This window comes from Nitrospira sp. ND1, assembly GCF_900170025.1.
Classification (GTDB): Bacteria; Nitrospirota; Nitrospiria; order Nitrospirales; family Nitrospiraceae; genus Nitrospira_A.
Window position 1 is genome coordinate 1717982 of record NZ_FWEX01000006.1, and the last position, 57671, is coordinate 1775652.

Sequence of the window (57671 nt, forward strand, 5' to 3'; positions counted from 1 at the left end):
GAGCCGAACGTGAGAAACGTGGGGACAGATCAGCGGGGGGACTTTTCGGCTTCTTCCTGACTGGTCTTACACTCAATGCATAACGTGGTCACAGGGCGGGCTTTCAGACGCTTGTAGGGAATATCGCCTTCACAGCCCTCGCATATGCCGTAGGTTTGCGTGGCAAATCGCCCCAGCGCCTCATCGATTTTCTTGAGCAGTTTTCGCTCTCGCTCCCGAATACGAAACGAGAAATGCTGGTCGGCCTCAGCGGAAGCCTGATCACTCACATCGGGGAATACTTCCAAACCGGTCGGATTCGTCAACACCACGCCGGCTTCAGCCAAAATCGCCGCACGCTGGCCTTCAAGGTCCGCCAGGATATCGGGATACTTGACCCCGTTTGCCTTGGGTGGCTTTCGCCGAGCTACCGTGGTTTTTTTCGCGGGAGTCTTCATCGAATACTCGGAATCGAGATGCCGGTATTGTCTTCAGACCGTATACAGAAATTTGACTATAGCAGCCGGAAATCAAAGGGGTCAATCGGTTCTTCGAGGCTTCGCCGAGGCATCACCATGCCCGAGCCGGAAAATCCCGGTCAGAGATCCCTCCGGCCCTCGATCGACTTGACGAGGGTCACTTCGTCCGCATACTCGATGTCCATCCCGACAGGAATGCCATAGGCGATGCGGGTCACCCGAACATGATGCGGCTTCAAGAGCCGGGTCAAGTAGATAGCGGTCGCTTCACCCTCGATCGTGGGATTCGTTGCCACGATGACCTCTTCCACTCCGCCCGCTTTCACTCGATCCAGCAACTCCTCGGCACGAATGTCCGATGGTCCGACGCCATCCAACGGAGACAACACTCCGAGCAGGACGTGATACAGGCCTCGATAGCCCCCGGCCCGTTCGATGGCGTACAACGTGCTGGGCTCTTCAATGACGAGGATCTTGCTGCGATCCCGCTTGGGATCCCGGCAGAACTCACAGAGTTCCCCCTCGGCAATATTCCGGCATTGTCGGCAGAACGACAGTCCGTCCTTCATCGCCTGAATCGCCTCGGCGAGGCGCATCGCATCTTCCCGTTCAGCCTTGAGCAGATGAAAGGCCAGCCGTTGCGCGCTTTTCTGACCGATCCCGGGCAGACGCACCAACTCCCGCACTAACTTCGCCAACAGACCCTGCTGATCAACACTCATAACGCATCATCACATCCGGGAAGCACGCCGCCGCCATCAAAACAAACCGGGAATCTTCATCCCGCCCGTCACAGCCTTCATTTCTTCCGCCATCATTTCACGGGATTTTTTCAGCGCATCGTTGCCGGCCGCCACGACCAAATCCTGCAGCATTTCGACATCGCCGGCCTTCACGACCTCTGGGTCGATCTTCACACTCAGCAGGTCCATGGCCCCGTTGACCGTTACCGTCACAATCCCGCCACCCGCAGTCCCGGAAACGGTCTTGGTCGCGGCCTGCTCCTGCACCTTGGCCATCTGTTCCTGCATGGCCTGGGCTTGCTTCAAGATGTTGGACATATTCCCGAATGGACTCTTCATTCCTGTACCTCCTGCGCCGGAGCCGTCGTGCGAACTTCCGCCAGCTCTCCGCCGAACATCTCCAGGGCTTGTTTAACAAGGGGATGCGCCTTCGCCTGTTGCGTCAAGATCAGGCGTTGCTCCTGCTCCTTCGCAACCCGGATCTGTTTCATCGTAGGGGCGGCCCCTGGATCCTGCTCCGCCACCTCGACGATTCGAATTCGTACGGCACACCCGTAGAGACTTTCTCCCAACGCCGCCAAGGCTTGTAGGTTGTCTTCCTTCTCCAACATCGACCGCGCGGTCGTGGCCTGCTTGGCAAACCCCAACGTGATCAACCCACCCTCGATCTTGACCAGACGACCCATTTCAAGGAAGGGCGCGATATTGGGATGATTCGTAGAGACCGCCTCTTGGAACTGCTCCCAATTCACTTCGACCGCGGCAGCCGACGCCTCGGCCGCAGAGGTGGCCTTGGGTTCCTGCTGAACCGGCGCAGCGGAAGCCGGAGGAACCACAGGAGCCGAAGGGGCAACAGCAGGCGTGCGAGCAGGTGGAGCCGCCACTTCGCGCGGCGGTGCGACAGAGGGGGCCTTGGGGGTACCCCCACCAGCAGCTGACGTCTTTGCGACGTTGTCCTGGCTGACTTTCACACCAGTAGTTTTGACCACAGGCGCAGGAGACGGTGTCGCCTTATCCTGAGTTTGCGCAGGCGTCTGTGTCACGACCCGGCGGTCGGCTGCCGGCTTCTCAGGCTGAACCGCGAGGCGGCTGGATGCCGGTTGGACTTCAGCGGTTCGCAATAGCCGGGTGGCACGAACCGCCGCCGTTTCGAGCACAAACCGCGGATGGGCACTGACTCGCAAACTGTCTTCCGCAGCGGCATACATTCGAAACAATTCCTGTAATTGCTCGACGGTGAACCGCTCGGCGTCACGAGCCAGCTGCGTCAAATCTTCTTCTGTCGCTTCGATCAGACTCCGCAACTCAGGCCCTGACGGCACCACCGCCGCCACCAGCATATTCCGCACATATTCCACCAGATCGGCGCAGTAAGCGCGCACGTCATGTCCTTGATCCAACAACGCCGCGATGACCTGCAACGCCTTGGCACTGTCCTGTTGGATCACCGCTTCGACCATGGCCCGTATACGTTCCTGCGGAACCGCGCCCAGCAACGCTTCGAGATCTTCGTGACGAATCGTGTTGCCACCGAACGCAATAATCTGATCCAGCAAGCTGAGCCCGTCACGCATGCTGCCTTCGCTGGCCCGCGCCAGAGCCATCAGGCTGCGGTCTTCGATGGTCAACCCGTCTTGATCGGCGACATGCCGCAACCGCTGCACAATCTCGGCTTTGGAGATCCGGCGAAAATTGTAGTGCTGACAGCGTGACAGGATCGTCGCGGGAATCTTATGAATTTCTGTCGTTGCGAAGATGAACACCACATGGGAGGGGGGCTCTTCAAGCGTTTTCAGCAGAGCGTTGAACGCCGAATTGGAGAGCATGTGCACTTCGTCGATAATATAGACCCGATACTGCCCACGAAACGGCGTAAACTTGACGTTCTCGCGAATCTCGCGAACGTCGTCCACGCTGGTGTTCGAGGCCCCGTCGATCTCGACCACGTCCACCGACGTGCCCTGCGTAATCTCCTGGCAATTCGCACAAGTATTACACGGCGTTCCCGTCGGCCCCTGCTCGCAATTCAGCGCTTTGGCCAAAATCCTGGCAACCGTCGTTTTCCCCACGCCGCGGGTACCGGAGAAGAGAAACGCATGGGCAATCCGCTTCGTCGCGATCGAGTTCATCAACGTCTGCACGACGTGGGACTGCCCGATGACATCATCAAACGTCCCCGGCCGGTATTTTCTTGCGGAAACTTGGTAGTCCATGTTGCGTCGATCGTGTCGGGGCGGTGGTGCTCGTCAGTGCTGGCGGCGCCTGACGCGCCGCGCGAGATGTCATCGAAGAAGTGGGGCCAGGTGATCCTGCGGCACACAGAACGAACCGCTTACCGTTGCTTCCTTCCGGACCTGGCGGGGTTCACAGGGTTCTGTTGCACAGGGCCCGGCCCCGTTACAGTTACGATATCTATCCTAATCCCCTCGATTCGCGAGGCGATGGTCGAGCAAACGTTGATGGCGAAGAGGGTGGGCATTCGAAGTCGCGCTCACGCGTTCCCACTGAGGGGGCCCGCCCCCTCGTGTCTCCCCACGCAGGGGAGCCTCTCCCCCGCGATCCCCCTCGTTCGAATCCCACCGCGTCCGTTCGCGATGGCAATTCCAACGCACACGCCTTCTCAACCTTGCAGGGCTCTATTCGATGGCGGAGAGGGTGGGATTCGAACCCACGGTCCCGTTGCCGAGACGCATGCTTTCCAAGCATGTCGATTCGTCCACTCTCGCACCTCTCCGCGATCGGACGACTTCAAGGGGACGCATCTTATCACGCAGGTTTTGGTGCGGCAAGGTAAGCCGGAGCCTGCAAACATGACACTGCGATGGTGAAGGGAAGTCCGACCTCGATCGGGAGCCCCCCGAGGACCCCGTGGCGACTGCCCCCGGGATGCCACCATTGACCACTCCTGCGCGCATTCCTATACTGCGGGACTATTTCAGCGGAGGTACGTGATGAAAATCCTGGTCGGGATCGGTGTCGTGATCCTGCTGCTCATCGTCCTGATCGTCGCGTTACCATTCCTCATCGATCTGAACAAGTATCAAGACCGGTACCGCCCCTTAATCGAAGAGGCCCTCAACCGGAAGGTCGAACTCCGGGACATTCGGTTGACCATCTGGCCACGCATCGGCGCAAGGGTCGGCAGCTTCGTCGTGCAGGACGACCCGGCCTTTCGCACAGGCCCCTTCGCATCACTCTCTTCACTGGATGTCGGCGTCAAGCTGCTGCCGCTGCTCAAGGGCAAAGTCGACGTCGAGGAGATCGCCCTGCGCGACCCGGTCATCACGGTCCTGAAAAATGTCCAGGGCCAACTCAATATCTCGACCCTCGGTGCCAAAACACCGGCTCCGCCGGCCCCCGCGAAGCCTGAGGCCCCCGCGCAGGCGCCCGGGAGTCCCCTCCAAATCCTGGCGCTCTTTGCGGTGGACCGGGTCTCGATCGACGGGGGAAAACTGTCGTATCGTGACGAGTCTACCCCGAAACCGACCGAGTACACCGTTAATAATCTTGAGTTTCTGCTCACCTCGGTCCACCTCGACGAAAGCCCCACCGTACATCTGGGTGCGACGGTGCAGCCCTACAACTTGCCGGTCCGGCTCGATGGCACCTTCGGTCCACTCGTTGAAACCCTGGACGTGAAGTCGTTCACGTTCAACCTCGCACTAGGGAAAGTGGCCGTCGGGCTCAAGGGACGCGCGGTCGGAGGGAACCTGGACGCCACCGTCAATGCGCTGCAGATCGACACGGCGGATCTCCCCATCGCACTGCCGCTGACGAAACCGGTACAGCTCAAGGATGTGCATCTCACCCTCCATGCCCTGTACCCGATTCCGCCCGACACCCCGCCCGCCAATCAGGTCGATCTGACCGATCTGGGATTGACCCTGGTCATGGGCGGATCGGCGATCAACGTCAAAGGCACGGCCACCAAAGGCTTGGCTAATCTGACGGCGGCATCCGCCAGTATAAACTCCGCGGATCTTCCGGTTGCCATCCCCCTCACGAAGCCGGTCGAATTCAAAGACCTTCATGTGAACCTCCGGGCCAAATATCCGCCTAAGGAGGGAGCCGCGCCGCTCGAACTTGCCGAGATTCCGACCCTTGGCCTCACCGTCGCCATGGGGAGCTCACGTATCGAAGTCAAAGGATCGGTGCTTGGCGGATTGGCGAAAATCACCGCCAACTCAAAACTCATCAACACGACTGACCTACCAATCGCGCTGACACTGAAGAAGCCGGTGGAGGTCAAAGACCTGCAGGCCGCAGCCGAAATGAAGGGACAGGAAGCACGCCTCACCAACGCCTCGCTCCAACTGTTCGGCGGATTCGTCCGCACGCAGGGGACGCTCGGCCTGGGAACCGCAGCGCCCCCCTTCAACAGCACGGTCTCGATTCAAGGCCTCCAGCTCGGACCGGCCCTTCAGGCCGTCGGCACCGACCAGGTGTCCATGAGCGGGACAGCCAGCGCCGAGCTGGCAGTCAGCGGACGCGGATTGACCCATCCGGACCTCGTCAAGGCCCTCGCGGGTACCGGCCGTGTGGCAGTGAGAGAGGGAAAAATCGAGGGGATCAATCTGTTGCAGCAGGCCTCGATGTTGCTCAAAGTGGTCGGCGTTTCCTTAGACAACGTCAAAGCCACCGCATTTTCCGCCATCGAAAGCGACTTTGCGATCAAACAAGGGCTGATCGTCGTCCAACGGCTTCTCATCGACAGCCATGATTTTCAGGCCACCGGCGGCGGGACGATCGGCCTCGATCAGTCGCTCGACATGAAACTGAATCTGAATCTGTCCCAGGCCTTGAGCCAGAAGATTGCGGCCGGCTCTCCCATTGCCAGAGTCGCACTGACCGGCGGGCGTCTCTCGCTGCCGCTGCTCATTACCGGCAGCACGCAGGCCCCTTCCTATGGGCTCGACACAAAAATGTTTGCAGGAAAAGTCAAAGAGCAGGTGAAGGAAAAGGTCAAAGGCGCCGTGGGAGACCTCTTGAAAGGTTCCGCGAAACCGGACGATCTCAAACAGCAAGGCAAGGACCTCTTGAAGGGGCTCTTCGGGCGGTAACAGTTGCGGGGAGGACGCATGTCGTTGGCCAATCTGGTCACTCAATACATCGTGCAATACGGCTTTCGAATCATGGGGGCGATCCTGGTCGTCGTGGCCGCCCTGTTCGTCGCCAAATCGGTGGGGCGGCTCTTCGAACGCTGGCTGAACGAGCAGGACCTGGAGCCACCACTCCGTCTGCTGCTGCTGCGTCTGGTGAAGGCCCTCGTGGTGATCCTCGGGCTTCTCATCGCGCTGGATCAACTCGGCCTACAAATCGCGCCGCTGGTCGCCGGGCTCGGCGTGGCCGGCTTGGGGATGGGCCTTGCCCTGCAGGGCGTCTTGAGCAATGTCGTGGCCGGCCTCTCGATCATCTTCACCAAACCCTACCGGGTCGGCGAACATGTGTCGCTCTTAGGTGTGCACGGGGATGTCGCAAAAATCGATATCTTCACGACGACGCTCATGCATCCGGATCACTCCCGGATCGTGATCCCCAATCGCAAAGTCGTCGGAGAGATTCTGCACAACTTCGGCACGATTCGGCAGCTGGATCTCTCCATCGGGGTGTCCTACCAGACCGATATCGACACCACACTACGCGTGCTGCGCGACCTCGTCACCCGACACCCCAAAGTACTTCAGGACCCGGCCCCGATGATCGGGATTGCCGGCTTCGCCGATTCCTCCATTACCCTGTCCATTCGGCCCTGGGTCCAGGTCGCGGCCGTAGGAACGGCTCACAGCGAACTCAACCAGGCAATCATTCAACGATTACAAGCTGATGGGGTGGACATCCCCTTCCCTCAGCGTGAGGTACGACTACTTAATCCATCCTAAGGCCAGAGCCGCTGATCACCCTGCAGGCTGCCCATCCACGCCGCCGGCACCCGGCCTGACTTGTTGACCCCGGCGCAACATGCTAGTCTAGGCCCCTTTCGTGATAGAACGAGCGACCAAGGAGACCCCATCATGAGCAGGCAGACGGACCTCGATCGCCCCCGACGCTCAGAACGAACCTCGGGCAGCAGTCTCGCCGACACAGAAACGGAATCCGTGCTGACCGAGGAGCATGCAGCCGGCACCAACCTCGACAAGATCCGCGACATTCTGTTCGGCGCCCAGGTACGTGATCATGAGCGCCGGTTCGCCAAACTCGAAGCTCAGCTGCTGGCAGAAGCAGCCCAATTGCGCAACGACCTCAAGGAACGATTCGCCTCGCTGGAGCAATACATTCGAAAAGAAGTGGACACGGTGACGGGCCGCCTGACTGCCGAAGAACAGGACCGCACCGACGCGGTCGGACGCCTGACCACGGAACTGCAGACGCTGGCCGGCGTGCTCCAGCAGACGGCGACTCAGCTGCGGGAGCAGAGCGAGCAGGCGCATCACGATTTGCGCACCCAGCTCCAGAATCAGGCAACATCCCTCTCCGGTGATTTCACCCAGCAACACGCCGCCTTATCGGCCACCCTCGACGATGCGGTCCGCCAACTCTCACACCAAAAGACCGACCGCGCGTCCCTTGCGACGTTGTTCCAGGAGCTCTCACAGAGGCTCTCGCATGACCAGCCTCCGCAGCAGGCCTAACTCCACGCCGATTCGTCAACGGCTCCGGTCTGCCCTTCAGACCGCGCATACGGCTGTTTCCCCGACAACGATGTGTCACGTAGAATACCCTCCTTCTTTCATGCCATGGAGACGGGATGGCGCACGCACCTAAAACCGGCACGCCGGCAGTCGAACGCGACTATGCCGAATTGCGCAGCCTCCTCCTGGCGCCCGAGCAATCGCGTCTGGAGCAACTGCAGGAGCAGGTCGAACATCTCGACCTCAATGCCCATAATCTGAATCGTGTGCTTCCCGAGGCGATCGCGCTTCGTGGGGAGGCCGACCACCGGCTGACCCATGCACTCACCCCTCACGTCTCCGAAGCGCTGGGGGTCTCCGTGCGCAAACAGCCCCACATGATCGTCGATGCGATTGCCCCGATCATGATGCCGGCGATCCGCCAGGCCATCGCCAATGCCTTGCGCAGCATGGTGCAATCGCTCAACCAAACCATTGAACACAGCCTCTCGATCCGAAGCATGCAGTGGCGGCTGGAGGCCTTGCGTACCGGCAAACCGTTCGCCGAAATCGTCCTGCTCCATACCCTCTGTTATCGAGTCGAGCAGGTCTTTCTCATTCACGCACAGACCGGCCTGCTGCTCGCGCACGCAGCCGGCGACGCGGTCGCCGTGCAGGATCAGACCCTGGTCTCGGGCATGTTGTCGGCGATTCGGAGCTTCGTCCAGGATTCGTTCGGCGCAACGCCCGATCAGGCGTTGAACACCTTGCAAGTCGGTGATCTGACCGTCTGGATCGAACAGGGCCCCTCGGCAATCCTCGCGGCCGTCATACGTGGCACGCCACCGGAGACGTTTCACGTTCACCTCCAAGACACGCTCGATCGCATTCACGCCGAACATTCCGATGCGCTGACGCGCTTCATTGGTGATGCGGCACCCTTTACCGGGACCACACCGCTCCTGGAAGAGTGCCTACGGGCCCAGTTTGAAACGCGCCGGCGTGCCATCGCGCCCATCACGTGGATCCTCCTGGCGACGATCGTCCTGGCAGCAATCTGGTGGGGAGTGTCGGCCTTTCAAGACCGCCAACACTGGCAGGCCTATCTGGACCGGCTGGCCTCGGAACCGGGCCTCGTCGTCACCTCCACGCATTCAGCAGGCAATCGGTATGTGCTCACCGGGCTGCGCGACCCGTTGGCCGCTGATCCGGACGTGTTATTGCAGGGCAGTGGGGTGGCCGCCGATCGAGTCGAAGCGAAATGGAGCCCCTACTACGCCCTCGACGCCGCGTTCACCCTGAAACGAGCCGGAATCGTCCTGTCACCCCCAGACACAGTTCGCTTGACCCTCGAAGGACCGCGCCTCACGGCCACCGGCACAGCCAGCGCAGAGTGGATCCGGCAGAGCCGACCGCTGGCGCGCCTGCTCCCCGGTATCACCGAATATGACGACCGCCGCCTCGTCGCTCAATCGCTTGAGGCACTGGTCCAACGGATGGCAGGGGTCTGGATTCTGTTCCAACAGGGAACGGCGACGATCCAATCACCGGAACAACTTCAGGGGGTGCGTCGCATATCAGAGCTCCTGCATCAGCTGGACGATACGGCGCATCTCTCCGGCGCAACGGTGATACTAGAGATCACCGGCCAAACCGACGTCGTGGGCCGGTCAAGTCGGAACCAACGGCTGAGCGAGGATCGCGCTCGGTCGGTGCTCGATGCCCTTCATCCCGCCACCTTTTCCGCGATCACGTTTCACGCTCGCGGGATCGGCCCGGCACCTGAATCGTCACCCTCCCTGGGTGCCGCCACGCTGCCGCAGGACCGACGAGTGTCTTTTCAGGCCACTGTTCACCCCGCTTCATGAAGACGCCTCTGACATGATCGAAAAAAAAATCTGCATGCTGGGCGCCTTTGCCGTGGGAAAAACCAGTCTGGTGCGCCGCTTCGTCACCAGCTGTTTCTCCGAACAGTATCAAACGACTATCGGAGTGACCGTCGACAAGAAAACCATGTCGATGGACGGCCAGCCCGTGACGTTGGTGCTCTGGGATCTCTACGGAGAAGACGAATTCCAAAAATTGCGCCGCTCGTATCTGCGCGGATCGTCTGCGTACCTGGTAGTCCTGGACGGAATGCGGCGGGCCACGCTGGACATCGCGTTGCACATTCAACTGACCGCGGCGGACACACTCGGCACGGTTCCGTTTGTGGTCCTCATCAATAAACTCGACCGCCAGACGGATTGGGAAGTGACCGACCAAGACCTCGCGCAGTTAGCCCAACGGGGTTGGACGGTGCTCCTGACCAGTGCCAAGACAGGGCAGGGTGTCGAAGAGGCCTTCACAGTTCTCGCCCGCGCCATGCTCGCCACATCAGAACAAACACCTCCCGCGGGAACAACCGATGGCGCATAACACCCACCCGTCTGCACCGGACCTACTCTGCACGGATCTGTTGCAACGGCTCCAATTTGCCATCCTCGAACACGTAACCGGTACAGAGTTCCGCATCATCGGGCACCCGCCGGCCTGGCTATTCACCCTCTACCCCGATGCCCGACACAATCGGCAACTGTCCGTCGATGCTCGCACACCGGTGCTTCAGAATTTCCTGGCCGATGCAGCCGATGCATGGCAGACAGACGGCGACGACATCGCGCACTCTGGGTTTTGGAGCGAGCAGACCGCGGCCGAGGAGCCCTGGCACTTTCATGCCATGGCGCTGCGACACGGTCCCAGCCGTCTCTTGCTGATCCAACAAAGCACAGCAGCCTATGACCAACAGGCCACTCTCCTCCAGCGGGCCCGCGACCAGGTACTTCAGCAGCACGAACACAATCGTGGACACCAACGCACCCAGCACGAGCTCACCACGAAACTGGTGGATATGGAGCGGTCGCGGGACGACGTCGCCGTCATTTTGCAGCAGCTCGGACTGGCCACCCTGCTCATCGACCAACAGGGACAGGTTCGGTTTCTCAGTGCCTCCGCAGCTCGCCTGCTGGACACGCCCGCAACCGGCGGGCCGAACGGCCTGCTGTGGGAGACACTGCTCCCGCTGACGAAACCGGACCGGCTGGCCCTGCAATCGATGTTGCAGCAACCCGCACCCCGGCGCGAACGAGTGCAGTGCCATGTCGAAACCCAGGCCGGGCGGCACCTCTGGCTGGAGATAGAACTGCAAGACGATCCACGGGACACCGGAACCAAGATCATATTTCTCCACGACATGACCGACGTCCACCACTTGCGGCGCCTGCTGGAGTTGAAAGCGCACTATCATGATTTAGTCGGCAAGAGCCGAGGGATGACGCAGATCTACGAACAGATTCAGGATCTGGCCCGTGTCGACTCCACGGTCCTGATTGAAGGTGAGACCGGCACGGGGAAAGAACTGGTGGCCCGCGCGTTACATCAGGCGAGCGTACGGCATAAAGGCCCCTTCATTGCAGCCAACTGCGCCGGGCTCACGGATTCGCTGCTGGGCAGCCAACTCTTCGGCCACAAGAAAGGCGCCTTCACCGGAGCCATCGACGACCAGCAGGGGCTCTTCGAGGCCGCGCAGGGCGGAGTCTTGTTCCTCGACGAGATCGGCGATATCCCCCACAACGTCCAAACCAACCTGCTTCGCGTACTGCAGGAGAAGGAAGTCACTCGGCTCGGTGAAACCAGACCGCGAAAAGTGAACGTGCGCGTGGTGACCGCCACCCACCACAATTTGAGCCAGGACGTGGCGAAAGGAATCTTTCGCGCCGACCTTCTCTACCGGATTCGAGTCTCACGAATCCAGCTTCCGCCGCTGAGGGAGCGAAAGGAAGATATTCCCCTCCTCGTCGCCTCCTTCCTCACCGAGGGGCGGGCCAGCATGGGGAAAGTCATCCATCGCGCCAGCCCAGCGGCGATGGCGGCCCTGATGGAGTACCATTGGCCCGGCAATGTGCGGGAACTCAAGAGCACGATCGAGTGCGCAATGATTCATTGCAAGGGCGACATGCTCGAAGCCACAGATCTTCCTCCCGAACTTCGTCAGGGGCCGATGGACTCTCCGTCCGCAGTGGTTGTCACCGGAGACGAGCGCAGTCGTTTCGTGGCCGCCCTCGGACAAGCCCGTGGCAACCGAACGAAGGCCGCGCGCCTCCTGGGAATGAGCCGCGCCACGTTTTACCGCCGGCTGAGTGAACTCGATCTCCCAACCAGCTAACCTGTCCCGCAGCCACTCGCCCCCACTCACTGTCTCGATATGTCTCGTGCGACACAGCGCGAGACAACGGCGTTCGTCTCATCAGCGCATAATCATGGCAGATTCTTAAGGCTCCTGAGCCGAGACCCCAGATTTCATCGTCGCGCGGCAAAACACACAGCTTATGGCATAGAGCTTGATAGGAGAGTACCCGCGAAAACCACTGCGTGCAAAACCCTGAAGACGGGCGTCGCAGCAGAAGTATCGAAGCGATCGCAAGGAGAACCGATGGACAAGCTCATACCCTACTCACAACCACGGCCGGATGCGCCGACGGCAAGAGAGCGCGAAATACTCACTCACATTTGGGCCGGCCTGACGAGTCAGGAAATTGCGACGCGGCTACAGATCGCCCCCAAAACCGTGGAATCACACCGTGCCAATCTCTTGAGAAAATTCCGCGCGACGAACTCGGCACAACTGCTTCGCCTGGCACTGATTGAGGGTATACTCCACATGCCGTCATCGACTAGCACCGGCCCATCCCAGACCGCGGCGGACGCGCAGAGCACCACAGCGGTACGGAAGCTGACGAACCTCAAATGACGCTCTCAGCTCCCACACGTATGACTGGCGCACCGGTGCGCATGTGCACAGTGACCGCACCGGAAGTCTCAGACTTACAAGCCTGTCGCATAGTGATCCACTCCTCCGCGCCATCGGCCCTGCTGGGTCCATGCGCTCACCAGACGGCATGACACTCCGCTGTCTACGTATACTCAACAGGACGAGCCATTCATGCCCGTGGAAAGGCCGTCCTGCGCTAGGCCCACAATTCAAGCCGAACAGCGACACGACGGATTTCTCGCGCCAAAATGTTGATCTCCTACGCAGAATCAATTATACATCGCGAACATTTCTCACCGATCAGGCAACCGACACACTGTTGCCGTTCGCAAGCCCCAGGAGGAGGACCTAAACGATGCGACGACTTGGAACCCTCTGTTTTGCGCTACTTGTCATGGCGCTCGCCGCCTCAATCGCGCGAGCAGAAGCCCCGGCACCGGCCGATGCGACGCCCGCGCTCGATGCCGTCACGCTCAAGGACGGCACGGTGATCTATGGGCAGGTCCTTGGCATGATCGCGGACGAACTGCACATCAAAACCAGTTTCGGGCCGACCGCCGGTGACGATATCATCAAGATCATGTGGCCGAACGTCGCCAAGCTCGTGGTCAATCGTCCCGTCCCCTTCAGCCTCAAAGAAGGCACGACGGTAGTGGGTACGGCACAACCAGGCGAGCCCGGCACCATGATCCTGAAAGCCGCCCCCACAGGGACACCGATGGCCATTCCACTCGATGCGGTCATCGGCATGAACCAGCCTGCCGTGATCTATACCGGCGCACTCCAGGCCGGATTTTCACAAACGACCGGCAACAGCCACCTACGAAATGGCAGCTTGCTCGGGGAACTGTCGGCTCGCAGTGAATCACTGCGCCTGACGATCCTCGGACGGTACATCTACGGCGATAACGCCCAGAACCTGATCGTACGGAACAGCCGCGGCACCATCAAGCTTGACTTCTTCCTCTCGAAACGTTTGTATTGGTTCGCGTCGGCGTATTTCGAACAAGATACCTTCCAAGACTTGAAGTTGCGCACCGCCCTCGCTACCGGTCCGGGCTATCAACTCCTCGACCGCGGCGACCTGACAGGCTTCTTCAAGGATATGACCCTCTGGGCGGAAGCGGGCGCCGCCTACTTCAACGAAGATTTTAAGCTCGCCGACGATAAATCCAGCACTCGAGGTCGATGGGCCGTGAAATGGAATTGGCCGCTCTGGGGCGGCGACCAGGTCAGCCTGTACCACTTCCAGGAAGGATTCCAATCGCTCGCCAACGCAAAAGATCTGTACCTGACGGCCGACACCGGCCTGCGATTTAAAGTGTGGGGCGGGCTCGTGAGCGGCTTTCAGTGGACCATGCGGTACAACAAAAACCCGCCGCCGGGCGTTTCGGATACGGACAACCTCTACCTGATCACGCTGGGATACAGCTTCGACACCAGCCGGAAACAGTAAGGGCCGAAACGGGCTCGGCACAGAGTCGGTTCACACAAGGAGGTGGCAGGATGAGCATGATGAGTGAATTTAAAGAGTTCGCCGTAAAGGGCAATGTGCTCGATATGGCTGTGGGAGTCATCATCGGAGGCGCGTTCGGAAAAATCGTATCGTCCGTCGTCAGCGACATCCTGATGCCGCCCATCGGTCTCCTGATGGGGAAAGTGGATTTCTCCAGCCTCTTTATCCCCTTGACCGAGGATGCCAAAGGGAAATCGCTGGCCGCAGCCAAAGCCGCCGGTGCTGCCACCATCAACTACGGCGTCTTCTTGCAAACCCTGCTCGATTTTACGATTCTGGCCTTCGTCATTTTCATGGTGATCAAACAAATGAACCGCTTCAAGAAAACGGCCCCTCCAGGCCCGCCCCCTGCGCCGCCCAAGGAAGAAGCGTTACTGACGGAGATTCGGGATCTCTTGAAGAATCAACGCCACTAATTCGCGCTCGCGCAGGACTCATCCCCGCTGCCTGGGATAAACCCGGCAGCTCCGATATTTTTGAAGGAGGATTGCATGACCACACTCCGTACCATTCCTGTACTGTTGAGCACCCTGCTGCTCGCCTCGTGCGCAACGGCCCCGTCCCCTAACGACTCGGCCAGCCGAGCCTTGAATGAAATGAAAGCCGTCGCCAAACCGCTCCCGCCCAAACCAGACCCGAAAGATGCACGAATTGCCGAACTCGAGCGGCAGAAAGCAGCTCTCGAAGCGGAACTGGCACAGGTTCGTTCTTCCCTCACCGGCGATCTGGACCAGGCAAAAGCCCGAACCAGTGCGCTCGAATCACAACTCAGCCAGCGCGACCAGGAATTAGCCTCACTTCGGAACGCCTCAGGCGACAAGGAGCGACTCGCCGGCCAGTTGTCGGATGTCGAACGTCAGCTGTCAGCGAAAGACCAGGAGCTCGCGGCCCTCAGGGGCAGCGCCGGAGACAAGGACCGCCTTGCCGCACAACTGGCGGCACTCCAGGGGCAACTATCCACCAAGGATCAGGAGCTTGCCGGACTGAAAGGGAACGCGGGAGATCGGGACCGCTTGTCGTCCGAGCTCGCGCAAGCCAAACAACGGATCACTGAACTGGAGCGACAACTGGAGGCCAAGCATCACGAACTGGCAGCGTCGAAAAATGCCGCAGGCGACCGGGAAAAAATCGTTGCAGACCTCGCAGCGGCCAAACAGCGGGCCTCGGACCTCGAGAGTGAGCTCGCGCGCAGAGACCAGGAAATGGCTTCCCTCAAAGGCGCGTTGGATCAACAAAAAACCAGTCTGGCGGAAGCAAAGGACGATTTATCGAAACTGCTGCAGGCGGAAGTGGCCAAAGGCAACGTGACCATGAAGCAGTTGGGAGATCAGCTCACCTTGGGGCTTGCCACCACGTTGCTGTTCGACTCCGGCGAAGCGACACTTAAGCCGGGGGGAGCCGATGTCTTGCACCGTATCGGTGGCGTGCTCAAACAATACCCCGATCGTTCAATTCATGTGGCCGGCCACACCGATAACGTGCCCATCAAGGGCAGACTGGCCAAGACGTATCCAACCAATGTCGAACTGTCTCAAGCGCGCGCCGAAAGTGCGCGTCAGGCGCTGACCGAGGGGGGCATGGCCCCGGACAAGATCGAAGCCAAAGGGCGTGCCGACAGCCGGCCGATTGCGAGCAATACGACCGCCGAAGGACGGCAGAAGAATCGACGCGTCGAAATCGTCGTCGGACACTAACCGGCTACCCGCAGCTCCACCAGCCTTGCATCAGCCCCAGGAACGCGATAGATTGCTGTCGTGTTCTTGGGGCCGGCATGTCACTCAACAGATTCTGTCGGGACGCATGGCTCACACCAACTGATCATCATCCGTCAGCTCGGTCACAGTCGCCTTCTTTTCTTGACTGCGGTGGCTTCTCTCGGGCGACTGTCGCCCCCATGCAACCGGCGCCGTCTTCCTATCAATGACCGGGGAGAGATCGTATGAGACGAGCAGTATGGGCGCTCATGGTTCTCAGTTCCCTCGCCGCAGGCTGTGAAACCGCTCCGCACGTCCAGCCCATCGCATCGAGCCCAGCGACCGTAGAATCGAAGCTGCTGGCCCTTCAACAGGAGCGAGAACAGCTGTTGACCACGCTGGGTGAATTCCACGATCGCATTCGCGACCTCGAAAGCAAACTGGGAGACCGCCAGAGTCAACCCGCCGCGGCATCGTACGACCAATTGCTCAGCGCGAAGGAAGCGGAACTTGTCGAACTGAGGCGGTTAGCACCGGAACGCGATCGACTCACCGGCCAATTGACGACCGCCGCCAACGAGCTCATCCAGGCTCGCCAACGAATCGGGACGCTTGAACAACAGCTGGCCACGCGCGACAAAGATCTGGCTGCCCTCCAGACCCGGGCAACGGCCGTCGCCGACCTGGAAGTCGCCCGACGCAGGATCTCGGAGCTGGAAGCGCACATCGCCCGTCAAGACCGCGATCTCCACACAGTTCGTACGGGGTCCGCAGAACGGGACAGCCTGGCGGCTCAACTACAAACCGCCACCGCCACCATCGAATCCTTAAAAGCCCGTATCAGCGCACTCGATCAGCAACTCAAAGACCGCGAGCAGGCCTATGAAACGGTTCGATCGCGCCTCATGGAACGCGACAAGCTAGTGCCCCAATACAATGCGATGATTGCAGAAATTTACCAGGCCAGACACCGCATCGCAGCGCTCGAACAGCGCCTGAACGAGAAGGGGCGAGATCTGTCGCCGCGGCAGAAGGGGACTCAACTCACCACCAGTCAGCGCGACGGAGGACCGCTGAACCAGCGCTCCGGCGCTGCCAACCAATCTCTTGGCGACACGGCCAAATCGATACCCGATGGGAAATCAGCCCCCCAGGGAAAGGACTCCACACGCAGCGGTGTTGCATTTCCAGGAAACCCCGCTCAGGCTGAGGCTCGGAGCGGAAGCTTTGCGGCGGTGAAAGAAGAACTTCTCAAAGTCCTGCCGGGCGACAATAGACAGAAAACGATCAGCATGAGGCAGGATGGAAATCGATTAACGGTCGCGCTGGACAGCAACTTGCTGTTCACATCGGGTGACGCTGCGCTGAGCCCGGAAGGCGCAACTATCCTCAAACGCATCGGTGCGGTCCTGGGACAGCTTTCAGACAAGTTCGTGCAGGTCGCAGGACACACCGACAATCAAGCACTCAGCAAAACGCTTCAAAAAACCTTCCCCGACAATAAGGCGCTCTCATGGGCTCGCGCTGAAAATGCCCGCAGGGCACTGGTCAATGGAGGGATACCCGCTGACAGGACGAAGGCCGTCGGGCTGGCCGATACACGCCCGCTCACATCCAATGCCACCGAGCAGGGCAGGCAGAAAAATCGCCGCCTCGAATTGATCATCGTCCAGGGGCCGACTGTTGCCGCGACGGTCGAGGAGTCGAGGCCCGGGCAGGTTCGACTCGCGACCCTCAGCGCAACACCTTAGCCTGTCACACAAACGGAATCGCCGCGTACTGACGACTCGCCACCGTCACATCACGGCCTGTTCGCTACAACTGACAGACACCAGCGTGAACAGGCGCCGCAAGGCGGTCGCCTGGAACCGTCGCCAGAATCTTGTAATGCCCAAGCCCCAGCTCCTTTCCGTAGGCTTCCCCGACCAGCACATCCTGCATATGCTGATGGTTTGAGGCCTGGAAGTAGGACCGTCCCTCTTTCAGCCCGTCAAACTCGCGCCCCTCCAACGCCTTAATGAGTGCGGCAGCGTTCGTCGTTCCTGCTCGTTGAATCGCCTCAAGGATCTGCGTCATGGCGGCATACCCAAGATAGCAGCGCGAAGTTGGCGTGTGATTGTATTTGTCGACGACTGCTCGAATAAACTGCCTGGATCCTTCCGTGTTGACCTTTGGATCCCAGATGAGCCCCCAAATGCCGGCGTTGTTGGCATAACCGAGGGGCCGTCCAATTTGTTCACCCGCAATCATCCCACCCACGCCGATCTTCTCCTTCGCAAAATCAAGTTTAGTGTATGCCTTCAGTGCGTGGACTAAATCCCATCCATAGAGATTGAGCACCACCAGCGTCGGATGTTTGTCCTTGGCGGCCGTGAACGCCGCAGTGAAGTCCGTCGCCCCGAAAGGCACTAGTGTCTCCCCCACAAACTCAACGCCATGAGCCTGGCCGGCCGTCACCATGGCCTGCGCCATGGCTTTGCCGTCCAATGAGCTGGTCGTCAGCATATACCAGCGGGTACCGTAGGCCTTGACCAAGTGGGGCACGACAGCCTGCGCCATCATCGAGGCATTCGGCATAAACACGAAGGTATGCGAGCTGCACGCGGCTCCGGTCAGTTCGGGGAGAAGGGAGCCCGTGACCATGAACAGCTTGTTCTCCTTCTTCGCCAACTCCGAAACCACAAGCGCACAATCCGCATTAAACGTGCCCATCAGGACATCAACCTGATCGTCCTGCACAAACTTTGTGGCAGCTTTGATCGCCGTCTCAGGATTGGAGGCATCATCGGCCTCGAGAATCACTACCGGCCGCCCCAACACACCACCACGTTTATTGAAGAGATCGACGGCCACATTGGCACCATGAACATCATGAATGGAGGAGGTCTTGTACGGGCTCGAGAGCGGATCGAGAATTCCGATCTTGATCGGCTCTGCGGAAAACGCCACTGCGTGATCGGACGACGCACCGAGCACACGGTCGGCCAAATCGCTAAAAAGCAGCGCGCCGCCGGTCATGGCTGATAGTTGCAAGAAACGTCTGCGTGAGATCCTATTCATACACTTGATCCCCCCTGGTTTTCATTCGCCCTCCCAGGCGCCACGACCCCGATGGTAAGGCCATGATCACACCGAGAGGGATTGTCTCTCTTAACAGAGTCATCTATGTTTTCACAGCACGAAGTTAGACCTCGGGGACGACGAGCTCCTCTCACAATGGGCAAGATATAGCCCTCGCGAGTGATGGTCGTCAGAACAACTGGGGGAGCCGGGCAGGAATCTTCCTGGAGTGCGGGGGATTCACATATCCTTCGCTAGTTGCGGCACGAGGACGAAGCGGGACTGAGAACACGCATCTCAGCCTCCATCCCGGTAACCGCGGCTGGAATGTACCGGGAGAGTGTGAATGACGGGTTAGCTGTACTGGTCTTCGGTGTAGACCTGCTTAATCGACCAGAATACTGCCTCTTTTAGCTTCTTGATCTGAGGGTCTGGGGGATCGTTGCGGATCTTCTGCAGTTTCCTATCGAGTGCAAACAGTGGCTCAACCGATCGCCGGTCGGGAACCCGCCCCAATGCCCAGGCAATCTCCGTCTGAACAGCGATGTCAATGCCAGGCGCGTCCAACATCTCAAGCAGCGGCGGCACCACTCTCGGGTCACTATGGGTGTTCCCAAGATCGCCCAACCCCTTAGCCGCCGCTGCCTGCAAGTCAGGCTGTTTGGAGTGCTTCAGGATCTCGATGAGCACTGGGATTCCCTCCTTCCCCATATTGCCCAACGCCACCGCTGCTTGCTTCGCCAAGTCCTTATCCTTCAGCGCCTCTGTCAGATGAGGCAATGCTTCATCGGCCACCATCTCTCCCAGGAGGGAAATAATCTTCAATTTCCGGAGCTGGCTGGTGTCCGGAGAATCCATCAACTTCAGCAGTCGATCCGGCTGCCCCCATTCGGCCGTCAAGAAGAGCGGAAATTCATACTTCTCTAACTCGACCTGGAGCGCGGTCAGGGCATAGGGACCGGGCGCGCCACCCTGAGCCGATTGAGCGGCCTGATTGGCATCTTCAAATTCCGTCCGAACCTCCTTCTGCCATTTGATCTTCATCCCTCCCAAAGCATATGTCACCTGACACGCCGGTCCCTTCCACAGGCGAGAAGGGGCATCCAGTAAATCATTGTCTCCACCGGCCGCCGCGGTACCTTCCCACGTCTTACGTTGCTCGCACTTTACCCGGACGACGACATCGTGCGGAAGGGCGGGATCCGCAATGGCTGCATAGCCCATTTCCTTCATACGTCGCGTGACAACTTCTCTGATTCCCTCGGGGTTACCAGCGCCCGTATCAGTAAGCGCGATCACCTCAACGAGGACCGTCTGGATATTTGTCAGTTGCGCCTTTTGCGTTTCACTAAAGTAGTCCCGATAGGCCCATGCTGTAGAGCCGATGCCAAGGAGAAGCAGAAGGAAGATAGCTGCGGCAAAGGAAGCGCTCCGCGTCATATGGACTTCCTCCTTTCCAATAGGGTCTTGATGAAGGTCCATGCAACAAAGAATCGACACTTCATTATACGCTCCAAGGCCTCCCGACTCTACGAAGGAACGCCAAGCATCGACCTGAACCGACAGCCCACAGTCCCCCGCCCAGCCACGTTATCCTCAGCATCCTTTTTCCACTCCGACCGACAGGCCAACACGCAGGCCCCACCTGCGTATGGGTTGACAGGCAGACTCGTTCGACGGTACAAAATGTCATTATTCATCGTGCCTTTCCACGCGCAGGCACATTCCTTATGTAGCATCGGTGAGCAACCTAGTACTCAGCGTCGCGCGAGAGTGGCGGAACTGGCAGACGCGCGAGACTTAGGATCTCGTGGGTAACCGTGGGGGTTCAAGTCCCCCCTCTCGCACCACCTCTCACAGATCCGTATGGCGCAAATAACTTTTCGGACCCGGAGGACGTGAACAGCTTTATGAAAATGGAAATGACCGAACTCGGCCCCATGAAGCGGGCCCTCAAAATTGAAGTCCCGGCAGATGAAGTGAACCTGCGCTTTGTTCAGGCCTACTCTGAATTGAACCGGCAGGTTCGCATTCCCGGATTCAGACCCGGCAAGGCTCCGCTCCAGTTACTTGAGAAGCGATATGCAAAGACGATCGAAGAGGACGTGATTCGCAGCCTGGTCCCGGATTATTATGATCGAGCCATCCGCCAAGCGGGCATCGTTCCGGTTCTCGTAGAAATTCCGCCACTGGAACGGGTCAAAGTCAAAAAAGACACGCCTTTTAGCTTTACCGCAACCGTTGAAATCAAGCCGACCATCGAGCTTCGAGATTACAAAGCTCCGAATCCTATCTCCCTCAAACAGGATCAGAGAACGGTCTCGGATGAACAGGTCCACAAAGCCCTCGACGTTCTCCGCGAGCAAATGGCCCAATTACATCCTGCTCCCGCCGGAACAACATTGGCCGATGGCGACTATGCGGTCTTAGATATTGAAGGAACCTTGGATGGCAAGCCACTCGAAGGAACGACCAAAGAAGGGTACCTTCACAAAATGGGCTCACATGCCTCCGTCCTTGGCATCGACATTGAATCTCATCTCCCAGGTAAAAAGGAAGGTGAGGCGATAACTATTCCACAAGCCTATCCCGCGACACACCCTGATACTCGCGTCGCCGGCAAGACCGTGAGCTTTCGCTGTACCATCAAGTCCGTAAAGCAGAAACAGCTCCCCGCGCTAGACGACGAGTTCGCAAAGGATTGCGGTCCCTACCAATCATTGCAGGAAATCCGAGAGAAGCTTCGCACCGAAATGGAACGGGCCCTGAAGAAAGATATCGAGGATAGCTACAAGGACACCATCTTAAAGCGACTGGCTGAAACCCATCATTTTGAACTTCCCGGAACACTGGTTGAGCGAGAGCTGTCGGCCATGGTCCGGCAACAATTGCAATCCCGCCAGCGGAAATCCGGCGACAATCCCGACACTTCACCTACCGCGCCTCAAACAGAGGACGCCAAGAAACTCCAGGATGAACTGCGCCCAGAGGCCGAACGGCGCGTCAAGGTTGGACTTATCCTTGAGGCACTGGCGGCGAAGGAAAGCATCACCGTCACGAATGAGGATCTTGGCAACGAAATCACGAGGCTCGCTGCGGAGGTCAAACTCTCGGTCGAAGAAGTCACCCGCATGATTCAAGCCGGTGGGCAAGACACCCTAGACGACCTTCGATCTCGTATTTTGGCCGATAAAGCTTTGGATTTTGTCTACAAGCACGCAATGATCCAGGGGTAGCATAGTCGGCTGCCATGAGTTGCAGAACTGGATAACCAGGCGGTGATCACCAAAATCCAGGTTAATTGAGTATGGTAAACTGAAGAGTTTCCACCTGTCAGGCCTCTAGCGGAAAGGATTCAGCTGAATGCTAGTTCCGATTGTCATCGAACAGACGAACCGCGGTGAACGTGCCTATGACATTTACTCACGCCTGCTTAAAGACCGCATCATCTTTCTCGGCGCACCGATCGATGACGTCTTTGCAAACCTGATTATCGCTCAACTGCTGTTCCTGGAAGCCGAAGACCCTGAGAAGGATATCAATCTGTACATCAATTCTCCCGGGGGAAGTGTCACGGCTGGACTTGGCATCTACGATACGATGCAATACGTCAAACCTGCCATCAATACGATCTGCTTAGGCCAAGCTGCCAGCATGGGCGCCTTCCTCCTGACAGCCGGCACAAAGGGCAAGCGCTACGCTTTGCCGAATGCCCGAGTCATGATCCATCAGCCGATGGGAGGATTTCAGGGCCAGGCCACGGAGATTGATATTCACGCGCGCGAGATCCTGAAGATTCGCGAACGCCTGAACGAAATCATGGCTAAACACACCGGGCAGCCACTCGACAAAATTTCGCAGGACACCGAGCGAGATTATTTCATGTCGAGCGAAGAAGCAAAGCGGTATGGATTGATCGATGAAGTTATCACACGCCCCCTGAAGAGCCTCAAGCCCGTAGGGTCCACGGACTCAGGGAAGGACGGCGGCAAGAGCTAGTTGACCTTTGGTGTACAGGAGGCAGCATGGCTAAGCAAGAAAAGATTGATCGGCACCTGCGATGCTCGTTTTGCGGGAAAAGCCGTGACGAAGTGCGTAAGCTCATCGCCGGTCCCACCGTCTACATTTGCGATGAATGTGTCAACCTCTGCAACGACATCATTGCGGAGGATTGGGAAGAGGCTAAGGAAGAAATATCTTCGAAGCTGAAGAAACCTGCCGAAATCAAACACCACCTTGATCAATACGTGGTGGGGCAGGATCGTGCCAAGCGAATCCTCTCCGTTGCCGTACACAACCACTACAAGCGCATCTCCGCCAAGGAGAAAGACGTCGACGATGTCGAACTCCAAAAAGGCAATATTCTGGTCATCGGCCCAACCGGCACCGGAAAAACACTCCTGGCTCAAACCCTGGCCAAGTTCCTTGACGTGCCGTTCACCCTTGCGGATGCCACCACGCTCACAGAAGCAGGCTATGTCGGTGAAGACGTTGAGAACATTATCCTAAAACTGCTTCAGGCCGCCGACTACGATGTCGAACGCGCTGAGCGCGGGATTGTATATATCGACGAAATCGACAAGATTAGTAGAAAAAGCGATAGCCCTTCCATCACGAGGGATGTCTCCGGTGAAGGCGTTCAGCAGGCGCTCCTGAAACTTATTGAAGGAACCGTCGCGAACGTGCCGCCGCAAGGTGGGCGCAAGCACCCACATCAAGAGTTCATTCAGGTGAACACCTCAAACATCTTGTTCGTCTGCGGCGGGGCATTTGTCGGGCTTGAGCATATCATCGAACAACGCATGAACAGAAAATCGATGGGGTTCGGAGCGGAAGTCCGAGGCCGCAACGACATCCGATTGGGTGAATTGCTGCCACATGTCCAACCGGAGGATCTCCTGAAGTATGGATTGATCCCGGAGTTCATCGGCCGCTTGCCGGTCGTCGCCACCCTGGATGAACTCGACGAGCAGGCGTTGATTCGCATCCTTACCGAGCCCCGAAATGCGCTCACCAAGCAATATGAAAAGTTGCTTTCCTTCGAGAAAGTCAAGCTCCGTTTTACGGAGGGAGCCCTGAGCGCCGTTGCACGGAAAGCCTTCACACAAAAGACCGGTGCACGCGGGTTACGCTCAATCCTAGAAGAGGCCATGCTCGACGTGATGTACGATGCGCCTTCGCAGAAACAAATTAAGGAAGTCGTCATAACCGAAGACGCTATCAGCGGAAAACACGCTCCGATCCGGATCTTTGAGCAGGATAAGGACGTGAAGAGCGCATAGCTTTCCCGTGGCAGTTTATTCTCACCACTAGCTTTACTCCTTCCAGAGGGGGCCTCGCGCCCCCTCTGTTTATGCTCCCCCGGGGCAGCACTTCAGGCGTGCCTTCACCAACCCACTTCCCCAAATCTTAGGTTTTTGTCGACAAGATCATTTCGTGCGGTATACTTGCGGAAAGATGGATATCCTCCCACTGGTGCCTTTTCCGAAGGGCGGCGCATGTGAAATTCCCAGTCGTATCCAGCAATAGACACAAGGGCAAAACACTTGAGATTGATTCCTCCAAAGAAGTGATCACCTTGGTGGGCATCAACGGCGAGCCAATGGGAAGCCTGGCCTGGGACTTTCTCGTCGATCAAATTCTGACCTACCGGAAACCTCAGCAGTCCCGTGAGGCGCGATCTGAGCCTCGCATCTCACTCTCAATACGGGTCAAATACCACACCCCCGAGGGCACTCAATTCGAAAGTCGAGCGGGCGGGATCGGCGGAGGAGGCTTATTTATCGAGAGCTTTACGCCCTTAGCCGTGGGAACGAAGCTCGCCATGGAGTTTACTCTGCCGGAAAGTCCGGGCGAGTGGTTGTCGGCCAAAGGCGTGATCGCGTGGGTTTGTCCGAAAGCCGACCAATATACATTTAGCCCGGGAATGGGCGTCCGCTTCAGCGACATCGCGGCGGAAACACGAAATCGAGTACTCAGCCTGGTTCATTCCGTCAAGAGCATCACCCAGGACGAACCAAAGTAAACAACTCCTATACAACACCGCAATTCGAAACTCCCCAATACACACACAAGAGATCTGAGCCAAGGATGAAGTTTCCCGTTACCGCCACTCGCGAACACCAAGGGAAGACGCTCAGCATTGACTGTGACCAAGAAACCCTGTCTCTATTCGATGACACCGGCCAACGCCTCAGCATACTTACCTGGGGCACGTTGATCGAACACATGCTCTCGGTCGACGAAGACGCACGCTTCGCCCATAGCCGTGCGCATCCCCGAGCGCCCCTCGCAATCAAGGTACACTGCACCACTGGCGATGGAAAACACTTCGACAGTCTGACGGGCGGGATCAGCGGAGGCGGACTATTTATTGAAAGTAGTGCACCGTTAGCACCCGGCACTGAATTGAAGGTTGAATTTGCCTTGCCCGACCGGCCAAGTCAGAAATTTGAAACGCGCGCGAAGGTGGCATGGGCACGTTCAAAACCCGAACGATACTTGTTATTCCCCGGAATGGGCATTCAGTTCACCGATATCGACCCGGAAGCACAAGCACGGCTCATTGACTTGGTTGCCTCTCTGAACCGAACTCGTGCGACAGCGTAATCTGTTGCACAGCCCATCGAGCCCATCCACGAACCATCATATCTGGATCCGCCTCGGCCGCCCTCGACAGCTCCACCAAGACCCCGTTATCACCGATTTTGCCTAACCGAAACGCGGCCTCTGCGCGAACGCTTGCCGCCCCATCTGTCCTGAGAAGTGAGCGAAGGTGGGAAACGGCACCAGGATCCCCGCTCTCCCCTAGCGCGGCCGCGACTCCCTGACGCACACGCGCATCCGGATCTCGAAGCGCTTTGATCAGATCAGCGGAGAGCGACACGGTATCCAGGCTGAGCAACGCACGAGTTGCAGCAATACGAGCAGAACCCTGCGGATGCCGAAGAACCGCAAGAGTCTGAGCCTCACGATCCGCAGAAAACTCAATTTCACCGAGAGCCCGCGCCGATGCCATTCGAACCGGCTCAGCAGAATCGGCCAAATGCCCTGCGAGCGCTATCCCACTCTTCCCGTCACCCAGCCGACCGAGTGCGAGAGCCGCAGCTTCGCGGACACGAGCGTCCGGATCATTGAGCGCCACGATCAGACTGGCATTGGAAGACTTATGGCCGACCTTCCCCAAAGCCTCTGCGGCAGTGCGCCGGACGTCCGAGTCTGGGTCGGCAAGCAACTCAACGAGGCGTCCCGATACCGTCTCCGGAGCCTCCGATGGAGTATCGACGTAACACCCGTACACCACGGAGCACAGCAGCAGCCAGAAGAAGAATTGGAGTCGAAAATAAGAACGCATCGGGGAAGCCGAACGTATATGAGTGAGAGAATTCAACGGAATTGAAACGTCTATCCTCGCGGGCAGAAAAGAACCTAAGCCCGCACGTAACTACGAAATTGGAATGCAGGTTCGAGATGAGACACTTGGGTGGATCGCCCAGGATACCAACCAGCAAGACGCAAGCAAAAAAGAACCGGTCGACTTCCTAATTCGACGAGGCCCCGGAATCACCCGCGCAGGGGAAAAGAATTATTAGCCTCTCCTACACCGACTTTGCGGAGGCATCGTCATCCAACACAGGTGCCTGCTTGGCTGCCTCGATGGACTGTTCTAGTTCCTTCTGCGCCGAATCCATTTCAGCCCGGATTGTTCGCATTTCGGGATCGACCGAACTTCGCACATCCGCAACCGCCTGACGGAAGGTGCGCACGGCATCCCCCAATCCCTCCCCCAAACCCTGCATGTCCTGGGCTGACAGGCCCGACGGTTGAGCCTGAGCTGCCTTTGTTCGCATGGCTGCCTGAGCCGCCTGCACCCGCGCCACGGCATCCTTGTTCACAATCGCCGACGGACGCTTAGCCACCGGCTTGCTCTGGGCGCCTGGCGGAAGGGGCGGATACTGCGCGCGCATCACTGGGGCAGGAGCCGCCATACGCTCTTCCATCGTCGGAGGCTGGTGACTTTGTGCAACCGCCGACCCCGCTGCCGCTTGCCCCGGCGTGACCGTCGCCACACGCGGTTTCGTTGGTTGAGTCGCTTGCGGACCTTGTGGCCCAGCCGCAGCCATCAGAGCCGCTGTCGTACCTGGAGTCAGCTCAGGTCCCGGCGTGTATGGAGAGGTGGCTTTAGGAGCCGCCGCCGGCGCTACGGTGGCGGGCTGCGCAACCTGTGGAATATCTGCCGCCGGCTGAGCCTGGATCTGAGCAGGCATGGCAGCGGTTTCGTTTTGGTCGGGAGCGTTCTCGGGAGGTGGAATATCATTCACCTCCTTCTTAAACCCTTTGAGCGCCTTGCCGACCCCCTCGCCGATTTGCGGAAGTTTCCCGGCCCCAAAAATGATCAACACAATGACCAGGATGATAATCAACTCGGAAAATCCCATAGTGCCAAACATGTTCGATATCCTTCCTCGGCAGATAGGAGTCAATACAGCGTCAGAGGGCCTCTTCGGCCCTCTGAACTCCCACGATAGCTGCCCGATGCAAAGGGTGTCAAGAAAGGTGGGCGGCCACAGCCGGCCCAGGAATAGCACCGAAGAACCTAGCTCGCAGGGATGGGAATCGGGAGAAGATCGGCCTGAACCGGCTGGCCGTACACCACCGCGTCGCGGGCGGAGAGATACACATCCAGTTCACTCCGAATACCGAACTCATCCGGCAGGTAGATGCCAGGCTCAATCGAAAAGCAGGTGCCCGGCAACAACCGGCGCGCATCCTGCGTCTCCAGATTGTCGATATTCGCGCCGTTACCATGCACTTCCTCACCGATGGAATGGCCGGTTCGGTGCACGAAATATTGCCCGTACCCTGCGTCCTGAATCACCCGGCGGCAGACATCATCCACTTCCCACCCATAGGGGCATTCACCGGCTCGTACACGACCTTGCACAAAGGTGACGGCCGCATCCCGAGCCCGTCGAACAATCTGAAAAATGTCCTGGTGCCGGGCAGGCACAGTCGCCCCGACGAACCCCGTCCAGGTGATATCCGCATAGACCGCCCCTGGTCCAGGCTGTTTAGCCCACAGGTCGATCAGTACAAGGTCACCCTGCCGAATCGGAGCTGATCCTTCGGAAGCCGGCGCGTAATGAGGATCGGCGCTATGCGCATTCACCGCAGCAATCGGCGGACTCGAGGTTACCAAGCCACGGGCCTGCATGCGGGAAAGAATGTATTGCTGTAATCCATATTCAGTCAGGCTGGACCGAGCAGCCAGCGAAGTTCCGACAAATCCAAACGCCTCGTCGACAATTGCGCGTAGCCCTTCGGCTGCCACCTGATGCGACGCCAATTGTGCATCATCCCACACCGCCTCAAATTGCTGAACCAGATCGGCAGAGGTCACCACCTCCGCGCCGAGACTGCGCACCAGATCAATCGTGCCGGCATCCACGCGTGACAGATAGGGAATGGCATTCATCGGCGAATATTGCATCGCGATCCGCTTGGCAGAGTGCAGCAGGGAACCGAGAGCCGCCTGCTGATCGCGCCAAGAGACGTACGCACGCGCGTCTCCGGGCAACCCATCCAGGACATGAGGCTCAATGCGATGCTGGAGCTTCACCGGCGTACCCTGCGCGGGAACCCAATAGTACCAACGCCGCGTGACATGGAGCGAGGGGTCTAACAACAAGACGCGATACGCGATGGGGTCGAGGTGGCGAAAGTCGTAAAAGAGCCACCCATCAAGTCCCGGCTGCTCCCGGATGGCCTGCTGAATACGAATCACCCGTGCGTGAGAACGATCGGCCACGTTCATGCTTGCCATCATAGCGTCATTCCGCCAGCGATACCACTGGGCAATCACGCTGTTCTCTGCCCTCCACGCAATGTTAGAATGAACCGAACCCGCTATGGCTATCGTTCCCTCATCCGATCCCGCGCAGTACCGCGTCACCTTCTTCTTCGGGCCGGAAGCCGTCGAAGAGCGACCGGATCATCTGCGATGCGTCTTCAACGTGAAGAAGCGGAGCTGGAAAGGCGGCGTGCAAGTGGCTGTGGATGTGGCCCGGCGTCACCTCGACCGGGCCCGCGAGCGAATTGGGTATGCCTCCTGGCTGGCTGAACTCATACACAGCGGCCACCAAGAGGAGCGGGAGGAGCTGACCAGCCGCGCCGATGATCTCTTCGTCCAGTCGCTCTGTACCAGTGCGCTCAACTTGGCCCTCCAGGCGGGAATTGAACAGGTGAATCAACAGATCGACGCCGCCACGTTCGCCGACGAACTGCATCAACTCCTCGACGAACAACCGGAACAGGTGACCGATCGAATTCGCCTCGAACTGGACCTGGGTGAGACTTCCGAAATCTGATGCGCAACGGTGTGGCAGCAAAGCCGGAAGGGGTTTGAAAACGGGGGGGAATTTGTTATAACGACAACGGACTCATCGGCATTTATTTTTCTTTCCACGGCATCAGAACTTCAGCACGAAGGAGGCACCCAACGTGAACGTCTCTGTCTATTCGCCCCTTAAAAGACGACGCAGCCTCTGGGCCCAAGTCCTCGTCTTCAGTCTGGTCACAGTCTGCTCTCTGGCCTTACTCATCGCCCCCGTCTCCGCGCAGGAATCGGGAGGTGCGTCTAATGTGCCGGTCTCGTCGAACGATGCCAGTCCGTCGGGTGTCGGCATTCAAGCGGGCTCCGCACTGGCCACCATCGTCTATTTCCCGCTCAAACTGGCCTTCGCGATCGGCGGCGGGGTCGTCGGCGGATTGGCCTATGGCTTCTCCGGAGGCAGTGAACAGACGGCCAAGAATATCTGGATCCCCAGCATGTACGGCACCTACATCATCACGCCGGATCATCTCAAGGGCGATAAACCCATCCGCTTCCTCGGCGTCTCAGGGGAGCCTGCGCGAGAGGCCGGCGATTACACCCCGCAAGAACCAGCGCCGCTGCCTTTGGAACCGATCCGCTAGCATGAAACCCGTCATCGGAGTCACCCCCGACTTCAATGCCGGTGATCGTCAAGAATGGGGCGGCAAGGAGCCCACATATTTTTTGCGGGCCCGGTATGTCCGCGCCATTGAGGAACTCGGCGGCGTGCCGGTAATTCTGCCACTTGTGGCGAACCGATCCGCACGCCGGCGCCTGCTGGAAGGGGTCGACGGACTCCTCCTGACAGGAAGCGGGCCGGACTTGGATCCAACCCTGTACGGAGAAAAAAAGCGATATGCCTTTCCGGTCGTCGCTAAACGACGCTCCAGCTTTGAATTGGACTTGGTTCGGTTAGCCATCCGGAACCACATCCCCACGCTGGCTATTTGCGGAGGCATGCAAAGCATGAATGTCGCCTGCGGAGGGAGCCTGTATCAGGATATTCCGGCCCAGGTCGACCATGTGTTACAGCACCGACAGACGACACCGGCGGTTCGACTCTCTCACAGCATCTCCATCACACCCGGCAGCCTGCTCAATCGAATCGTCAAGCGCGCCCGCATGCAGGTCAACAGCTCGCATCACCAATCGGTGAAAGCAGTCGGGCACGCCCTTATTGCCAGCGCAACCGCGCCGGATGGCATCGTTGAAGCGATCGAACTTCCGACGCACCCCTTCTTTCTCGGCCTGCAATGGCACCCCGAATTTTTGTTCGAACGACACCTCTTGCACCGACGACTCTTTCAGACATTCTTGCGGGCCGCCTCGCGCCGCCCGTCACTCCAACCTTCGCCTGCGAGACGCAGGAACAACTCATGACACGGGGTTCATTTCGCCATAACAGCGGACATGGACGTGGCGCCGCCGGAGAGAGGACACTGCGTGGGCAATCCGCTGTTTCGCACCAAATCCATCGAACGAATCCTCGCTGATTCCGACGCCCCTGAACATCGCCTGAAACGGACCCTGACGGCCTGGGACCTGACCGGACTCGGCATCGGCGCGATTATCGGCACCGGCATCTTCGTGCTGATCGGCACCGCTATCGTCGGTGATGCGCACCGGCCAGGCGCGGGGCCCGGCATCATGCTGTCGTTCATTCTTTCAGGCATCACCTGCGCGCTCGCCGCCCTCTGCTATGCCGAATTTGCCGCCATGATCCCGGTCGCCGGCAGTGCCTATACCTATTCTTATGCCACCTTGGGAGAATTTCTGGCCTGGCTGACTGGCTGGAATCTGATCCTGGAATATGGCGTGGCCTGCGTGGCCGTCGCGATCGGGTGGTCCGGATACTTTAACAACATCCTCAAACTCTGCGGCCTTGAACTCCCATACTGGGCCACTCATCCTCCCGGCGCGGACGGCGGCATTGCGAACATTCCGGCCGCGATCATCGTGTTGCTCGTCACCTGCATCTTGATTGTCGGGGTGAAAGAGAGCGCGCGCGCCACCTGCGGCATTGTGCTCATCAAGCTGGCCGTGATCGCCTTCTTCATTGCGGTCGGCACATCCTCCGTCGACACGGCCAATTGGTCCCCCTTCATGCCGTTCGGATTTGCCGGCGTCGGCGCGGCCGCAGCCATCGTGTTCTTCGCCTATATCGGATTCGACGCTGTGTCCACCACCGCTGAAGAGGCCAAGAACCCCCAACGGGATTTACCCATCGGGATCTTCGCCTCGCTGGCCATCTGCACCGTGCTCTATATTTCTGTGGCCGCGATCCTGACCGGATTAGTGCCTTATTCGCAAATCGACGTTCATGCCCCGGTAGCGGAAGGGCTCCGCATGGTCGGATTCAAGTGGGGAGCCGCCATCGTGGCAACCGGTGCGGTAGCGGGCATTACCAGTGTCCTGGTGGTGATGATGCTGGGCCAGATTCGGGTCTTTTTCGCCATGTCGCGGGACGGTCTCCTGGGTCCCTGGCTTTCAGGCGTCCATCCGAAGTTTCGAACGCCCCACCACGCCACCTATTTGACCGGCGTGGCCGTCGCCATCATGGCCGCACTCATTCCGATCGGTGAGGCAGCGGATATGACGAACATCGGGACCCTCTTTGCCTTTGTCCTCGTCTGTATCGGCATCATGGTCTTGCGCTACACGAAGCCGAACCATCCACGCCCCTTCCGTATGCCATTCATGCCGGTCGTCCCCATTTTGGGAGTCCTGGCCTGCCTGGGCCTAATGTATTTCCTGCCCTGGATGACCTGGATCCGGTTTTTCGTGTGGACCATCATCGGCATCCTGGTCTACGCCATGTACGGGATGCGCCATAGCAAACTCGCCACAAGGCCCTCGACAGAACAGGCCGAGACACCTCGACCGGCATAGTCGAATTACGAGCCAAAAAACTGGTGACGGGAAAAACTAGGACGATGCTTCGGTTGGAGCAACCGGGGAGGTTGTCGGAGGTGCTGCTGCAGCCGGGGCCGCAGGTGGAGGAGATGCTGGCGCCGGAGTCGAGGTACCTGCTGCCGCAGGAGCAGGCTGAGCAGCCGCAGGCTTGGGAGGAGCAGAGGGCTTCGGCGGAGCAGGCCGCTCCGGTTTAATCCCGCCTTCCCAGGAAGGACCTGAATACATATCGGCGGCCAACCCTTTGCCTTTCCACTTTTCTTCGAAATCTGCAGCCGCTTTGTTCGGGGTTTCTCCCGCACCCACCACGTCATTCCAGGGATAGGCCCGGGGACCAATCTGGCACCCGGTCTCCGTACGCCTCAAATAGAGGGCAATCGGGTTCCCCCGGTACGGCCCGAGATAGATATGCACTGACCCCACATATTCGAGCAATGTGGCCACCGCGCCTCCAAGAAGAGGTGCATGATGCCATAAGAGGCGGGAAGAGGGCAAGATGGACCTATCACCCCCCTGCTATTTGGTCCAGAAGCGATTAGGTCGTAACGGGGCGCTCTCTCGTAGGGCGCATGCGCAGCAGGTACACCCCCAAGATGAGGACGATGATAACGGTCACGTTGAGGCCGACATCCATCACATACTGCTGGAAGAGTTCCTGCCGCGCCTCTCGCGTCACCACCTCAAGCTGATGGGATAATTCCGCGCTGGCCGTCAACACCCGTCGCGTGCAGGCGATGATGCCGACCGCCAGATAGGGCTCCAATTCCAACACCTCGGTCTGAAGAAACCGCACCACCGTACGGAACAATTCCAGCAGGATGATGACGAGCAGCAGATCGTTCAACAACTTGAGTCCGGCAGGCAGCAGCGGGACATCGTTGGAGCGCAAGAAAAAGGCGTACCAGGCATGAACAAAAATCAGCATGCCTAAGGCCAGCAAGCTGAATCCCGCCGCGACATAGCCCAACCGGTCTAAGTGATCCATGAATCCCAGCAACCACTGCATGGTTGCCCGGCGAGACTTCTCCAAAGGCCCGGGAGGGGTCACCGGCGGCGTCATGCTGTTCCTGCCTGACCGGTAGGCATGGGGGAATCCTCCAGTGGTTGACCGAATTTCAAACCATTGACCGCCTTGGCTGTGATGGTGTGGCCACAACAATCAATCCCCTGAAACCCGGCACCGCCGTCGATCACCATCAGGCGCAGGCCGCAGGAGTCGGGGAACTGCCGCTTTTCCTCCAGCATAGCCCCGGGGAGCAATGCGCCTTTTTTCCGGCCTCTCGACGAGATGATATCGGAGACCACATCTTCTTCAGTCAGCTCATGCCCGCAACAGAGGATCTTCTGGAAACCCTCGCCGCCCCCAGCCACCTTGACCACCAACCCGCACGAATCCGGAAAGCGCTTTCGCTCGTCGAGAATGTCACCTTTTTTGATTGCCATGCCGCCTCGGTATGAAAGGAAAGACGTGAAACGTCACATGATTCGATAGTCAATCAGATCGCCGGGGGAAAAGCCAGCGCAGACTCTATCGGCCGAGCCCAGGATATGGAGAGCCTGGATCGCGCTGTAGAAATCAGGCCGGCGCCATGAATTGAGCAGAAAAAGAACACCCACTCCCCCCGTGCCTGGAGTGAGAGGCGAACGGAACAGGGCGCACGCAGATCAGACGTGCGTCACTGGAGAATCATGGGCTGGTGCCGCCTGACCCCTCTCAACTAACGTCGGTTTGGGGATGCGCGCATAGGCCTTGTGCCATGAGTCGAGCAGCACCTTGTGCGACCGGCACCCAACCACCAACCGCGCATCGGAAATCGTGACCGGCTTGTAGGGATGGAGGTACCGCACCTTGAGCTTCGCCACACGGGCCAGCGACTGGTCCAGCCTCTCCTGAGTGATCCTGCCATCTTTCACCGCACGCTCCATCGCTTGCATGGCGGTCATGACACGGTCCTGGTCCTTGCAGATCAACAGGACATCGCATCCGGCCACAAACGACCGGACTGCCGCTTCGCCGATCCCGTCGTGATCGATAATGGCATGCATCTCCAGATCGTCGGTAAAAACCACGCCCTCATACCGAAACTCTTCGCGCAACAAGCGCTGGATCACCGCCGAGGACAGGGTTGCCGGTGCCTCCGGATCCAAGGCCCGATACAGCACATGGGCGGTCATCAAACTGGCTACGCCATAACGAATGGCCTGCTGAAAGGGAGGAAACTCCGTATCGCGCAACCGCTGGAGCCCCGCATCCACGACGGGAAGCTCTTTGTGCGAATCCGTCGCCGTGTCTCCATGGCCGGGGAAGTGCTTCCCGCATGCGACCACCATATTGTCCTGCAGCCCTCCGATGGTCGCCGACCCCATCTCGCCGACAAGCTCGGGAGCAGCGCCGAACGCCCGATCGCCGATGACGGGATTGTCCGGATTGCTGTTCACATCTAGGACCGGAGCCATGTTCATATTGATCCCCACCGCCCGCAACTCTTTGGCAATGGTCGCGGCAGCGGAGTAGGCCAGTTCACTGGAGTTGCACTGTCCCAGCTGTCCGCAGGGAGGGAAAATCGTAAATTCGGCGGGCAGCCGGGATACCCGGCCGCCCTCCTGGTCAATCGCGATCAGCAGCGGCTGAGCGGGCGACAGTTTCTGCAGCCCGTTGGTGAGATCGACGATCTGCTGAACCGACTCGAGATTGCGGCGGAAAAAGATGACGCCGCCCGGCTTGGAGGCTGTCAGAAACGAAGCCAGGTCTTTGGTGACCGTGGTCCCGGTGAAACCTATCATAAAAAGCTGACCGATCTGCTCGCGTAATGTCATCACTCGCTACTCCGACGATCTGGTGAGAAGCAGGCAGATCCCCCGTTGCGTTCACGTACCGAAGGCAGGTCCTACGGCAACGTGCGGTCCAGGAGGAACTGAATGAGGAGGCGTGTGCCGATCCCGGTCGGACCCTTCGGCAGATACGCTCGCTCACGTTCGCTCCAGTCGGTGCTCGCAATGTCCAAATGGATCCATGGGCAATCGCCGACAAACTTGCTCAGGAACAAGGCGGCGGTGATCATCCCTCCGCCCCGGCCGCCGATATTCCGCATATCCGCCACATCGCTGCGCAGTTGCTCGAAATACTCCTCCCACAACGGCATCTCCCACACGCGCTCGCCGGCGCGCTGGCCGGCGTTCCGGACATGTTCTTTCAACTGATCGTTGTTGCCGAACATCCCGATGGCAAATTGGCCGAGCGCCACCACGCAGGCGCCGGTCAGGGTCGCAATATCGATCAACACCGCCGGTTTGTACCGGGTGGCATAGGCCAACGCATCGGAGAGGATCAGTCGGCCTTCGGCATCGGTGTTCTGAACCTCAACCGTTTTTCCGGACAGCGTCGTCACGATATCGCCCGGCCGCATCGCGCGCCCGCCCGGCATATTTTCGGCTACGGGCAGAATGCTGACGAGGTGGAGCGGAAGCTTGAGCCGCGCGGCAGCCCGCATCGTCGCCAGGACTTCGGCGCCGCCCGTCATATCCGCCTTCATATGTTCCATGTTCTCGGCCGGCTTCAGCGAAATGCCGCCGGTGTCAAAGGTGATGGTCTTTCCCACCAGCACCACCGGAGGATCGCCCTTCTTCGCTTTGGCGCCCTTGTATTCCAGGATGATGAACTTCGGCGGTTCGTGGCTGCCACGCGCCACACCCAGTAGGGCACCCATGCCAAGCTGCTCCATGTCCTTCTGTTCGAGCACCTTCAGACGCACACCGGATTCTTTGGCCACCGCCTTGGCCTCACGTACGATGCGCGTCGGCGTCATCACGTTGGCCGGATGGTTGCACAGGTCGCGAACCAGCACCGTCGCTTCAGCAGTCGCCACACCGCGCCGGATGCCCTCGGTCATTTGGGGGAGCAGCGAGGCTTGCGACGTGTAGATCGTCAACCGTTCGACGTCGATCGGCTTGCTTCCATTGGGGCTACGATAGGCGGTGAATTGATAGTTACCGAGAATGGCGCCCTCCGCCATGGCCTGCGCCACATCCTGGACCGGAATCTCCTCCAGAATGGCGGCCGGCAACACGACGGCGAAGGAGGTCACTTTCGCCTGACGGACACGTTTGATCGCAATACCAAGCGCCTGGCGGAACGCATCCACACGGAGATCTTTTTCCTTACCCAATCCAGCCAACAACAGCCGTTTTGCTCTGGCCTTGCCCTGGGTATGGACCAGCAACCCTTCGCCGAGCTTCCCTTCGAATTCTCCGCGCTGAATCAAAGCGGCAAGCTGTCCCCCGAGTTGAGCATCGATGGCGGCAGCCTCCTGCGTGAGATCAGAGCCACCCTCGCAATGGAGCAACACCAGAACCTCGGCCGCCTCGTTTTCTGCCCGTCCAACCTGTGCGTGAACTTGGATCTTCTTCATCAATCCTCCCCTGGTTCTTGCCGTTCAGCGTTCATCATCAGCCGCTCACAGACTGCCCCGTCCTTAAGAATCACACCCCTCTCAAACGCCGCGCATATCCGGCGCCCAAATGTATTTGTGCATTTGGAGCTGGAACCGCACCGGCAACTTATCGGCCAGTATCCACTCCGCCAGATGCCGCACCTCCACTTCGCCGAACACCGGACTCATGAGCACCGTGCACCGCGCCGGAAGATCGTAACGATGGAGCACGTCCCGCGCCCATTCATAGTCAGATCGATCCTTGATCACAAATTTCACTTCATCGTGAGGTGCGAGCCGATCGAGGTTCGGCCAATACATTCGATCCGTCATCCCACTCCCGGGACATTTCACATCAAGAATCACATGGACGCACCGATCGACACCGGCCGTATCGATGGCCCCGCTGGTTTCCACCAGCACCTCGAACCCCTCGTCACACAGGCGACTCAGCAAGGGCAGCGACTCCGTCTGGCTCAACGGTTCCCCCCCGGTCACTTCCACAAGATCACAATTGAAGGCGCGGACCTGATTGACGATGTCGTCGATCGTCATATCCCGACCGCCGTAGAAGGCATAGGCCGTGTCGCACCAAGTGCACCGGAGCGGACACCCGGTCAACCGGACGAATACGCAGGGACGGCCGGCATAGGTAGACTCGCCCTGGATGCTGTGGAAAATTTCGGTAATCTTGACCATCGCCGATTGACTCAGCGGCTCAGCATCGCACTGATGGATGAATCGGGGGACTTATCTCCATCTCGTCACAGGCCATCCATTGCGTCGCGCAATGCGATCCATTCCGCGAATCGGATTCACAACCAATGGATGCCCCACCATTTCCAGCAACTCAACATCGCCGGGACTATCGCCATAGGCAAACGACTGCGTCAGATCAATGCGTGATTCCTGTGTCAACCGGGCGATCAAGGCGCGCTTGCCGGGGCCATAAGGAAGGGGGACACAGACCTGGCCTGTAAAACGACGCTGTTGCCGTTCCAGTTTCGCGGCCAGCAGGGTGGGGACCTCCAGCAAGGTGGCCAACGGAGCAATGAGGAAGTCGAGGGATCCGGTCACCAGCACGATATGGTGCCCCGCCCGACGATGTTCGTCCATCCGAGCGAGCCCCTGCGCCGAGAGACGTGGAAACAGCTCGGCACGACAGAACTCCTCAGCCAGTGACTCAACCTCTGCCGCAGCCTTCCCGGCCAGATAAAGCTTCCGTTCCCGCAGGGGGTGCAATGACACCGGAGGCGCATTGCGAAGCACCCAGCCAACACTATCCCGCAGCTCGCGCCACCCGACAAGACCCCGCTTCCAGAGAAAGCGAAAAAAACGGACTTCGCTCGCCTGCCCCGGGAGCAAGGTATTGTCGACATCAAACAACGCGGCAATGTCAGTCTGCCGGCTGGTGCCCGAAATATGTGAGAGTGAGAGAGGCGTCATCTCGATTGTTGGCCTGCTGATCGCTGTGATAAGGAAGAATCTGCGACAGGTCCGCACAGCACGCGTGAATTCTACTGGACAACTAGTTGATTGACAAGCATTTTGGACCACTTCTATAATGCGCTTCCTCTGAGGCCTGGCACCGGCGTAGCAAGAATGCGCGTTTCACCGCCGTCTAGCTTGTGTGTACCTCGCTTCATGTTTCGACGGAGAGACTCTCGGTTGCCGAAGTGGTGGAATGGCAGACACGCACGTTTGAGGGGCGTGTGGCGCAAGCCGTGCGGGTTCAAGTCCCGCCTTCGGCACCAAACTCAACAGTCGTTCGACGAACTCACCGCCCATCAGCGACTCGCCGCAAATACGGCACGTTCGTTTCAGCACCATCTTTCTTCAGGCGCTTCTTCTCTCCGGCAGGGTGCACCCGACACGAGCACCTGCACCATCCGGCTCATTGTGCAGCCACCAGCCAGGATCGACGGCTCTGCAATGACTCCTCTGCTACAGATAAACGGCCCTATTCCACTAGGGCCTAATTACATTCCCAATTGTCAATCATCTCTAACCGCCTACTCCGGCTTGGTGCTATGATGTGCGGCGTGCAAGCCTATTCACTGGATGGTGAGTGCGACACTTCATACCAAATGAACGTTCCGCCGAAGCAGTCCCGCCACCCCTCTCGCATCCACGCATGGTGAGGGAACGTCCACTAAGGATGCAGCCCGCTCATAGCAGACGAAGGAGGCACCTGTGACCGCGCAAGACGTGACAACGGCCCTCCCGCCGCCGGGAGATTTCAGCACCGTTGAGGCCCTTGTCCGAACCCTGTCCGGTCAAGCATCCATCGGCATCTTTCTGTCGGACCCCGAAGGCCGCACGCTGTACCTGAATGAGCGGCTGCGCCGCATCGCCGGACTTCCCGTCGTACCGACGCCAGGGGAATGCTGGCGCAATGCGCTGGCACCCGAAGACCATGACCCAATCTGCAGCGAATGGTCTGGAGCCACCAACGCCGAGCGCAGCTTTTCACGTGAGTTTCGCTTCCGGCGGCCGGACGGCTCGCTGCGCTGGGTCATGGCGGAAGCCTTCCCATTGCGCAGCGGCGGAGAACCCTCCGGCGGTTACGTCGGCATCGTGCGCGACATTACCCCCAGACAACTGGCACTGGACGCCCTGCACGCAAGCGAGGAGCGCTATCGGACGCTGGCGCAACAGTCGCCCCATGCAATCCTCGTCCATGCGGACTCTGCCATCCTGTTCATCAATGAAGCCGGCGCCCGGCTTTTCGGACTCGCGACCGCACACCCCATCGAGGGCCGCCCGCTGTGGGATTTCTTCCCGAAAGAGTTTCTCCACGACCTCCCCTTGGCAGAAGCCGCGCCCAGCCCCTCAGTCGAGCGACAATTGGTACGACCCGATGGAACGGTCATTGATGTCGAATTGACAGCAGCCCCGGTCATGTTCGATGGACATCCAGCCGTCCAAATTCTGGGCACCGATATCACCGAACGGAAGGTCATCGCCGGGCAACTGCATCGGGCAAAAAAAATGGCGACCGTGGCGACGCTGGCCGGCGGCATCGCCCATGAATTTAACAATTGCCTGACCGCCATCATGGGGTTCTCGGACTTGGCGCTGCCGTCACTCGTGCCGGACAGTCGCGTCCATGGCCACATCCAGCAGGTAGTCCTCGCGTCGAAACGGGCTCGTGATCTCGTCACACAAATGCTCATGGTCGGTCGACAGGCGGACGGCGCGAAACAGCCGCTCTCCCTGGATATCCTCCTCAAAGAAACACTGCGAGTCCTGAAGATGAAACTGCCGGAGTCCATCAGCCTCCGCGAATGGATTCCCGGCGCAACCAACCCCGTGCTGGCCGACCCAACCCAGATCCATGAACTTTGCCTGAACCTGCTGGCACGGTCTCAACAGGCCATGACGATCAGCGGCGGGGTCTTGGAGGTCCGCCTCGACAATATGGGTCTTGACGCTTCGATGACCGGTCACGACCTTCCGCTCCCACCAGGTCAGTATGTGCGCCTCATGATCTCGGATACCGGTGACGGCATTCCCGCTGACATCCGGACGCCCAACATGTATCCACTTTTCGCACCCCCCTCGACGGGAAGCAAAGCGGGAGCGGGGCTCGCGGAGTTACAGCGAATCGTGAGCGAGCATGGCGGAACACTCCGCGCCACCAGCACAGCCGGCCAGGGCACCACCATCGAGGTCTATCTGCCCGCAATGCTTCAGCCCCCTCAGACAGTGGCTCAGGAACCGAGCCGCGAGCGCGCCGCACCCCTCACGGAAGCGAAGGAATTTCTTGCCGAGCATGACAAAGAGCGGTAAATTCACTGTAGTAGTTAAACGGTGTCGAAAAGCCGCCACCGGCCGTCTCCTGAGAGCCGCAACACAATACCCAAACACTCGAACACGAATACTCCTGTGAGGAATGTTATGCCCTCGGTCCTGATCGTGGATGATGAAGAAGCGATTCGCCGACTGATTCGCAGCACGCTGGAACAGGCAGGCTATCATGTCCGCGAAGCGGCCGACGGCAAAGCAGGGCTGTCCCACTATCGCCAATCCCCGGCTGATCTCGTGATCATGGATATCCTGATGCCGGACCAGGACGGCCTTGAGAGTATTTTGACGCTCCGTCGTGAATTTCCCGAGGCCAGGATTATGGCGATCACCGGCGGAAGCGACATGATCGGCATCTTAAACTTCCTCGATGTGGCCCGTATGCTGGGCGCGCGCCGCACGCTCCAGAAACCCTTCGAGATGCAGCAGCTCCTGGATGCGGTTCAAGCCGAGATCGCCGGCTGACCGACGCCTCCCTCATCTAGTCCGTTCGTCATACCGCCCCACTGTCACATTGACTTCCGGCACATCGATCCGCACACTAGCGCCCGCTTTCCGATCCCCTTCATACATACAAGAAAGATGTGATCATGAAGACGTGGTGGACTCCGCAGCTACACGCGGTATTCGGCGGCATCGTCGTCGCAATCGGGGTTTTCGTCATGTGGGAGCAGGCTGCGACCACTTGGGCCCTGCTCGTCGCCACTGCATCGACTGCCTTTCTCTGGTGGCAGGGACGCAGCATCGCGGCCGTCTGGGCCTGGACCACCCTGGGGCTCGGGATCGAAAGCATGACCTGGCCGATTGTGACCATGATTCGAATGAGGATGGGGGGAAGTCAGCCGACCGAGGAGCAGATGGAAACGATTCTGAACGCCGTGCTGTTCGGACTGTTCACATCGGTGTTCTGGATCACCTTCGCGTTTGGACTATTCAAGCGTATACGCGAACAGAACGCCCCGCCGGCACCACCGCCCGGAAACGGGCCGGTCCCGGCACGGAGCAAGAAGAAACGGGCCAGGCGCTGACTCTCGTCACGCCATGGCAACCGGATCGACATCGATATCGAACCGGAGTCCACCTCGTCGTGATTCCCGATCGAGCACTTCACGGGTCCGCACGACTATTTCTTTGCCTACCTCAAGAGACAGAGACTTGACCAGAATCTGCCAACAATAGCGACCTCGCGCCATGGCATGTGGTGCCGGAGACGGTCCCAGGATAACGATGCTGCTCGTCTCTCCACCGAAACCAGTGGAACGCTGCGGCAGAGGCGAACCGTCGCCGGCATTGGTCCCCCGATTTCCGGCGCTCACCACCTCAGCCCGTAGCAACGCCGCCCAGCGACCGGCGGCTTGGGCGACCACCGGTTCCAGCGTCCCGGACACATCCAACCTCACAAGCGACGTCAAGGGCGGGTACTGAAGCATCTGCCGAAAAGCCTGCTCCTGTTGAAGAAACACGGAATCGTCACCAGCGGCCACCGCCATAATCGCATGATGATCCGTTAACCGGGTCTGGATCATCACCGCGCCTCCGGCATGAGCGGGCAGAGCTAACTCCACGGCATCCATCAGGCCATGGTACATCCGTTCCGCCGAGCGAAAGTCCGGCACGTGAAGACCGGCATCCGCATCCGGAACCCCGACAAACGCCGCGCGTGCCTGAAGGCCAAACCGGAATAACATCTGCGTGCCGATCACGATGTCCAATTCACCGGCGGCAAGCAGCCGACTGAACGCCCGTGCATCAGCAGGTCGGCGAATCGTCTCACCATCCACACGACCCACCCGCGCCAGAGGGAACTTCCGCCGTACGGCCTCTTCGATACGCTCCGTACCTGAGCCAACCGGCTCCAACTTGAGCGATTGGCACCGAGTGCAATGATCCGGCACGGGTTTCGTTCGCCCGCAGTAGTGGCACCGCACATGATTGCTGCGCCGGAAAAACGTCAATGCAACGCTACATGCATCGCACTGCGGCATCGCGCCACAGTCCCCGCAATGCAAGACACTCGCAAATCCTTTGCGGTTCAGATAGAGAATCGCCAGCGCGTTCTGCCGCAGGGCTTCCTGAATGCCCTCATAGAGCGGCGGCGATAGCAAGGTTCCCGCCGGGGTCTCCCTGGAGTATTCCCTCAAATCGATGACCTGCACCCTCGGAAAACCTGACGGATCTCGGTAGACACAGGCGGTCATCTCCCCGTGCTGAACCGCCGACCAACTCTCAAGCGACGGATGGCTCGAGGCCAGCACCAACAGGGCTCGATTGCAGAAGGCCCGCCGCCGTGCCACCTCCCGCGCATGGTACCGGGGCGATTGCTCCTCCTTAAGGGACGCATCGTCCTCACCTTCCACCCACACCAATCCCAATCGATCGATGGGCGCGAACACCGCCATTCGGGTGCCGACCAGGATCGTGGCCGACGAATCCTGTGCCGATTGCCACACTGCTGCGCGTTCCCTTGCCGAAAGACCACTGTGTAGGAGCAACGGCCGTTCTCCCGCTGCCGCCAGGGCTTCGGCCAATCGACCGGCATTCTCGACGTCACCCGTGACGACCAACACACGCCGCCCACGACGGATAGCGGCCCGAGCTGCCTGCACAAGACACCAGAGTCTGGTGGCCCGAGCCCCTTGAATCAGGAACGAGCCGTATGCGTCCTGCAAAAGCGCCCGGCCAACGGTATCAGGCCACGCTGCCGCATCCAGTGGCGGCGGCAAGTCATCAACTGTCAATCTCGCGAAAACCGCCTGCTCCGCCCCCGGAGAAGGGGGTTTTTTTGCTCGAGCCGCCCTCGGGACAACCGCGTCATCGCAGCGCACCACGAGCCCTCTTCGAATCAGGATCTGCACCGCGCGCATGACACGGGACTTGTCACCCTGTGCCAGGGTACCCTCTGTAATGCCCTTGGGACGACGACGAAGGCGCGAGAGCACCTGAGTTTCCACTTCTCCCAAGCCCTCAGGTAACGACGAATTGTCCGTGCCCTGCGCGGTCGGCCGATACCGTGATGGCCGCCGATCGACCTGATCGACAAAAGGCGCCACAAGCTTGATGCATTGCCCCCACGGTGCGGCATACCGGTCGGCCACCCACCGGCTGAGATCGATTTGACTGGAGGTGAGCAGGTGGTCTGGAGACGCTGGGGCAAGGCAGCGGACGGCTTTCAGCCCCTGCTCGGGAGCGCCGAGCGGAAGGCGGTCATACACCGCCGTGACGAGACCGTGAAGGTCCTGGGACCCAAACGGCACGATCACTGATTGCCCGATTGCGACCTGCCCCTTGAGTGAAGACGGGATCAGATAGGTAAAGGGCCGGTGAAGGCGGCGCGGCAGCACCACATCGGCATACCTAGGGGGAAGCGCAGGAGCCACCGGTGGAGTTGCAAACGAACGGTGATCGAACATGCGGCATTCTAACAACACCGGATGAGAGCAACAATCACGGTCCTTGCGAGAAGGGGGCTGACGGGACGCCGTAGTGGAAGCGGGGGGGGGCTATCTGCCAGGAGCGAGGATCAACACACCTGTGGCGACGGGCCTCCTCGGAAGAGACCCGTCGCCCGTCACTCATTACGAACCGGGCGGGGGCGAGGCCGTCTCACCGCCGACAGGCGAAACCGGCACTGCGACATCCGAGGGAGCGGGAGCGATCGGTGCATCCACCGACGCCGATCCTGCCTGGGTGGCTGAAGCGGGTGGCACGACTGCGGTGGATGCCGGTGCCGCGTCCAGTTGGTTATACGTAAACTGCGCAGGGATCGGATCGCTCTCACTCAGCGGCGCCTTCGCGGACTGGGCCTGGGTGCCCTCCTCCGGCGAATCGAGCACAACCTCGATACGGCGGTTTTTTTTGCGGCCCTCCTCGCTCCCATTGCTGGCGACAGGACGGCTCGCTCCATACCCCACGGCAGACAACTTCGCCGAATCCATGCCGCCCTTCTCGATCAGATACCGCACGATCTCGGCGGCACGGGCCTTGGACAACTCCCAATTGGTTGGGAATACTCCTTTGAGCGACGGCCCTATCTCCATATTGTCGGAGTGACCTTCCACGCGCACCTGCTGAGAGACCGCAGCAGTCCTCAAATACTCCGCCAGTTGTTCCAGAATGGGTACGCCGGCAGGTTTCACTTTCACCTCACCGGATTCATATTCCAACTGATCTGCCAGATCATCAAGATTGATCCTGGTGCTTCCATGAGCGCGCTCGACCCTGGGTTTGCTCATCGAATGGGACTCGCTCGGCATCGCGACAGCGCTGTCCGTCCTGACGTTCATCACCGGTTGGACCGTCGCAGCCGGAACATCCGAGTCCCCGTTCTCATATTGCATGACCTCAACAGGCGAAGCGTGTTTGGAGCGAACGCGGTCGCCGATCAGCGCACGGGCTGTGGCCTTGGACAACACCGCGGTAGCTGTGTGGGGCTCGGTAGAAAGAATCTTCACTTCCCCGATTTTCCGCTCAGGAAGCCCACCGCCGGTACGGAAGACTTCCAGATATTCGCCGGAACGGAGGCCTTCGTCTTGTCCCTTGTCGAGATAGACCAGGTTTCCCTGCGACACGAGCGACATATGTTTATCGGCCTGCAGTTCAACAATCATGGCTTCGATCTCGGCATGCTCCGAGGCGGTCTCAACGACTTCTTCTGCTGAAGGCGGTGTAAACCGCATGACCGGATCGCCAGGGGAGAGGGGACCATAGGACCGAACAACCTGGACGCCAACCAGTGCCGCGTCTATCTGAATGACTTTCACCACCCCCACTCTATTGATGATATAGCCCATGTACTGCTTGGTCATGGGGTGAAACACTTTGCGCGAGCGCCGGTACACGGTGTAAAGGTCACCGAGCGCCGCATCACCCGGATTCTTCAATTTGAGATAGAGGGTATCGGTCCCGGACCAGCCCAACATCATCCGGTTCCCGGAGAGTTGGTTGTCCCCGGTAATCACATTGATAACCCCGTCAATCGGCATCTCCTGTCGAATCGAGCCGGCGGCATACGTGAGGGCGGCTTCCCCCAGGCGAACACTTTGAGCGTTCTGAGCATGAACAGGGATGGCCGTCACAGCTGCGAGACTGCAAGACAGGATGATCAGGCTGGCGCGCATGGGTAATGTCCTCATATTGATCACACCTAGGAGGGTTATCTGTAGCAACCTTAGCAAAGAGCAGGGGCTTGTCAAGAAACGGGACGGCGCTGGACGGTTTGCTTCAGGTCTCCACGGGTGCTATCGTAAGCCTCGCACCGGAGTGACGATTCGGCAGGCATCGATAGCAGGGCGTCTGAATAGCGAGGTATGGCGTGGGAACAGAGAAGCGGCGCATCAACACTCAAATGCCCCGCAGATTGAAGGTTCGAACCGCCACGCCCATGGCTTCAGAATGGGATATCAGCGTCGGATCCCCGCCGAGTGCGCTAAGAACCCCGGCCGACAAGATGAGGACGGGATCCTCGAATAGCCAAGCCACCCCCGACACATCGCCGACACTTCCCAAGAAGAACGCAAGTCTCCCCGGCTCATAGCCACAATCCGCTGTGGCACCTAACTGCTGGACAGTATTCAGTTTCTAGGACTTTCGGGACTAGAGGCCTAGGTCCTTTGTGCGCTTGCTATTAAAAATAGGCAGGGGCTAAGATTCCGACCTCCTAATTAGCCCTATAAGCCCTCAAACCCGTTAAGGTTCGAGCCAATGGCCGGTTCCGAGCTCCTCTTAGAGTACCTAAGTCGATATTTTCCGATCCTGATGTTTGTGTTCGTCGCACTGGCGTTCGGCGCGGGCACATTGCTCATCAGCTACTTCGTCCAGCCGAAGTACCCGGAACCGGAAAAACTCTCCACTTATGAGTGCGGATCTGAACCGTTTTCCGATGCCCGGATGCCGTTCCCAGTTCGCTACTACATCTTTGCCATGCTGTTTGTCATTTTCGATGTGGAAGTCATCTTTCTGTATCCCTGGGCTATTGTTTTCAACAAGATCGGCCTGATTGGGCTTGTAGAGATGCTGATCTTCATCGGACTTTTCCTCGTCGCCTATGTCTACGCGTGGCGAAAAGGAGCTTTGGAATGGGATTGATTCAGCTGGGAGGCCACGATAAAGACGGGACTCCCGATGTCATTACTCTCACGGTGGAAAAAGCCGTGAATTGGGCCCGGAAAGGGTCCTTGTGGCCGATGACCTTCGGACTGGCTTGCTGCGCCATTGAAATGATCGCCGCCGTCTCGTCCCGTTACGACATGGATCGATATGGTGCCGGGGTCTTTCGGGCCTCCCCCCGCCAGTCCGACCTCATGATCGTGGCCGGAACCGTCTGCCGCCGCATGGCCCCGGTTATTCGCAAGATTTACGACCAGATGCCGGAACCGAAGTACGTGATTGCCATGGGATCGTGCGCAACATCCGGAAACATTTACGACAGCTACAGCGTGGTGCAGGGAGTGGATCGATTTGTGCCGGTCGATATTTATGTGCCGGGGTGCCCCCCGACTCCGGAGGCCTTATTCGATGGCATTCTGAAACTGCAAGAGCGCATCATGCAAAAGCGTGTGTTCCTCGCGCAGCCGAAAGAAGTGAAAGACGCCCTGAAGGTCTGACGCACGGAAACGAACCGAATGAGTCAACTGGCCAAACGTATCGAGGATACCTTTCCGGGCGCCTGCACCCAGGTGGTGGAGTGGCGCGGGGATGTTTCCGTCACCGTCAAACGTGAGGCCTTGCACGACATCGGCAAGTTTTTACGCGATGACCCGGCCATGAGGTTCGACTACATCGTCCATGTGAGTTCGGTCGATTGGCCGGATGACGAGGAACGTTTCGAAGTGGTCTATGAGGTGTATTCGATTCGAACCCGGCAGCGCATTCGCCTGAAAACTCGGGTTCCGGAGTCGGATTGTATTGTGGACTCCTTGACCGACATCTGGAAGGGCGCTGATTTCATGGAGCGCGAAGTGTACGACATGATGGGAATCCGGTTTCGGAACCATCCCGACCTTCGTCGCATTCTGATGCCGGACGAGTATGAAGAAGGCTACCCCCTACGCAAAGACTTTCCGCTCCGCGGCAAAGGATGGCGCGATACGTTTGAATTTTTGGACGAGCCGACCCGGTAGGGCGGCCATTTTGGACTACTAAACGCTCATGGCACAGTTCGAAGATCAACGAACTACAATCTATAAAGTCGATCCGGAACATCCGGAAGACGCGACGCTTCCAACCCTGCGAACGGAAGAGCTGCTCCTCAATATGGGGCCGCAGCACCCCAGCACGCACGGCGTGCTGAAAGTCATCCTCGAGCTGGAAGGCGAGCGGTTGGTCAAGTCCACCCCGGTGATGGGCTTTCTCCACCGCGGTGTAGAAAAGCTGGCTGAAGAAGGCACATATCATCAGTTTATTCCGCACACCGACCGCCTCGATTACGTGTGTGCGATGTACAACAACTTCGCGTATTGCCGCGCCGTCGAAAAGCTAATGAACATCACCGTGCCGGACCGCGCCGAGTACCTGCGCACGATCGTCGCGGAAATCCAGCGCATTATCGGCCACCAGTTCTGGCTCGGCACGCAGGCCCTCGACATCGGGGCGATGACGGTCTTCTTCTATTGCTTCCGGGACCGTGAAATTCTGCTCGATTGGTTTGATGAACTGTGCGGCGCTCGCCTCACGACGAGCTGGTATCGTATCGGCGGCGTCGAGCGCGATTTCACACCGTCCCTGTTCGCCAAGCTGAAACAGTTCCTCGACTATTTCCCTCCGAAGATCGATGAGTACGTGATCTTCCTGGAGAAGAACCGCATCTGGCTGGCGCGCACCAAAGGCGTGGCCGTGATTTCGGCCGAAGATGCACTGAGCTTTGGCTTGAGCGGACCGACGTTACGAGGCTCAGGCGTTGATTACGATCTTCGTAAATACGAGCCATACTCTGCCTATCCCAAGTGTGAATTCAGCGTCCCGGTCGGCAAGAACGGCGACACCTATGACCGGTACTGGATCCGCGTGCAAGAGATCTACGAAAGCGTCAAGATCATCCGCCAGTGCCTTGAGCAGATCCAGGACGGCCCGATCATGGCTGACGTGCCGAGCGTGACTCTGCCTCCGAAAGAACGCGTGTTCACGAACCTGGAGTCCATGATTCAGCAGTTCAAACTCTTCTCGCAAGGGTTTAACGCGCCTCCCGGAGAAATCTACTGCGGGACCGAAGCGCATAAAGGCGAATTGGGTTTCTACATCGTCAGCACGGGCGGCGGGAAGCCGTACCGGCTGAAAATCCGCGCCCCGTCATTTATCCATATGGGCGCATTCGATCATATGTCGAAAGGCTACATGATCGCGGACGCCGTGACGATCTTCGGCACGTACGATATCGTCATGGGGGAATGCGATCGATGAAGACCGATACAGCACAAAGGAAAAAGTGAGCGGCGCTGATTCATTCTTTCGCCCCATCGCTTTTGACTTGAGGTAACTTCATGGGTTTGAAACCAGCAACCAATCCAGACGTCGAAGCGGCCACGATCGAACTGTCGATCGACGGACGGACGGTATCGGCCAAAGATGGCGTCTCGCTGTACGATGTCATTGCCAGCACGGGCAAGATTATTCCTGCCATGTGTTATCACTATACCTTTGATCCCTTCGGATCCTGCGGTATGTGCCTGGTCATGCAGGAAGGCAAGAAGGCCCCGGTCCGTTCCTGCACTGCCAAGGCGGCAGCCGGTATGGTGATCCGCACTGACGGCGACGACCTCTTCGCGGCACGAAAGAAAGCCGTCGAAAAACATCTCTCGGTTCACCCGCTGGACTGCCCGGTCTGCGACGCAGACGGGCATTGCGAGCTCCAGGACATGGCCTTCCAGCATGGTGTGACCAATCTCGCCAATGCGAAGCAAAAGTTCATTCCTGAAGACACGCGGAGTCTCGTCCTCGACTTCAACATGAATCGCTGCATCGCTTGCGCGGAATGCATCAACGTCTGCAAAGACGTGCTGATGATCGACGCGTTGCAATTCATGAAGAAGGGCGGATTCAACCAGGTCGTGGCGAAAGGGGACCAACCCCTTGCCTGTGAATTCTGCGGAGACTGCCTGGCTGTCTGTCCGGTCGGCGCGATCACGAACAAATATTCCAAGTACCTGTACAAGCCCTGGCAGATGAAAAAAACCACCACCACCTGCAACTATTGTGGTGATGGCTGCCAGATGCATCTCGAAACCAAAGACACCGAAGTCGTCCGCGTGACTTCCCCGCTCTCCTGGAAAAATAAGTGGGGCGACCGGACTGAAACTGCCAAGGGACACGGTGGACTCTGCGTTCGCGGCCGATTCGGATTCCAGTACATCGACAGTGAACAACGCCTTCGGCAGCCTCTCGTCCGCACGGGCGAGACGCTGACGGAAACGCCGTGGCTCGACACCATGCAAACTGTGATCGATCGATTGTCCGACATTCATCGGAAGCACGGACCGGAGTCGATCGCCGGGCTGATTACCGCGCGCTGCACGAACGAAGAATTGTATCTGTTCCAGAAACTCATGCGCGCCGGGCTAAGAACCAACCAGCTCGACAGCAGTGCCCGCTACGGCCACCTCAACTATGTTCATGCCGTACGTCATGCCGTCGGCGTCGGCCGTCCGCTCAACGACTGGGAAGATTTGACCAAAGCCAAAGCCATCTTGGTCATCGGCTCGAATATCACGGAAACTAACCCGCTGACGGCTGTCCGCATCAAGGAAGCCATCCGCGTGTATCACTCCCAGGTCATCGTCGTCGACTCTGCCAACACCAACATCGCGCAACTAGCTTCGCATCCGCTTTTGGTCAAGCCAGGCAGCGAATCGTTCTTGATCGATGGGCTGGTGAAATCGGTGATCGAACAGGATCTGATCGATGAAGCCAGCACCACTCGGCACCCGCAGGCTTTTTCCGCATTGAAGCAAGCCCTGGCACAGGTCTCCCTCGAACAGGTCTCCGCACAGACCGGCATCGCAGTCGAGCAGATCCGGGAAATCGCCGCCATTTTTGCTGAAGCCCCGCGCGCCATTGCGTTGTGTGCCGAAGGCATCGTCCGGCAGCCGAACGGTTACCAGAACGTTCTCAAGCTGATTGATCTCGCCTGGGTGACGGGCAAGTTAGGTCAACCCGGATGCGGCGTGACCACGGTCACAGAAGAAATCAATGAGCAGGGTGCAGTGGATATGGGCGTCGCACCGGAATTCCTCCCCGGGCAGGCACGATTCGATGATCCAGGGGCAAGGGAACGCTTCGAGAAAGCTTGGGACGTGACCCTTCCTGCCAGCGGAAGCGGCGCTAATTTCCTGGAAATTCTCGCCCGTATTCGAAACGGCCAGATCAAGGCGTTGTATGTCATCGGAGAGAATCCCCTGGCCACTTTGCCCGCCTCCATGGATGTGAACGGGACGCTCGAGAAGCTCCAACTGCTCATCGTTCAAGACCCCTTCCTCACAGAGACAGGGCAAATGGCGCATGTCGTCCTCCCGGCTGCCACCTACGCGGAAAAGGACGGCACCTTCACCAATCTGGAGGGCAAAGTGCTCCGTGTGCGTCAGGCAGTTGATCAGGTCGGGGAAAGCCTGCCGGACTGGCATATCATGACGGCGCTGGCCAACGGTTTGGGATATGACTGGACCTATGAATCGCCGCAAGACGTGCAGAATGAAATCATGAAGCTGTTACCGGGCTACTACAATCTCGGCCAGCCTCGCCGCGTCTCGCCATCGGCCGATGCCTATTTGTCGAACGGCTATGAGGCTGAAGTCGCGAGCCGGTATCACCGCCAGACAGCACAATCAACGTCCAGCGACGACACGCAGCCCTTTACCTTACTGACCGGACAAGTGCTCTATCATTCCGGGAAAATGTCCACGCATGCATCGGGGCTCATCAATATCGAACCGAACAACGGGCGTATACGAATGAATCCAGCCGATGTGGAACGGCTCGGACTGAACGATCAATCCACCATTCGCCTCACCTCGCGGCAAGGTTCCGTGCAAGCCGGCGTAAAAGCCGATCCCGATATCCAACCCGGATCGTGCTTCTTCCCCGAGCATTTTAATGAGCCGGCCGTGAAGGACCTGATGGCCGTAGAGGTGGACGCAGTCACGGGAGTTCCGTACTTCAAATCCACGCGTGTAAAGATTGAAAAGGTTGGTGCGTAAGAGTAAGCTCGCTCGTCTTTTTGATGTCGACAGAGGTGGTGAGAATGAGTGTCGGGGCCTTGACCAAGAAAATTCTTCAGGCGGCGTTGTTCTACGAAATTTGGGACGCCATGAAGGTGACCTTCAAGCATATGTTTCATCGCCCCATCACCTTCCAATACCCGCGCGAACAACGCACCATCCCCGACGGTCACCGCGGCGCATTAGGGCTGCTTCGTTATGGAGACGGCCGGGACCGCTGCGTGGGATGCGACCTTTGCGAAGCGGCATGTCCGTCCCGTTGTATCAAAGTCATCAGCCAGGAAGACCCAGAACGTCCCTTGCAGCGCTTTGCCAGCGAGTTCTACATCGACATCACCAAGTGCGTGTTTTGCGGTTATTGTGTCGAGGCATGCCCTGTCAACGCGCTCGCGATGACCAAGATGTACGAATACTCGACCCACGACAAGCGCACCCTCCTCTTCGACAAGAAAAGGCTCTACGAGGTCGGCGAACGTCACCTCGAGGACGCCAAAAAATATCTGTACGCCCATAACCAAGAAAAGAATTCGGACGAGAGCCGGGAATATCGTTATTACTTTCCGCAGTCGGTTCTCAAACCCACACAGTCACAACCCAAACATTTGAGCTGATCGTACCGTTATGGCCTTCCTGTTTTTCGCGTATTTCGCAGTGGTAAGTATTGTCGCCGGCATTCTGACCGTCGCGCTGAAGAATCCGGTGCAATGCGGTCTGGCGCTCCTGGCCCTGCTCCTTCACGTCTCAGGCCTCTTCGTCATGCTGAACGCCGAATTTTTGTGGGCGGTCCAAGTGATCGTCTACGCCGGGGCCATTTTGGTCCTCTATTTGTTCGTCCTTATGTTGCTGAACCTCAAAACCGACGACCGCTATTTCCACGCCAAGGCTCCTTATCTTCTCGCACCAGCGGCCATCGGTTTGGCCTACCTCCTGTTCTTGTTGGTGAGATCCCCGTTCGGCGGCTCCAGGGGCGATGCCTCACCGGCGGCGATCTTGCTGAACGGAGATGCTCATGCCATCGGCATCAAGATGTTCAGCGAGTATTTGCTGCAATTTGAAATCATCGGGGTGTTCCTGACAGGAGCCATCGTCGGCGCGATCGTCCTCGCAAAGACCCCCAAGTCGATCGAAACGAGGCGCGACGCATGATTCCCTTGTCCGCCTATGTGGCTGTAAGTGCCGTGTTGTTTGCGACGGGGTTGCTCGGCGTCCTGATCCGTCGCAATTTTATTATTGTGCTGATGTCGGTCGAAATCATGCTGAACGCGGCCACCATCAACCTGGTCGCCTTCTCCCATTACTTGGAAGCCATGCAGGGACAAATCGTGGCCCTCTTCATTATCGCCATTGCAGCGGGGGAAGCGGCTATCGGGCTCGCCATCATCATCGTGGTGTTCCGCGGCAAGATTTCAACCAACGTCGACGAAATGAATTTGTTGAAGTGGTAACGTGTCCGACTCTATTGATCTGATCGTCAAACTGATTCCTCTGTTCCCGCTGATGGCCGTCATTGTGAACGGCCTCTTCGGGCATCGGTATTCTCACGACCTAGCTCACCGGTTCGCGTGGGGATCGGTCCTCATGTCTTTCCTCTGTGTGCTGGCCGTCTTCACGGAGACCCTGCGTACAGGCGCGGCTCGTGAAGTGGTCGCCTACAAATGGATTTTCGGCGGCGACCTCACAATCAATCTCGCCTATTTGATCGATCCTTTGACCTGCATCATGCTGCTGGTCATCACCGGAGTGGGATTCCTGATCCACGTCTACTCCGTGGGATACATGCACGGAGAATCCGGCTTCACGCGATTCTTTGTGTACATGAACCTCTTTATGGTTTCGATGCTCCTGTTGGTGATGGGCAATAACTACGTTGTCCTCTTTATCGGCTGGGAAGGCGTCGGACTCTGCTCCTATCTGTTGATCGGGTACTACTACGACAAGGTGTCCGCCGCCAAAGCGGCCACCAAAGCCTTTGTGGTCAATCGAATCGGTGATGCCGGATTTCTCCTCGCAATCTTCCTGGTGTTCGTGAACTTCCGAACCCTCGACTACACCCAGGTGATGCAGAACGCCGCACAGCTCTCGCCTGAAATGGCCACTGCGATCGCACTCTGCCTCTTAATCGGCGCGGTCGGCAAATCGGCGCAGCTCCCGCTCTACACCTGGCTACCAGACGCCATGGAAGGGCCGACCCCGGTCAGTGCGCTCATCCATGCGGCCACCATGGTCACGGCAGGCGTCTATATGATCGTTCGCAATCATGCCATTTTCGATCTGTCGCCCACCGCCATGACGACCGTTGCCTGGATCGGCGGACTCACCGCGCTCTTCGCTGCTACAATCGGCCTGGTACAGACCGACATCAAGCGCGTTCTGGCCTATTCCACCGTCAGCCAGCTCGGGTACATGTTCCTCGGTTGTGGTCTCGGAGCGTATACGGCCGCGGTCTTCCATCTGATGACCCATGCGTTCTTTAAAGCGCTCTTGTTCTTGTCGGCCGGGTCCGTCATCCACGCATTGTCCGGCGAGCAGGATATCCGCAAAATGGGCGCGTTAAAGTCGAAGATCCCCTGGACCCATACACTCTTCCTGATCGGCACGATAGCGATTGCCGGAATTCCGCCCTTGGCGGGCTTCTGGAGCAAAGACGAAATCATGGGCCATGCCTTCGTGCATCATCACTATGTGCTCTACGGCATGGCAGCGGTCGGCGCATTCCTGACCTCGTTCTATATGTTCCGCCTGACCTATCTCACGTTCTATGGCACCTCGCGGCTGGATCACCACACCGCCGAACACGTGCACGAATCCCCCATGGTGATGATCGGGCCCCTCGTCGTGCTGGCCACCCTCTCAGTCATTGGCGGGTTCCCCGGTGTTCCGCCTGAAAACGGCTGGTTCCACCACTTCCTGCACTCAGTCGCAGGTGCGGCCGGGGAGGAGCACGCCACCGCGCCCGCGCTGATGCTCGGGCTGATGGGCACGGCCACCGTCATTGCGCTCCTGGGCTGGGGACTGGCGCATTACTTTTACAGCGGGCCTTCCTCCGCAGCAGATGCGCTCGCCGCACGGATGCCGGGCGTGTATACAACCCTGCTGAACAAGTACTTTGTCGACGAACTGTACGACCGGCTGTTCGTGGAACCGACCAAGCAGATCGGGAGACTTTGCGACTGGTTTGACCGGACCATCATCGACGGCCTCGTCCGATCTATCGATCGGGGGACAGACGCCAGTTCGGCGGCCATCACCTGGACCGAAAAACATGTGGTCTATGCCGGCTTGAACATCATCGGCTATGCGAACCACCGCTTGGCCCGCTCGTGGCGGCGGCTTCAGACCGGCATGGTCCATCAGTACGCGGCTATCATTGTGGCGGGACTTTTTATTCTCGTGCACCTCATTCTTTTGATTTGGACCGGAAGCGGTTCCAACGGCTATTTATCACGCTGACGCAGCAGAATTTCTGGACACACGATGCTTGAAGAGTTCAGTTTTGGCTTCCCGATCCTCTCGTATCTGATCTTCCTCCCGCTCGCCGGCGCGGCGGTGCTCTGGTTGATCGAAGACGAAGATCTCCTCAAGACGACGACATTGGGTATCACCCTGGTGGAACTGGCCCTGGCCTGCCTGGTGCTGGTGCGCTTCGTGCCGGATTCCGCTGCGATGCAATTCGCCGAGCATGCGCGCTGGATGCCGGCGCTCGGCATCGGCTACCATCTCGCCGTCGACGGCATCAGCGTGCTCTTTGTAGGGCTGACTGCGTTTCTCACCGTGCTGGTCGTCATCTATTCCTGGGATACCGTACGCAATCAGGTCCGCCTGTACTTCATGGCGCTCTTGGCCCTAGAGACCACCACCATGGGTATCTTTGCCTCGATCGACCTGATTCTGTTCTTCGTCTTCTGGGAACTCATGCTCATCCCGAGCTACTTCCTGATCAAATTGTGGGGCGGAGGAGCAGAGCGCCATTACGCAGCCCTCAAGTATGTGCTCTACACACTCCTGGGCAGCGTCTTCATGCTGGTCGGCATCGCCTTGCTGGACATCAACTATCACCAGTGGGCCGTGACTCACCACCTCGACCACGTCTACTCATTCGACCTGCTGGAGTTACTCTCGGTCCCGATCCCGCTCTCCCAGCAGATTTTGATCTTCTGGCTGATGTTCATGGGATTCGCCTTCAAAGCGCCGGTGTTCCCATTTCACACCTGGCTCCCTGATGCCCTCGTTGAAGGACCCATCGGTATGGCCGTCATGTTAGCCGGGATGAAATTGGGTACCTATGGCTTCCTTCGTTTTACCTTCCCGTTACTTCCCGATGCATCGAAAAGCGAAGGCGTCGTCTCGATCGTCATGGTCCTGGCCCTCGCGGCAATTCTGTACGGAGCGGTGGTGGCGCTCGTTCAATCGGACTTCAAGCGCCTCCTCGCATTCAGCAGCATCAGCCACCTTGGGTTTGTGGTGGTCGGGCTCTTTGCTCTGAATTTCCAGGGCTTGCAGGGGAGCCTCCTGACCATGATCAACCTCGGTTTCAGCACCGCCGGCCTCTTCTTCATGGCAGGCTTCTTATCCACCAGACAACAGAGTTCCCAATTGTCCTCCTTCGGAGGATTCGCGAAACAGGTACCGCTGCTGGCCTCGTTCCTCCTGTTGATCGGTATGGCCTCCATCGGACTGCCTGGGACCAATGGTTTTGTGGGTGAGTTTCTGATCCTCCTCGGCGCCTTCAAAGCCAAATGGTGGTATGGCGCCGTGGCGGTCACCGGCGTCATCTTCGGAGCGGCCTATTTCTTGTGGTATTACGAGCGAGCCATGCTCGGCCCGCTGAGCAAGAATATCTCCGCCACGATCAAGGACCTGCACATGCGGGAAATCACCATCGCACTCTCACTCTCGGTGATGATCTTGTGGATCGGCCTGTACCCGTCACCCTTCCTGAGAATGATGAATGGATCGATTCAAGCCCTCGTCGATCGTTTGGATCGTGCCAAAGTGGCCTCGGTAGACACTGTCATCCACGTGCCGGCTAAGTAGGACCATGGCTGAATACACGCTGCTCATTATTTTGTTCGCGCCGTTTGTCGGGGCCCTGGCCCTGATCTTCGTCTCCAACCGCCAGCTCTCGCTGGTCCGCGGCATTGCAGCCGGCTCGGCCTTTGTCTCATTGATCGCTTCAGTCTATCTTTTCTATGCCTACGATCCGTTGAAAGGCGGCTACCAATTTATCCAGCGGATTGAATGGTCACGACAGCTGGGGATCTCCCTTCATCTCGGGGTGGATGGAATCGGCACCCCGCTGGTCCTGGCCTCCGGCATCCTCCTCTTCGCCGGCATTTTCGTCTCCTGGCACATCAAAGACCGGGTCAAAGAGTTTTACATCTGGATTCTGATTCTTGCCGCGGCGACCATCGGCGTATTCATGTCCTTGGATTTGTTCTTCCTGTATTTCTTCTACGAAATGTCCGTGATCCCCATGTATCTCCTCTTGGGCATGTGGGGGAGCCACACGAAAAAGTATCTCGAGATGACGGACGCCGAAGGCCTCAAGCAGCGGGATTCCGTCGGCTTTATCTTCAATTTCGGCGCGAACAGCAAAGAATATGCGGCCATGAAGTTGGTCCTGTTTCTGTCTGCCTTCGCCGTCGCGGCATTGATGGGTATTCTCCTGATTTACAAGTTCTCAGGACTCAACACCTTCGATATTCTGGTGTTGCGCGAGCAGGCCCATTTCTCGGGGCCTCTGGCCACGCTGATCTGGCTGTTGATCTTTTTCGGCTTTGCGTCGATCGCTCCGATCTGGCCGCTGCACTCCTGGTCTCCCGTCGGCCACGCGGCCGCCCCGGCGGCAACCAGCATGTTGCACGCAGGCGTGCTGATGAAATTGGGACATTTCTCGATTATCCGGGTCGCCTTCGAAATCCTGCCCGAGACCACCCGCGAACTCATGCCCATTGCCGCGGTGCTGTGCATCTTCAGCATCATCTACGGCGGGCTCGTCGCCTATTACGCAAAGGACACCAAATACGTCATCGGCTATTCCAGCTCCAGCCATATGGGCT

52 protein-coding genes, 3 tRNA genes and 1 other RNA gene (1 of these 56 cut by a window edge) are annotated in these 57671 nt (G+C 58.6%); 37 read left to right on the forward strand and 19 right to left on the reverse strand.

The genetic code is table 11. From position 1 onward, the window contains the following. Positions 1-29: 29 nt before the first annotated feature. The 6 genes from NSND_RS12750 to NSND_RS12775 form a co-directional block, all read right to left on the reverse strand. On the reverse strand, positions 30-437 hold the full coding sequence (locus NSND_RS12750) for a TraR/DksA family transcriptional regulator (protein WP_080879365.1): 408 nt from the start codon (positions 435-437) through the stop codon (positions 30-32). Between the two features lie 140 nt (positions 438-577). Next, positions 578-1180 (reverse strand): recombination mediator RecR, encoded by a 603-nt coding sequence (gene recR, locus NSND_RS12755; protein ID WP_080879366.1) that lies wholly within the window; start codon positions 1178-1180, stop codon positions 578-580. Positions 1181-1216: 36 nt separating this feature from the next. Then, positions 1217-1540: a YbaB/EbfC family nucleoid-associated protein gene (locus NSND_RS12760; protein ID WP_013246886.1), complete on the reverse strand. Its 324-nt coding sequence runs from the start codon at positions 1538-1540 to the stop codon at positions 1217-1219. Next, entirely contained in the window at positions 1537-3414 is a 1878-nt protein-coding gene (dnaX, locus tag NSND_RS12765) for a DNA polymerase III subunit gamma/tau (RefSeq protein WP_080879367.1), read from the reverse strand. Before dnaX ends, NSND_RS12760 begins: the two co-directional genes overlap by 4 nt. 81 nt (positions 3415-3495) lie before the next feature. After that, an RNA gene (gene ffs, locus NSND_RS12770) (signal recognition particle sRNA small type) lies at positions 3496-3595 on the reverse strand. Positions 3596-3845: 250 nt separating this feature from the next. Next, a tRNA-Ser gene (locus NSND_RS12775) sits at positions 3846-3935 on the reverse strand. Positions 3936-4152: 217 nt separating this feature from the next. On the opposite strand from NSND_RS12775, the gene NSND_RS12780 reads away from it, so the two are divergent. From NSND_RS12780 to NSND_RS12830, 11 genes are all read left to right on the forward strand, one after another. Beyond that, entirely contained in the window at positions 4153-6261 is a 2109-nt protein-coding gene (locus NSND_RS12780; RefSeq protein ID WP_080879368.1) for an AsmA family protein, read from the forward strand. Between the two features lie 18 nt (positions 6262-6279). Then, a complete protein-coding gene (locus tag NSND_RS12785; protein WP_080879369.1) occupies positions 6280-7080 on the forward strand; it encodes a mechanosensitive ion channel family protein in 801 nt (266 codons plus the stop codon). Between the two features lie 132 nt (positions 7081-7212). After that, entirely contained in the window at positions 7213-7830 is a 618-nt protein-coding gene (locus tag NSND_RS12790; RefSeq protein WP_080879370.1) for a hypothetical protein, read from the forward strand. A gap of 116 nt (positions 7831-7946) precedes the next feature. Then, on the forward strand, positions 7947-9677 hold the full coding sequence (locus NSND_RS12795; RefSeq protein WP_080879371.1) for an OmpA family protein: 1731 nt from the start codon (positions 7947-7949) through the stop codon (positions 9675-9677). 13 nt (positions 9678-9690) lie between these two features. Next, positions 9691-10227, forward strand: a complete 537-nt coding sequence (locus NSND_RS12800; protein WP_080879372.1) for a Rab family GTPase — start codon at positions 9691-9693, stop codon at positions 10225-10227. After that, positions 10217-12013: a sigma-54 interaction domain-containing protein gene (locus tag NSND_RS12805; RefSeq protein ID WP_080879373.1), complete on the forward strand. Its 1797-nt coding sequence runs from the start codon at positions 10217-10219 to the stop codon at positions 12011-12013. Before NSND_RS12800 ends, NSND_RS12805 begins: the two co-directional genes overlap by 11 nt. 267 nt (positions 12014-12280) lie before the next feature. Continuing rightward, positions 12281-12598 (forward strand): response regulator transcription factor, encoded by a 318-nt coding sequence (locus NSND_RS21295; protein ID WP_159450772.1) that lies wholly within the window; start codon positions 12281-12283, stop codon positions 12596-12598. Positions 12599-12974: 376 nt separating this feature from the next. After that, positions 12975-14075, forward strand: a complete 1101-nt coding sequence (locus tag NSND_RS12815) for a DUF481 domain-containing protein (RefSeq protein ID WP_080879375.1) — start codon at positions 12975-12977, stop codon at positions 14073-14075. 50 nt (positions 14076-14125) lie between these two features. Further along, positions 14126-14551, forward strand: coding sequence for a large conductance mechanosensitive channel protein MscL (gene mscL, locus NSND_RS12820; protein ID WP_080879376.1), 426 nt, complete (start codon positions 14126-14128; stop codon positions 14549-14551). Positions 14552-14626: 75 nt separating this feature from the next. Beyond that, the gene (locus tag NSND_RS12825) at positions 14627-15829 is read left to right on the forward strand and encodes an OmpA family protein (RefSeq protein ID WP_080879377.1); all 1203 of its coding nucleotides are present in this window, start codon (positions 14627-14629) and stop codon (positions 15827-15829) included. Positions 15830-16074: 245 nt separating this feature from the next. Then, positions 16075-17580, forward strand: a complete 1506-nt coding sequence (locus tag NSND_RS12830) for an OmpA family protein (RefSeq protein WP_080879378.1) — start codon at positions 16075-16077, stop codon at positions 17578-17580. A 64-nt stretch (positions 17581-17644) separates the two neighbouring features. On the opposite strand, the gene NSND_RS12835 is transcribed toward NSND_RS12830, so the two are convergent. Beyond that, positions 17645-18889 carry an ABC transporter substrate-binding protein gene (locus NSND_RS12835; protein ID WP_080879379.1) on the reverse strand — a complete coding sequence of 415 codons (1245 nt, stop codon included), beginning with the start codon at positions 18887-18889 and terminating at the stop codon, positions 17645-17647. 354 nt (positions 18890-19243) lie between these two features. Further along, the gene (locus NSND_RS12840; protein WP_080879380.1) at positions 19244-20329 is read right to left on the reverse strand and encodes a HEAT repeat domain-containing protein; all 1086 of its coding nucleotides are present in this window, start codon (positions 20327-20329) and stop codon (positions 19244-19246) included. 327 nt (positions 20330-20656) lie between these two features. Here NSND_RS12840 and NSND_RS12845 point away from each other — a divergent pair. The 6 genes from NSND_RS12845 (at position 20657) to NSND_RS12870 (ending at position 25498) form a co-directional block, all read left to right on the forward strand. Continuing rightward, a tRNA-Leu gene (locus NSND_RS12845) sits at positions 20657-20739 on the forward strand. A gap of 48 nt (positions 20740-20787) precedes the next feature. Next, a complete protein-coding gene (gene tig, locus NSND_RS12850) occupies positions 20788-22125 on the forward strand; it encodes a trigger factor (RefSeq protein ID WP_143833542.1) in 1338 nt (445 codons plus the stop codon). A gap of 127 nt (positions 22126-22252) precedes the next feature. Continuing rightward, positions 22253-22888 (forward strand): ATP-dependent Clp endopeptidase proteolytic subunit ClpP, encoded by a 636-nt coding sequence (gene clpP, locus NSND_RS12855; RefSeq protein ID WP_013246869.1) that lies wholly within the window; start codon positions 22253-22255, stop codon positions 22886-22888. A 26-nt stretch (positions 22889-22914) separates the two neighbouring features. After that, the gene (gene clpX / locus NSND_RS12860; RefSeq protein ID WP_080879382.1) at positions 22915-24171 is read left to right on the forward strand and encodes an ATP-dependent Clp protease ATP-binding subunit ClpX; all 1257 of its coding nucleotides are present in this window, start codon (positions 22915-22917) and stop codon (positions 24169-24171) included. Positions 24172-24389: 218 nt separating this feature from the next. Next, positions 24390-24914 (forward strand): PilZ domain-containing protein, encoded by a 525-nt coding sequence (locus tag NSND_RS12865; protein ID WP_143833543.1) that lies wholly within the window; start codon positions 24390-24392, stop codon positions 24912-24914. Between the two features lie 65 nt (positions 24915-24979). Then, the gene (locus NSND_RS12870) at positions 24980-25498 is read left to right on the forward strand and encodes a PilZ domain-containing protein (protein WP_080879384.1); all 519 of its coding nucleotides are present in this window, start codon (positions 24980-24982) and stop codon (positions 25496-25498) included. On the opposite strand, the gene NSND_RS12875 is transcribed toward NSND_RS12870, so the two are convergent. The 3 genes from NSND_RS12875 to NSND_RS12885 all read right to left on the reverse strand — a co-directional run bounded on the left by NSND_RS12875 (position 25452) and on the right by NSND_RS12885 (position 28715). Then, a complete protein-coding gene (locus NSND_RS12875) occupies positions 25452-26243 on the reverse strand; it encodes a HEAT repeat domain-containing protein (RefSeq protein WP_080879385.1) in 792 nt (263 codons plus the stop codon). The two genes, NSND_RS12870 and NSND_RS12875, sit on opposite strands and share 47 nt — an antisense overlap. Before the next feature lie 244 nt (positions 26244-26487). Then, positions 26488-27339 carry a twin-arginine translocase TatA/TatE family subunit gene (tatA, locus tag NSND_RS21910; RefSeq protein ID WP_159450773.1) on the reverse strand — a complete coding sequence of 284 codons (852 nt, stop codon included), beginning with the start codon at positions 27337-27339 and terminating at the stop codon, positions 26488-26490. Positions 27340-27485: 146 nt separating this feature from the next. Beyond that, positions 27486-28715, reverse strand: coding sequence for a M24 family metallopeptidase (locus tag NSND_RS12885; RefSeq protein ID WP_235000242.1), 1230 nt, complete (start codon positions 28713-28715; stop codon positions 27486-27488). Between the two features lie 82 nt (positions 28716-28797). On the opposite strand from NSND_RS12885, the gene NSND_RS12890 reads away from it, so the two are divergent. The 5 genes from NSND_RS12890 (at position 28798) to NSND_RS21305 (ending at position 32368) form a co-directional block, all read left to right on the forward strand. Then, positions 28798-29256 (forward strand): hypothetical protein, encoded by a 459-nt coding sequence (locus NSND_RS12890; RefSeq protein ID WP_080879387.1) that lies wholly within the window; start codon positions 28798-28800, stop codon positions 29254-29256. A 133-nt stretch (positions 29257-29389) separates the two neighbouring features. Then, a complete protein-coding gene (locus NSND_RS12895) occupies positions 29390-29863 on the forward strand; it encodes a hypothetical protein (RefSeq protein WP_080879388.1) in 474 nt (157 codons plus the stop codon). A gap of 1 nt (position 29864) precedes the next feature. Then, positions 29865-30641 (forward strand): gamma-glutamyl-gamma-aminobutyrate hydrolase family protein, encoded by a 777-nt coding sequence (locus NSND_RS12900; RefSeq protein ID WP_080879389.1) that lies wholly within the window; start codon positions 29865-29867, stop codon positions 30639-30641. Positions 30642-30671: 30 nt separating this feature from the next. Beyond that, positions 30672-32150, forward strand: coding sequence for an amino acid permease (locus NSND_RS12905; RefSeq protein ID WP_080879390.1), 1479 nt, complete (start codon positions 30672-30674; stop codon positions 32148-32150). Between the two features lie 44 nt (positions 32151-32194). After that, the gene (locus NSND_RS21305) at positions 32195-32368 is read left to right on the forward strand and encodes a hypothetical protein (RefSeq protein ID WP_159450774.1); all 174 of its coding nucleotides are present in this window, start codon (positions 32195-32197) and stop codon (positions 32366-32368) included. Between the two features lie 338 nt (positions 32369-32706). Here the strand turns inward: NSND_RS21305 and NSND_RS12910 are convergent, their stop codons facing one another. The 6 genes from NSND_RS12910 to NSND_RS12935 form a co-directional block, all read right to left on the reverse strand. Further along, complete coding sequence (locus NSND_RS12910) at positions 32707-33231, reverse strand: phosphate-starvation-inducible PsiE family protein (RefSeq protein ID WP_080879391.1); 525 nt, start codon at positions 33229-33231, stop codon at positions 32707-32709. Beyond that, entirely contained in the window at positions 33228-33614 is a 387-nt protein-coding gene (locus tag NSND_RS12915; RefSeq protein WP_080879392.1) for a hypothetical protein, read from the reverse strand. The genes NSND_RS12910 and NSND_RS12915 overlap by 4 nt, the downstream gene beginning before the upstream one ends. A 222-nt stretch (positions 33615-33836) precedes the next feature. Then, entirely contained in the window at positions 33837-34988 is a 1152-nt protein-coding gene (nagZ, locus tag NSND_RS12920) for a beta-N-acetylhexosaminidase (protein ID WP_080879393.1), read from the reverse strand. A gap of 71 nt (positions 34989-35059) precedes the next feature. Next, positions 35060-36580 (reverse strand): leucyl aminopeptidase, encoded by a 1521-nt coding sequence (locus tag NSND_RS12925; RefSeq protein WP_080879394.1) that lies wholly within the window; start codon positions 36578-36580, stop codon positions 35060-35062. An 81-nt stretch (positions 36581-36661) separates the two neighbouring features. After that, complete coding sequence (queE, locus tag NSND_RS12930) at positions 36662-37300, reverse strand: 7-carboxy-7-deazaguanine synthase QueE (protein WP_080879395.1); 639 nt, start codon at positions 37298-37300, stop codon at positions 36662-36664. 51 nt (positions 37301-37351) lie between these two features. Continuing rightward, complete coding sequence (locus tag NSND_RS12935; protein WP_080879396.1) at positions 37352-38047, reverse strand: HAD family hydrolase; 696 nt, start codon at positions 38045-38047, stop codon at positions 37352-37354. Positions 38048-38271: 224 nt separating this feature from the next. Here NSND_RS12935 and NSND_RS12940 point away from each other — a divergent pair. From NSND_RS12940 to NSND_RS12955, 4 genes are all read left to right on the forward strand, one after another. Next, a tRNA-Leu gene (locus NSND_RS12940) sits at positions 38272-38355 on the forward strand. A 439-nt stretch (positions 38356-38794) separates the two neighbouring features. Continuing rightward, entirely contained in the window at positions 38795-40393 is a 1599-nt protein-coding gene (locus NSND_RS12945; protein WP_080879397.1) for a PAS domain-containing sensor histidine kinase, read from the forward strand. Positions 40394-40501: 108 nt separating this feature from the next. After that, complete coding sequence (locus NSND_RS12950) at positions 40502-40873, forward strand: response regulator (RefSeq protein ID WP_013246849.1); 372 nt, start codon at positions 40502-40504, stop codon at positions 40871-40873. A 125-nt stretch (positions 40874-40998) separates the two neighbouring features. Further along, a complete protein-coding gene (locus NSND_RS12955; RefSeq protein WP_080879398.1) occupies positions 40999-41436 on the forward strand; it encodes a hypothetical protein in 438 nt (145 codons plus the stop codon). 6 nt (positions 41437-41442) lie between these two features. On the opposite strand, the gene priA is transcribed toward NSND_RS12955, so the two are convergent. Further along, positions 41443-43818, reverse strand: a complete 2376-nt coding sequence (gene priA, locus NSND_RS12960) for a replication restart helicase PriA (RefSeq protein WP_080879399.1) — start codon at positions 43816-43818, stop codon at positions 41443-41445. A 165-nt stretch (positions 43819-43983) separates the two neighbouring features. Then, positions 43984-45540, reverse strand: a complete 1557-nt coding sequence (locus NSND_RS12965; RefSeq protein ID WP_080879400.1) for an OmpA family protein — start codon at positions 45538-45540, stop codon at positions 43984-43986. A gap of 568 nt (positions 45541-46108) precedes the next feature. On the opposite strand from NSND_RS12965, the gene NSND_RS12970 reads away from it, so the two are divergent. The 11 genes from NSND_RS12970 to NSND_RS13020 all read left to right on the forward strand — a co-directional run. Beyond that, positions 46109-46492 carry an NADH-quinone oxidoreductase subunit A gene (locus NSND_RS12970; protein WP_080879401.1) on the forward strand — a complete coding sequence of 128 codons (384 nt, stop codon included), beginning with the start codon at positions 46109-46111 and terminating at the stop codon, positions 46490-46492. Next, positions 46483-47010: an NADH-quinone oxidoreductase subunit B gene (locus NSND_RS12975; protein WP_013246844.1), complete on the forward strand. Its 528-nt coding sequence runs from the start codon at positions 46483-46485 to the stop codon at positions 47008-47010. Before NSND_RS12970 ends, NSND_RS12975 begins: the two co-directional genes overlap by 10 nt. An 18-nt stretch (positions 47011-47028) precedes the next feature. Continuing rightward, positions 47029-47526: an NADH-quinone oxidoreductase subunit C gene (locus tag NSND_RS12980; protein WP_080879402.1), complete on the forward strand. Its 498-nt coding sequence runs from the start codon at positions 47029-47031 to the stop codon at positions 47524-47526. A 133-nt stretch (positions 47527-47659) separates the two neighbouring features. Further along, the gene (gene nuoD, locus NSND_RS12985) at positions 47660-48802 is read left to right on the forward strand and encodes an NADH dehydrogenase (quinone) subunit D (RefSeq protein ID WP_369974249.1); all 1143 of its coding nucleotides are present in this window, start codon (positions 47660-47662) and stop codon (positions 48800-48802) included. 80 nt (positions 48803-48882) lie between these two features. Then, positions 48883-51591: a molybdopterin-dependent oxidoreductase gene (locus tag NSND_RS12990; RefSeq protein WP_080879404.1), complete on the forward strand. Its 2709-nt coding sequence runs from the start codon at positions 48883-48885 to the stop codon at positions 51589-51591. A gap of 59 nt (positions 51592-51650) precedes the next feature. After that, the gene (gene nuoI / locus NSND_RS12995) at positions 51651-52223 is read left to right on the forward strand and encodes an NADH-quinone oxidoreductase subunit NuoI (protein ID WP_235000243.1); all 573 of its coding nucleotides are present in this window, start codon (positions 51651-51653) and stop codon (positions 52221-52223) included. A 10-nt stretch (positions 52224-52233) separates the two neighbouring features. Next, on the forward strand, positions 52234-52758 hold the full coding sequence (locus NSND_RS13000; protein WP_080879406.1) for an NADH-quinone oxidoreductase subunit J family protein: 525 nt from the start codon (positions 52234-52236) through the stop codon (positions 52756-52758). Continuing rightward, positions 52755-53057, forward strand: coding sequence for an NADH-quinone oxidoreductase subunit NuoK (gene nuoK, locus NSND_RS13005; protein ID WP_013246838.1), 303 nt, complete (start codon positions 52755-52757; stop codon positions 53055-53057). The genes NSND_RS13000 and nuoK overlap by 4 nt, the downstream gene beginning before the upstream one ends. 1 nt (position 53058) lies before the next feature. Continuing rightward, positions 53059-55062, forward strand: coding sequence for an NADH-quinone oxidoreductase subunit L (gene nuoL / locus NSND_RS13010; protein WP_080879407.1), 2004 nt, complete (start codon positions 53059-53061; stop codon positions 55060-55062). 24 nt (positions 55063-55086) lie between these two features. Then, a complete protein-coding gene (locus NSND_RS13015; RefSeq protein WP_080879408.1) occupies positions 55087-56646 on the forward strand; it encodes a complex I subunit 4 family protein in 1560 nt (519 codons plus the stop codon). Positions 56647-56650: 4 nt separating this feature from the next. Beyond that, a protein-coding gene (locus NSND_RS13020; RefSeq protein ID WP_080879409.1) for a complex I subunit 4 family protein crosses the window boundary here: on the forward strand, positions 56651-57671 show its 5' portion. The gene runs 635 nt beyond the window's last position; 1021 of the gene's 1656 nt are visible here — the first part of the coding sequence; the start codon lies at positions 56651-56653; its stop codon lies beyond the right edge, outside the window.

Bases quoted from the DNA above. Each gene is read 5' to 3' on its own strand.
- NSND_RS12750 (WP_080879365.1), bottom strand. From the start codon at position 437: ATGAAGACTCCCGCGAAAAAAACCACGGTAGCTCGGCGAAAGCCACCC.
- recR (WP_080879366.1), bottom strand. From the start codon at position 1,180: ATGAGTGTTGATCAGCAGGGTCTGTTGGCGAAGTTAGTGCGGGAGTTG.
- NSND_RS12760 (WP_013246886.1), bottom strand. From the start codon at position 1,540: ATGAAGAGTCCATTCGGGAATATGTCCAACATCTTGAAGCAAGCCCAG.
- dnaX (WP_080879367.1), bottom strand. From the start codon at position 3,414: ATGGACTACCAAGTTTCCGCAAGAAAATACCGGCCGGGGACGTTTGAT.
- NSND_RS12780 (WP_080879368.1), top strand. From the start codon at position 4,153: ATGAAAATCCTGGTCGGGATCGGTGTCGTGATCCTGCTGCTCATCGTC.
- NSND_RS12785 (WP_080879369.1), top strand. From the start codon at position 6,280: ATGTCGTTGGCCAATCTGGTCACTCAATACATCGTGCAATACGGCTTT.
- NSND_RS12790 (WP_080879370.1), top strand. From the start codon at position 7,213: ATGAGCAGGCAGACGGACCTCGATCGCCCCCGACGCTCAGAACGAACC.
- NSND_RS12795 (WP_080879371.1), top strand. From the start codon at position 7,947: ATGGCGCACGCACCTAAAACCGGCACGCCGGCAGTCGAACGCGACTAT.
- NSND_RS12800 (WP_080879372.1), top strand. From the start codon at position 9,691: ATGATCGAAAAAAAAATCTGCATGCTGGGCGCCTTTGCCGTGGGAAAA.
- NSND_RS12805 (WP_080879373.1), top strand. From the start codon at position 10,217: ATGGCGCATAACACCCACCCGTCTGCACCGGACCTACTCTGCACGGAT.
- NSND_RS21295 (WP_159450772.1), top strand. From the start codon at position 12,281: ATGGACAAGCTCATACCCTACTCACAACCACGGCCGGATGCGCCGACG.
- NSND_RS12815 (WP_080879375.1), top strand. From the start codon at position 12,975: ATGCGACGACTTGGAACCCTCTGTTTTGCGCTACTTGTCATGGCGCTC.
- mscL (WP_080879376.1), top strand. From the start codon at position 14,126: ATGAGCATGATGAGTGAATTTAAAGAGTTCGCCGTAAAGGGCAATGTG.
- NSND_RS12825 (WP_080879377.1), top strand. From the start codon at position 14,627: ATGACCACACTCCGTACCATTCCTGTACTGTTGAGCACCCTGCTGCTC.
- NSND_RS12830 (WP_080879378.1), top strand. From the start codon at position 16,075: ATGAGACGAGCAGTATGGGCGCTCATGGTTCTCAGTTCCCTCGCCGCA.
- NSND_RS12835 (WP_080879379.1), bottom strand. From the start codon at position 18,889: ATGAATAGGATCTCACGCAGACGTTTCTTGCAACTATCAGCCATGACC.
- NSND_RS12840 (WP_080879380.1), bottom strand. From the start codon at position 20,329: ATGACGCGGAGCGCTTCCTTTGCCGCAGCTATCTTCCTTCTGCTTCTC.
- clpP (WP_013246869.1), top strand. From the start codon at position 22,253: ATGCTAGTTCCGATTGTCATCGAACAGACGAACCGCGGTGAACGTGCC.
- clpX (WP_080879382.1), top strand. From the start codon at position 22,915: ATGGCTAAGCAAGAAAAGATTGATCGGCACCTGCGATGCTCGTTTTGC.
- NSND_RS12870 (WP_080879384.1), top strand. From the start codon at position 24,980: ATGAAGTTTCCCGTTACCGCCACTCGCGAACACCAAGGGAAGACGCTC.
- NSND_RS12875 (WP_080879385.1), bottom strand. From the start codon at position 26,243: ATGCGTTCTTATTTTCGACTCCAATTCTTCTTCTGGCTGCTGCTGTGC.
- tatA (WP_159450773.1), bottom strand. From the start codon at position 27,339: ATGTTTGGCACTATGGGATTTTCCGAGTTGATTATCATCCTGGTCATT.
- NSND_RS12885 (WP_235000242.1), bottom strand. From the start codon at position 28,715: ATGATGGCAAGCATGAACGTGGCCGATCGTTCTCACGCACGGGTGATT.
- NSND_RS12890 (WP_080879387.1), top strand. From the start codon at position 28,798: ATGGCTATCGTTCCCTCATCCGATCCCGCGCAGTACCGCGTCACCTTC.
- NSND_RS12900 (WP_080879389.1), top strand. From the start codon at position 29,865: ATGAAACCCGTCATCGGAGTCACCCCCGACTTCAATGCCGGTGATCGT.
- NSND_RS12905 (WP_080879390.1), top strand. From the start codon at position 30,672: ATGGACGTGGCGCCGCCGGAGAGAGGACACTGCGTGGGCAATCCGCTG.
- NSND_RS21305 (WP_159450774.1), top strand. From the start codon at position 32,195: ATGCTTCGGTTGGAGCAACCGGGGAGGTTGTCGGAGGTGCTGCTGCAG.
- NSND_RS12910 (WP_080879391.1), bottom strand. From the start codon at position 33,231: ATGACGCCGCCGGTGACCCCTCCCGGGCCTTTGGAGAAGTCTCGCCGG.
- NSND_RS12915 (WP_080879392.1), bottom strand. From the start codon at position 33,614: ATGGCAATCAAAAAAGGTGACATTCTCGACGAGCGAAAGCGCTTTCCG.
- nagZ (WP_080879393.1), bottom strand. From the start codon at position 34,988: ATGACATTACGCGAGCAGATCGGTCAGCTTTTTATGATAGGTTTCACC.
- NSND_RS12925 (WP_080879394.1), bottom strand. From the start codon at position 36,580: ATGAAGAAGATCCAAGTTCACGCACAGGTTGGACGGGCAGAAAACGAG.
- queE (WP_080879395.1), bottom strand. From the start codon at position 37,300: ATGGTCAAGATTACCGAAATTTTCCACAGCATCCAGGGCGAGTCTACC.
- NSND_RS12935 (WP_080879396.1), bottom strand. From the start codon at position 38,047: ATGACGCCTCTCTCACTCTCACATATTTCGGGCACCAGCCGGCAGACT.
- NSND_RS12950 (WP_013246849.1), top strand. From the start codon at position 40,502: ATGCCCTCGGTCCTGATCGTGGATGATGAAGAAGCGATTCGCCGACTG.
- NSND_RS12955 (WP_080879398.1), top strand. From the start codon at position 40,999: ATGAAGACGTGGTGGACTCCGCAGCTACACGCGGTATTCGGCGGCATC.
- priA (WP_080879399.1), bottom strand. From the start codon at position 43,818: ATGTTCGATCACCGTTCGTTTGCAACTCCACCGGTGGCTCCTGCGCTT.
- NSND_RS12965 (WP_080879400.1), bottom strand. From the start codon at position 45,540: ATGAGGACATTACCCATGCGCGCCAGCCTGATCATCCTGTCTTGCAGT.
- NSND_RS12970 (WP_080879401.1), top strand. From the start codon at position 46,109: ATGGCCGGTTCCGAGCTCCTCTTAGAGTACCTAAGTCGATATTTTCCG.
- NSND_RS12975 (WP_013246844.1), top strand. From the start codon at position 46,483: ATGGGATTGATTCAGCTGGGAGGCCACGATAAAGACGGGACTCCCGAT.
- NSND_RS12980 (WP_080879402.1), top strand. From the start codon at position 47,029: ATGAGTCAACTGGCCAAACGTATCGAGGATACCTTTCCGGGCGCCTGC.
- nuoD (WP_369974249.1), top strand. From the start codon at position 47,660: ATGGGGCCGCAGCACCCCAGCACGCACGGCGTGCTGAAAGTCATCCTC.
- NSND_RS12990 (WP_080879404.1), top strand. From the start codon at position 48,883: ATGGGTTTGAAACCAGCAACCAATCCAGACGTCGAAGCGGCCACGATC.
- NSND_RS13000 (WP_080879406.1), top strand. From the start codon at position 52,234: ATGGCCTTCCTGTTTTTCGCGTATTTCGCAGTGGTAAGTATTGTCGCC.
- nuoK (WP_013246838.1), top strand. From the start codon at position 52,755: ATGATTCCCTTGTCCGCCTATGTGGCTGTAAGTGCCGTGTTGTTTGCG.
- NSND_RS13015 (WP_080879408.1), top strand. From the start codon at position 55,087: ATGCTTGAAGAGTTCAGTTTTGGCTTCCCGATCCTCTCGTATCTGATC.